The organism is Geodermatophilus sp. SYSU D00700, assembly GCF_054050255.1.
On the sequence record NZ_JBJGZA010000005.1, the window covers coordinates 167417 to 209628 of the forward strand.

The window sequence follows — 42212 nt, forward strand, 5'->3', positions numbered from 1 at the left end:
ACCGGCGCCCCGGGTGCCGAAGTCCCTGCCGATCCGGGAGGTGTCGGTGGGACGAGCGGGACGAGGGGCGTCGAGGTCGCGGCGACGGCGGCGGGGCCCGTCGGCGGGCGGGATCGCCGGCCGGGTGACCGTGGTCGCGGCCCTGGGCCTGGTGACGCTGTCGGCGCCGGCCACCGAGATCGCCGCCGAGGTGAGCGCGTCGTGGGCGCCGTTCCGCGCCGCCGGCACCACCGCCCGCCCGCAGCCGGCGCTGGCCGCGGCCGCCCCGCCGGCGGTCGCCGCCGTGCCGGAGCCGGCCGTCGAGCCCCCCGCGCTCGCGCTGCCGGTGCCGCGGCGGCTGGAGGTCGAGCTGCCGCCGCCGATGGTGCCGCGCGGGCAGCCGCTGCAGGTCACGCCGCCGCCGGCCGAGTGCGGCGGCTACGGCAACCCCCGGCAGATCACGCCCGGCGTGGTGCCCGGGCCGGGGTCGGCGACGGTGACCTGGCAGGCCGACGGCCGCGACGACGTGCGGGGCTACCGGGTCACCGCGGTCAGCCAGCAGCTGGTGACCGGGGAGCAGCCCGCGCCGCCGCGGGTCGACGTCGCCCAGCGCGACGACTGCGGCGAGGTGCGCGCGGTGCTCGGCGGCCTGACCCCGGGCGCGCCCTACGTGTTCTGGCTCGAGGAGGCGCTGCTCGATGCCGACACCGGCGTCGTCGAGTACGTGCAGGTCGGCTCGTCGAGCGCGGTCGTCGTCGGCTGACCGCCGATCTCGTGCGTCGAGATCGCGCGATCTCGGCCGCGACACGCCGTCCCGCGCGCCGAGATCACGTGATCTCGACAGAGGTCGTCAGGTGGCGTCGACGGGGCGCAGCGTCGTCCCGGCCGCGCGGTGCTGGGCGGCGGCCAGCAGCCCGACGACGGCGGCGGAGTTGCGGATCGCCCCGTCGAACACCCGCTGCACCGCCTCCGCCAGCGGCACCCGCTCGACGGTCATGTCGAGCTCCTCGTGCTCGGCGGTGAACCCCTCGGGCAGGTCGGCCTCGGTGAGCCCCTCGGCGAGGTAGACCAGCACCTGCTCGTCGCAGAAGCCGGGCGTGCTGAACGTCGTCGTGAGCAGCGACCACCGGTCGGCGGCCAGCCGCACCTCCTCGGCCAGCTCCCGCTGCGCGGTGGTCAGTGGGGCCTCGCCCTCGGCGTCGCGCAGGCCGGCCGGCAGCTCCCACAGGTAGCCGCCCACCGGGTGCCGGTACTGGCGCAGCAGGACGACCCGGCCCTCGTCGTCGAGCGCGACGACGGCCACCGCGCCGGGGTGCCGGACCACCTCGCGGACGCTGTCGCCCCCGCCGGGCATGGCGACGGTGTCCCTGACCAGGGTGATGACCCGGCCCTCGTAGACCGTCTCGGTGCCCAGCACCCGGTACCCGCCGTCGGCGGCCGGCTCGCCCACCGTCAGATCCCGACCTTCTCGGCCTCGAGGTCGGGCACCGGTAGCCGCGCGGACTCGGCGCGGTCGATGGCCGCCTGCACGAACGCGGCGAACAGCGGGTGCGGCCGGGTGGGCCGGCTCTTGAGCTCAGGGTGGGCCTGGGTGCCGACGAAGAACGGGTGCACCTCGCGCGGCAGCTCGGCGAACTCGACGAGGTGACCGTCGGGCGAGGTGCCGCTGAAGACGAGCCCGGCCTCGCTGAGCCGGTCGCGGTAGGCGTTGGCCACCTCGTAGCGGTGCCGGTGCCGCTCGGTGACCTGGGTCGAGCCGTAGGCGGCCGCGGCCACCGACCCCTTCTGCAGCGCCGCCGGGTAGCTGCCCAGCCGCATGGTGCCGCCGAGGTCGCGCTCGCCGGCGACGACGTCGAGCTGGTCGGCCATCGTGGCGATCACCGGGTCGGGGGTGTCGGGGTCGAACTCCGCGGAGTTGGCGTGCTCGAGGCCGGCCATGTGGCGGGCGTACTCGATGACCATGCACTGCAGGCCCAGGCAGAGGCCCAGGGTCGGGATGCCGTTGGTGCGGCTGTAGCGGATGGCGCCGAGCTTGCCCTCGATGCCGCGCACGCCGAACCCGCCGGGGATGCAGACGCCGTCGACGTCGCCGAGCGCGGCCGCCGCACCCTCGGGGGTCTGGCAGTCGTCGGAGGGCACCCAGCGGATCTGCACGCGGCTGCGGTGGGCGAACCCGCCGGCGCGCAGCGCCTCGGTGACCGACAGGTAGGCGTCGGGCAGGTCGACGTACTTGCCGACCAGGGCGATCGTCACCGTCTGCTTCGGGCGGTGCACCCGGTCGAGCAGGTCGCCCCACACGGTCCAGTCGACGTCGCGGAAGGGCAGGCCGAGCCGGCGGACGACGTAGGCGTCGAGGCCCTCGCGGTGCAGCACCTTGGGGATGTCGTAGATCGACGGCGCGTCGGGGCAGGAGATGACGCCCTCGGCGTCGACGTCGCACATCAGGCTGATCTTGCGCTTGAGGCCGGTGGCGATCTCGCGGTCGGCCCGGCAGACCAGCGCGTCGGGCTGGATGCCGATGTTGCGCAGCGCGGCCACCGAGTGCTGGGTCGGCTTGGTCTTCAGCTCGCCGGAGGGGGCGATGTAGGGCACCAGCGAGATGTGCAGGAAGAAGCAGTTGTCGCGGCCGATCTCGTGGCGCACCTGCCGGGCGGCCTCGAGGAAGGGCAGCGACTCGATGTCGCCGACGGTGCCGCCGATCTCGGTGATGACGACGTCGACGGCGTCCTCGTCGTCGTCACTCTCCCCACCGGCCTCGGCCGCGGCGAGGATGCGCGCCTTGATCTCGTTGGTGATGTGCGGGATGACCTGCACGGTGTCGCCGAGGTACTCCCCGCGCCGCTCCTTGGCGATGACGTCGGAGTACACCTGCCCGGTCGTGACGTTCGACCGCGCGCCCAGGTCGGTGTCGAGGAACCGCTCGTAGTGGCCGACGTCGAGGTCGGTCTCGGCGCCGTCCTCGGTGACGAAGACCTCCCCGTGCTGGAACGGGTTCATCGTCCCGGGGTCGACGTTGAGGTACGGGTCCAGCTTCTGCATGGTCACCCGCAGGCCGCGGGCGGACAGCAGCGCGCCGAGCGAACTGGCCGTCAGGCCCTTGCCGAGAGAGGAGACAACTCCGCCGGTGACGAAGACGAACTTCGTCGGCTGGGAGTTGTGGAGGAGCCCGCGATCACGCATTCCAGACGGTCGACCCACGGGAAACCACCGTAACACGATCGGCCGCTTCGCCCCCGGTGCCACCGGGTGCGTCCCGGCCCGCCGGGGAGGTCGCCGCCAGCGCCACCAGCAGCGGCACCAGCAGCGTCGCGGCCGTCGCGGGCAGCGCCACGCCGGAGTCGTTGACCGCGGCGCCCAGGGCCAGGCTCAGGGCGGTGGCGACCAGCCCCGCGCGCAGCACCGCGACGTCGGCCGGCGCCAGGCCCGAGCCGCCCTCGCGCAGCAGGCCGGGGCCGCGCAGCCAGGCCGGCCGGCGCCCGCGGACCAGCCACAGCGCCGCCACCAGCGCCACCGGCAGCACCCACGCCAGCGCGCTGCCGAGCAGGATGTCGAGGTTGGCCTGGGCCTTGCGGCTGACCACGGTCCACGCCTCGCCGGTGAGCACCTGCTCGACGAAGCGGCCCAGGTGGCTGCGCTGGTCGGCCGGGCGGGTCCAGTCCAGGACCGCGAGCGTGCCGACGGCGAGCACGCCAGCGCCGAGCACCGCGGCCAGCCGGACCAGCGTCACCCGCACCCCGGTGAGCAGCATCGCCAGCAGCAGGAAGCCCGGCAGCGCGGCCAGCACGCCGCCGAAGTCACGGCCCAGCCCGGGCGTCCCCACGAGGACGACGGTGAGCGCCCCGGCGGCCAGCACCGCCAGGCCGGTGACCCGCCGCTGCCGGGCCGGGCCCGCGCGCCGCCCCAGGGCGGTCGCGGCGACGGCGGTGGTGGACAGCGCGGCGGCGGCGAGCAGGCCGGAGCCGAGGTTGCCGTAGCCGGTGAACCGCCCGGCGACGATCGCGTCGTAGCCGAGCAGCGCGTCGAGCTCCAGCGGCGAGCCGGCCAGCACGTCGCCGACCAGCGTGGCCAGCGTGACGCCGAGGACGGCGAGCAGCGGGCCGAGCCGCCGGCGCCGTCCCGCTCCCCGGGCCCACGGTCCGAGCAGCGCCAGCGCCGTCACCGCGGCGGTGGCCAGCAGCACCGCCCCCGCCAGCGCCCAGCGCGGGGACCCGGCCCGCTCCCACGGCAGCAGCCCCGCGAGGTAGGTGGCGACCGGCAGCGCCGCGGCGGCGACGGCGGCGACCTCGAGCAGCGGCCGGAGCCGGCCGGCCCGCGGGCGGGACCCCCGGCGCAGGCCCAGGACGAGCAGGCCGAGGGCGACCACCGCCGCGTCGACGGCCACCAGCGCGACGAAGAAGGTGCCGGTGCTGCGGTGGTGGACCACTGCCGCGGTGTTGGCCCGCTCCAGCGCCTCGACCGCCTCGGCGGTGGGTGGGCGGCCGCCGGTGACCGTGAGCGGCTGCCCGTTGACCGAGGCGGGCCGCTCGGCGTCCAGGGCGCGCAGCACGGTCGGGGCGACGTCGATCAGCTGGGTGAACGGGGCGCGGCCGGTGCTGGCCGAGGTGAGCCAGCCCGGCTCGGTGAAGCCCGGCCCCGACGCGATGCCCACGTGCAGCTGCGGGCGGCCGTCGTTGACCTCCGAGACGCCCTGCACCAGCAGCAGCGTCTCGCCGGGCAGCGTGGCGACCGCGGCCCGCAGCCGCGCGACGGCGTCGTCGATCGCCGCCACGGCCGCCGCCCGCGACCCGGGCTCGGTGCCGGTCTCGCTGCCCTCGGGCGCGGGCACGCCGGCGTCGACCAGCCCGTCGAGGGAGACCAGCGTCAGCGGGCAGGGCCCGAGCAGCGCGGCGACGGCGGCCGGGTCGGCCGGCAGCGCCTCCTCCCGGGTCAGCCCCACGCCGGGCGCGGCGACGGCGAGCGCGGCCGCCCGGCCGACCACGGTCGCGCAGCCCACGGCGGCCCCCAGCGCGCCGGGCTCGGCGCCGAACCGGACGGTGGCGCTGTCCTCGGCGACGGCGCGGACGGCGGTCAGCGGATCGGCCAGCCCGACCTGCGCCAGCCGCTCCTGCAGGCCGCAGTGCGACAGCTCGGGGCTGGCCGGGGGCCCGGCCGGCACCGGCGGCTGCGACGGCGTGGCGCCCGCCCCGGCGGCGCCGCCCGGCAGCGGGACCGTGGGCAGCGGCACCGGCGGCGCGGCCTCGTCGGGGGCGGGGAACCGTGCCCGGTTGCCCGCGCCCAGCGTGGCCCAGCCGTCGAGCAGGCAGGTGGTCGAGCGCGCCGCGCGGACCGACACGGCGCCGATCGGCGCGGTGTCGGCGAGCTCCCACAGCGCCGGCGTCGTGGCGGGGTCGAGGTCGCTCCACACCAGCCCGGGCACGCCGACGACCAGCACCCGGTCGGCCGACCAGTCCTCGGCGGCCGCCGCGCCGGGCAGCCCGGCGACCAGCAGCGTCAGCAGGGTCGCCAGCAGGACGGCGGCGCGTCTCATGCCGCGCCGCTCTCCGGCGGGCCCAGCAGCTCGCGGTAGACGGCGGCCAGCGCGCGGGCGGTGGCCGCCTCGTCGGGCCAGCTCTCCGCCTGCGCCCTCCCGGCGGCGGCCAGCGCCGCGGCGCGGGCGGGGTCGGCGAGCAGCCCGTCGACGGCCTCGGCGAGCGCGGCGGCGTCACCGGGCGGGACCAGCAGCGCGCCGTCGCCGAGCAGGCCGGGCAGGCCGCCGGTGCGGGTGGCCACCAGCGGGGTGCCGGCGCGCAGCGCCTCCTGCGCGGTGAGCGAGCGGGCCTCCCAGCGGGAGGGCAGCACCACCAGGTCGGCGGCGGCGAGCAGGTCGGCGACGTCGTCGCGGCGGCCGAGCAGGGTCACCGGCAGCCGCTGGTCGCGGATGCGGGCGGCGAGCTCGGCCTCCAGCGGCCCGTCCCCGGCGACGGCGACCAGCGGCGGGTCCGGCCGGGCGGCCCAGGTGGCGGCGGCGTCGAGGAGGACGTCGTAGCCCTTCTGCGGGTGCAGCCGGCCGACGGCGAGCACCAGCGGCCGCCCCCCGGTCAGGCCCAGCCCGGCGCGCACCTCCGCGCGGGAGCGGCGGGCCGGGGGCAGCGCCGGCGCCGACACCGGCGCGACCCGGACGTCGCGGGCGCCCAGCCGCCAGGCGTTGGCGGCGAGGTCGGCCGAGGCGGCCAGCACGACGTCGGCGGCCCGGACGGTGGTCCACTCGGCGGTGGCGAGCACCCGGCGCAGCGGGCCGGCGCGGTCGGGCAGGGCGTTGTGCAGCGTGACGACCAGCGGCCGGCGGGGACCGCCGCGGGTCCCGGCCCGCACCGCGGCCGCGGCGACCAGCCCGGCGCGCAGCCCGTGGGCGTGCACCAGGTCGGTGCCGGCCAGCGCGCGGCGCAGGGCGAGCACCGCGCGGGCGTCGGCCACCGGGTCCAGGCCGGCGGAGATCTCGACGGGCCGGAAGCCGGCGGCCGCGGAGAAGCCGAACAGCGCGTCGGTGGCGGCCGGGCCGCAGACGGTGACCGCCGCGCCCGCCTCCGCCAGCGCCGGCAGCACCGAGCGCAGGTGGGTGCCCACGCCGCCGGTGCTGGTGGCCAGCACCTCGGCGATGCGGCGGCCGGCCAGGGATCCCCGCTCAGCCACCGTGCACCTCCGTCCCCCCGGGTTCCCGCAGCGCGCGCACCGCCACGAGCAGGGGGCGGCGCGCCGTGACCATCATGACCGCCCCCGCCACCGCGGTCACGGCCGCGGCGGCCAGCAGCCCGGCGCCGACCGCCCCGGGCAGCGAGCCGGCCGGGACCGGGTCGGCGCCCAGCGCCCGGGCGGTGAGCAGCCCCGCGGCGGCGCCGGCCCCGGCGGCCAGCAGCGCGGGCAGGCCGCAGCGGGCGACGCCGGCCAGCCCGCCGGGGGCCACCCGGGCGGTGACCGCGAGCAGCGCCAGCCCCGCGACGGTCACCCCGAGGCTGTGCCCGGCGGCCAGCGCCAGCGCCCGGTCGGCGGGCGGGAGGGCGCGGGCCAGGACGACGTCGGCCGCCACCGCCAGCAGCCACCCGCCGAGCACGCAGGCGGTGGGCGCCCGCCACAGGTCGCGCGCGTAGAGCGCCCGGGTGAGCACGGCGACCAGGCCGTAGCCGGCCAGGCCGGGCGCGAAGGCGAGGATGGCGTCGCGCAGCGCGGCGACGTCGCCGGTGCTGCCGCCGAGCAGGAAGACGCGGGCCATGGGCCCGGCGACGGCGGCGAGGACGGCGGCGGCGACCAGCGAGGCCACCAGCACCAGCGTGGTCAGCGGGGCCAGCGCGCGGCGGTAGCCGGCCTCGTCGCCGGTGCCGGCCCGCTCGGCCAGCAGCGGGTAGGCCGAGGTGGCCAGCGGCACGGCGACGGCGGCCCACGGCACGAGGAACAGGGTCAGGCCGGCGGTGTAGACAACCTGGGTGCCGTCGGGGCCGTCGCTGGCCAGCCGGATCGCGACGGCGGCCACCAGCTGCTGGCCGGCGAGGGTCAGCACGCCCGCGACGGCGAGCCGGCGCACCCGCGGCGCGACGCCCACCGGGAAGCGCAGCGACGGGCGCAGGCCCAGCCGCAGGCGGCGCAGCGGCAGCAGCAGCGGCAGGGTGAGCGCCGCGACGCCGAGCGTCGTGCCCACGCCGAGGACCAGCTCGGCCGGCGTCGTCAGGTCCGCCACCGACCGCGCCCCGCCGATCAGCGCGAACAGCGCGTAGGCGCCGGCGACGACGACGCTGGACAGCAGCGGCGCGAGCGCGGGCGCGGCGAAGCGGCGGTGGGCCTGCAGGATCCCGGTGAGCACGATGCCCAGGCCGTAGAGGACCACCTGCGGGGCGAACACGAGCAGGAACCGGGCGGCCAAGGCCACCTCGGCGTCGGTACCGCCGCCGAGCAGCAGCCGCGCGACGGGCTCGGCGAGCAGCGCCAGCAGCGCGGCGAGCGGCACGAGCACCAGCAGGGTCCAGCCCAGCAGCGCCGAGGCGGTGCGGCGGACCTGCTCGCGGTCGCCGGTGGCGATCCCGCCGGCGAGCATCGGCACCACCAGGGAGGCCAGCGCTCCCCCGGCGACCACCTCGAAGACGATGTTCGGGACGGTGTTGGCCGCGGTGTAGACGTCGCCGGTGCTGCCCGCGCCGACGGCGTTGGTGAACACCAGCGTGCGGCCGAACCCGGCGAGGCGGGCCAGCACCGTGAGGACGGCGATCAGCGCGGCCGCGCCGGCCACCCCCTGGGCCAGCCGCCGTCCCGACACGGTCGGCCCCGCGGCGGTCACGCCGGGCGGCGGCCGAGCCGGTCGAGCTCGCGCAGGCCCGGGGTGGCCTCGATGACCCGGGTGAAGCTGACCCGCTCGCTGGCCAGGGTCAGCGCGGTCACCGCGGCCAGCAGGCCGGCGCGGACCGGGCGCGACGGGACGGCCGCGGCCCGCAGCCCCAGCAGCGCGCCGACGGCGTTGGCGCCGGCGTCGCCGAGCATCACCCGCTCGCCGAGGTCGGCCGGCAGCACGGCCAGCGCGGCGCCCAGCGGCCCGGCGGCCAGGCCGCCCGCGGGACCGCGCAGGCCCGCGGCGGCGGCCAGCGCCGCGGCCTTCGCCGCCCGGCCGGGGCGCAGGTCGAGCAGGTTGACCAGGTTCGCGGTGCCGGCGACCAGGCCGGTGGTGAGGACGGCGTCGACGGGGCTGCGGCGCGTGAGCAGCGCGGCGACGGCGGCCGCGGCGCCGATGCCGGCGACCTTCACCGCGCCGCCCGACACCCGCCCGGCGCGCAGCGCGGCCAGGTGCCCGGCCAGGCCCTTGTCGCGGGCCTGCTCGGGCCGGGCGCCGGCCAGGTCGTCGTAGCCGCCCACCAGCCCGGACACCGTGCCGGCCACGGCGGCGGCGGCGCGGGTGCCGGGCGGGGCGCCCAGGACGGCGCCGGCGGTGGCCGCGGCGGCCAGCGCCGGCCCGCCGAGCAGGGTGACCGGCCGGCCGGCGTAGTTGGTCCGCCGCCACGGGTCCCCGGCCGGGCGGGCGTCGACCGCGCCGGCCGCGGCGAGCCCGGCGCGGGCGGCGACCGCCCCGGCCGCCACGAGGAGGGCCGGGCGCCCGGTCACGGGGTGGCGGCCGGCAGCGGCGGGACCGGCTGGGTGCCCTCCGCGGTGCCGTAGGCGCCGGAGGTGCCCTCGCGCTCGCGGCCCAGCGCCAGCACGGTGCTGATCTGGCCCGACGGGCTGGTCACGTTGTCGACGGTGGACACGGCCGTGGCGGTCTCCGGGTCGGCGCGGAGCGCGCCCAGGAGCCCGTTCTCCCCCGCCGCGGCGGCGTCCCCGGCGACCACGGCGCCCGATCCGGCGGCGTCGAGCGCGGTGGCCAGGTCGACCAGCGCGTCGTTGCGGTCGGCGGCGTCCTCGCCTCCGAGCGTCCCGGCGGTGAGCACGACGGCGAAGTCGGCCGGCGTCACCGAGTCCGAGTCCTGGGAGAGCACGTCGAGCGCCTGCAGCCCGGCCAGGACCGTGGAGACGGCGGCGGTGTCCGGCGCCGGGGCGCCGGTGGCCGGGACCATGAGCACCTGGCCCAGCAGCGCGCCGACGAGCTCGCCGGTGTCGTCGGTCTCGGGCAGCGCGACGCCGGCGGGGCGGCCGGCCGGGGTGGTCACGTAGCTCTGCAGCGCCGACTCGCTCGCCGGGTCGCTGTAGTCCGGGGTGACGGTGACCTGCCCGTTGACCGTGCCGCCGGCCTCGGTGACCATCGCGGTCACCTCCTCCACGGTGTCGGTGGTGACCTCCTCGGAGGCGAGCACCAGCAGCACGCCGCGGCCGGTGAGCGCACCCTGCACCAGCGCCGGGGCGACGGCGGACTCGAAGGCCTGGTCGGTGTCGACCTGCGCCTGCAGGGTCTGGGTGGTGTCCTCCAGCTCCCGCTTGTCCTCCTGCAGTGCGGTGACCTGCCCCCGCAGGTTGTCCAGCACCGGTCCCGACAGCTGGGTCGCGCCGATCACCAGCCCCAGGGCGATCGCGAGGAACACCGCGATCAGGGAGACCAGGTGGTAGCGGAAGTCGATCACGAGAAGAGGTTCTCCAACCAGAACACGAAGCTGTCCCACTGGTCGACCAGCAGGTCGAGGTAGATGCGGCCGGCGGTGGTGACGGCCAGCGCGGCGACGATGGCCAGCAGCGCGGCGAGCACCAGGACGACGAGCGCGCCGGTCGAGATCCGGCTGCGGTAGAGCCGGCTGACGCCCTTGGCGTCGACGAGCTTGCCGCCCAGCCGCAGCCGGGTGAGGAAGGTCGAGGCCATGCCGCCGCGGCCCTTGTCGAGGAACTCCACGAGCGTGGCGTGCGTGCCGACGGCGACGATGAGCTTGGCGCCCTTCTCGTCGGCCAGCAGCATCGCGATGTCCTCGCTGGTGGCCGCGGCCGGGAAGGTGATCGCGTCGACCCCGAGGTCCTGCACCCGCTTGAGCCCGGGAGCGCGGCCGTCGGCGTAGGCGTGCACCACGACCTCGGCGCCGCTGCGCAGGACGTGGTCGCTGACCGAGTCCATGTCGCCGATGATCATGTCCGGCTGGTAGCCGGCCTCGACCAGCGCGTCGGCGCCGCCGTCGACACCCACGAGCACCGGCCGGTAGTCGCGGATGTAGGACCGCAGCGCCTGCAGGTCCTCCTTGTAGTCGTACCCGCGGACGACGACGAGCACGTGGCGGCCCTCGATGGCGGTGCGCACGTCGGGGACGCCGACGCCGTCGAGGAGCAGCGCGCGCTCGCGCTTCATGTACTCCATCGTGTTGGTGGCGAAGGCCTCGAGCTGCGTGGACAGCCCGGCCTTGGCGTCGGCCATGGCCGCGGCGACGGTGTCCGGCGTCTGCTCGGTGCCCTTCGCGACGGGGGTGCCGTCGGGGCCGTAGAGCGTGTCGCCGTCGACGCGGACCTGCGCACCCTCCTTGAGCGCGGCGAAGACGTCCTTGCCGACGCCGTCGACCAGCGGGATGCCGGCGGCGGTGAGGATCTCCGGGCCGAGGTTGGGATAGCGGCCGGAGATGCTGGGGGCGGCGTTGACGACCGCACCGACCTTCGCCGCGACCAGGGAGTCGGCGCTCACGCGGTCGATGTCGACGTGGTCGATGACGGCGACGTCGCCGGGCCGCAGGCGCTTGGTGAGGTTCTTGGTGCGACGGTCCAGCCGGACGGTGCCACTGACCCCGGGTGCCGCCTCCTGGGCCCGGCTCCGTCGCAGGGTGCCGATGCGCATTGGGTCATGGTCCCACGCACGCCTGGACGGGCTCCCCACCGACGCGCTCCGGCGACGACCTGGTCACGCAGGGTGTCCGACACCACGGTGAGCGCGACACGCCGGGCGCAGCTGCCCCACCAGCACCGCCGGAGTGCCCCTCGGTCCTGTCTAGCGTCCACGACGTGACACGTGGGGCTCCAGCTGCCAGCTTCCCGGCCAACCGCCCCGGCGCCGCGGACGGGGCGCCGGAGGCGGCGCCGGAGCGGGCACCGGCTCCGGCCCCGGTGATCCGGGCGGTCCCGGGGAGCCGCCCCGAGCCGTCCGCGTCTCCCCCGGGGTCGCCCGCGCCCGCCCCTCCCGCGGCCGCCGGGCCGCCGTCGGGGCGGGCCGCCCGCCGCCGGGAGCGGCGGGGGGCCGGGGTGCGCGAGCGCCGGCGGCTGGAGACGCGGGACCGGATCGTCGAGGTGGCGGCGGCGCTGTTCGCCGAGCGCGGGTTCGACGCGGTCAGCGTCGTGGAGATCGCCCAGCGGGCCGGCGTGGTGGAGAAGACGGTGTTCAACCACTTCCCCGTCAAGGAGGGCCTGGTCCTGTCCACCGACCCGCCGATGCGGGCCGCCCTGCTGCGCGCCGTCGCCACCCGGCCGGCCGGGGAGTCGCCGGCCGCGGCGGCCGGGACGTTCGTCGTGGCGGCCATGACCTCGCTGGGCGACCCCGCGGCGGCCGAGGGGGTGGCCGCGATGGCCCGGGTGGTGCGCGGCTCGCGGACGCTGCAGGTGCGGGAGCGGGAGATCCTCGGCGAGATCACCGCGGCGCTGGCCGCGCAGATCCGCTCGGAGACCGGGGCGTCCGACGGCGCGGTGGAGCCGGAGCTGACCGCGTCGGCGATCACCTCCCTGTACGGGCGGCTGCTCGAGCTGGCCCGCGACCGGGTGCTCGCCGGGGTGACCGGTCCGGAGCTGGCCGCCGAGCTGCGCACGGCCGGCCGGCGGGGGCTGTCGCTGCTGCAGTTCGGGCTGGCCGGGTACGCCAAACGGCGCTAGGACGCCGCGGGTGCTCGCCGGAGACGGGGGTCGTCTGCCAGGGTGCGCGGCGTGCGTCCCCGCCGGTCCGCCGTCCTCCCGGCCCTCGCCCTGCTGGGGGTGCTGTCGGGTTGCGGCCTGCTGACCGACCTCGGGGACCCGCCGGCCGGTGCGCCGCGGTTCGAGGGGTCGCCGCCGCCGATCGCCCCGGTGCCGCTGCCGGCGCCCGCGCCGGTGGCCGTCGCCAGCGCCACGCTGGCCGACTCCTCCGGCGGCGCGGCGTACAGCGGGCGGGTCGAGGTCGTGCGCACGCCGGTCGCCGTCGGCGTTCCGCCGCTGCCGGGGTCCTTCGCCGAGGACTGCGGGCTGCCCGACGACGGGTCCGTGCGCTCCCTGGCCGTCGAGCTGACCTTCACCGACACCTCGACGGCGGGGATGTCGGAGCTGGCCGCGGACGTCGCGCTGACCGCGGGCGACGGCGGTGCGCCCCGCGCCGGGACCGCCGTCTTCGTCGGGTCCGCCGCGCCGGGGACCCGCTGGTGCCCGGACGGCACGTCCTCGCCGGTGACCGGCGGCTTCGGCGTGGGCAGCGGGATCGGCAGCGTCACCACCGTCTCGGTCTGGGTCGTGGCCCGCGCCGCGGCGCCCACCGCCGATCTGGTGCTGCGGATCTCGGGGCTGCGCAACGAGGCCGGGTCGAACGCGACCGGCCCGTGGGAGGAGGTGCGCGTCGGTGCCGGCGGCTGCGCCGACGACCCGGCCGCGCTGTGCGTGCCGCTGGGGTGAGCGGTCAGGCGGGCAGCTGCAGCGCCCGCCGCAGCTGGTCGGCGCGGTCGCCGGGGATCGCGGGATCGCGGGTGAACAGGGCCACGGCGACCATGTACTCGTCCTCCCCTGCCCAGCCGCGGCCCTCGGCGACGATCCGCCGGATCTGCGCGCGCACCTTGGGCTCGCTGCTGTAGGCCCCGTAGTCCAGGCCCATGGCGAGGAAGTTGGCCACCCGGTAGCCGAGGTCGGCGGCGGTGGAGACGGTGGTGACCGGGTCGGCGTAGCTGGCGACGGCGGTGACGACGTGGTCGTAGCCGGCCTTGAGCAGCTGCAGGGTCAGGTCGTTGCCGCGCACACCGCCCCAGAGCTCGGGCATGCGGATGTCGCGGTCGGGCGCGGGGATGTAGGGCGGGTTGGAGATCGCGGTGGTGACCGGTTCCCCGCCCGCGGCGTCGGCCTGGTCGAAGAAGTCCCCGAGCTCGACGGTGTAGCGGTCGGCCACGCCGCGCTCGGCGATGTTGGCCCGGGCCGCCGCCACCGAGTCGGCGCTGATGTCGTAGCCGTGCACCCGCAGGCCCGGCAGGCCGGCGACGACGTCGGCGATGGCCGAGGCGTCCCCGGTGCCGAGCTCGACGACGGGCGCGGACTCCCAGCGCAGCTGCTCGCGGTACTGCTGCAGCAGCATGCAGACGGAGAAGCCGTAGTGCGCCGACTCGTCGGCCGAGCTGAAGCAGCTCACCGGAGCGCCCCGGCGGGGCGCTCGGCGGGGACGGGTGGGGCGGGGTCGTCGAGACGCACGCTCCCCACCTACCCCGGCCGGGCGTCGCGCACTCCCGCGTCCTGCGACCCGGTCGTGCACGACCGGGTGGCCCGGGGCCCGTCAGGCCCGGGCGGCCGCGGCCACCGCGAGCAGCTCCCGGGCGTGGGCCTGGCCGGTGTCGCTGTCGGTGAGGCCCGACAGCATGCGGGCCAGCTCGCGCACCCGGTCCTCGTCGTCGACGGCGCGGATGTCGGTGGCGGTGACCCCGGCCGCGGTGTCCGGCGACTTGTCGACCACCAGGTGGGTGTCGGCGAAGGCGGCCACCTGCGCGAGGTGGGTGACCACGACGACCTGGTGGTCGCGGGCCAGCCGGGCCAGCCGCCGGCCGATCTCGCCGGCCGCCTGCCCGCCGACGCCGGCGTCGACCTCGTCGAAGACCATCACCGGCACCGGGTCGGCGCCGGCGAAGACGACCTCGATCGCGAGCATGACCCGGGAGAGCTCGCCGCCGGACGCGCCGCGGTGCACCGGCCGCGGCGGGGCGCCGGGGTGGGCGGCCATGAGCAGGGCGACCTCGTCGATGCCGTCCGGGCCGGGTTCGCCGGGGTGGCTGTCGATGGAGAACGACACCCGGGCGCTCTTCATGGCCAGGCCCGCGAGCTCCCGGCCCACCTCGGCGGCGAACCCGTCGGCGGCGGCGCGGCGGCCGGCGGAGATGCGGGCGGCGAGCTCGTCGACCTCGGCGCGGGCGGTGTCGCGGGCGGCGGCCAGCGCCTCGAGGGCCTCGTCGGACACGTCGAGCGCGGACAGCTTCTCGCGTGCCTCCTCGGCCCAGGCCAGCACGCCGGCCAGGCCCTCCCCCGGGTCGGCGTACTTGCGGACCAGCGCGGTGATCGCCGCCCGCCGGTCGAGGACCTCGGCCAGCCGTGCGGGGTCGGCGTCGAGGTCGGCGACGTACCCGGCCAGCTGGACACTGACGTCGGAGACGACCGCGACCGCGTCGGCGAGGTCGCGGGCGAGCAGCACCAGCGCGGGGTCGTCGGTGGTCGCGAGCGCCCGCTCGGCGGTGGCCAGGGCAGCGGTCGCGTCCTGCGGCAGCCCCTCGGTGCCGAGGTCGCCGGTGACGTCGCCGACCAGCGCCATCCGGGCCTCGTCGACGGCGGCCCGCAGCGCGTCGGCGTCGCCGAGCCGCTTGGCCTGGGCGTCGAGCGCGTCGTCCTCGCCGGGCTCGGGAGCCAACGCCTCGATCTCCTCCAGCCCGTGCCGCAGCACGTCCGCGGCCTGGGCCAGCTCGCGGGCCTGGCCGCGGCGGCGGTCGAGGTCGGCGGCGAGCTCGCGCCAGTGCGCGTAGGCGGCGCGGTAGGTCTGCAGCAGCTCCAGGTGCGCGGGGCCCGCGTAGCGGTCGAGGGCGTGCCGCTGCTCGGCGGGGCGGGACAGCCGCAGCTGGTCGCTCTGCCCGTGCACGGCCAGCAGCCCCTCGGCCAGCTCGGCGACCACGCCGACCGGCACGCTGCGCCCGCCCAGGTGCGCCCGCGAGCGGCCCTCGGCACTGACCGTGCGGGCCAGGATCAGCGAGCCGTCCTCGTCGGGCTCGGCGCCGGCCTCGGCGGCCCGCTCCCACACCGGGGACTCCGCGGGCAGCTCCAGCCGCCCCTCGACGCCGGCCCGGCCGGTGGCGCGGACCCGGCCGGGGTCGGCGCGGCCGCCGAAGAGCAGCGTCAGGCCGGTGACGACCATCGTCTTGCCGGCGCCGGTCTCGCCGGTGACCACGGTGAGGCCGCGGCCGAGCTCGAGGGTGACGTCGTCGATGGCCCCCAGGCCGCGGATGCGCAGCTCGGTGAGCCGGCCCCGGACGGGCGCGGCGTCCGGGGCCGCGGAGCCGGCGGCGGCCTCCGGTGCCGCCGCCACCTCGGCCCCGGCCGGGGTCTCGGGCGGCGCGGTCTCCGGAGCCGGGGCGCGCCGGGTCCGCCCGGCCCGCTCACGCGTCGGCGTCCGCGGAGCCACCGCACACCTCCTCCCGCCCGGTCGCCGGGGTCGCGGGTGCGCCGTTGCCGGCCGGGGGCAGCGACACGACGTCACGCATGAGCACGTTGCGCGACGGCGGCAGCTCGTGGCCCGGGTCGTGCCGGCGGGCGTTGCGGAAACCGCGCACCGGCAGCCCGAACTTGGCCACCAGCCGGTCGCCGAAGGTGGCCGCGTGCACCCGGGCGATGCGCACCGGCCGCTCGGCACGCCGGACGTCGACCCGGCCGCCGTCGGGGACGTCCATCGCCCGGCGGCCGTCGGCGGACACGCGGGCGCGGTTGCCGTCGGGCGGGATGGCGACCGACAGCACCGAGTCCGGCGAGGTGACCAGCGGACGGGCGAACAGGGCGTGCGCGTTGGTCGGCACCAGCAGCAGCGCCTCGACGTCGGGCCAGACCACCGGGCCACCGGCGGAGAAGGCGTAGGCCGTGGAGCCGGTGGGCGTGGCGAACAGGACGCCGTCGCAGCCGAAGCTGGTCAGCGGCCGGCCGTCGATGGAGATCACCACGTCGAGGACGCGGGAGCGCTGGGCCTTCTCGACCGACACCTCGTTGAGCGCCCAGGTGCCGCCGACGACGGCACCGGCGGCGTCGACGACGTCGACCTCGACGGCGAGCCGCTTCTCCACCGCGTACTCGCAGCGCTCGATGGCGGTCAGGGTCTCCTCGACGGCCTCGGGCTCGGTCTCGGCGAGGAAGCCGACGCGGCCGAGGTTGACGCCCATGAGCGCCGCGTGGCTGAAGCGGGCCAGCTCGGCGGCCCGCAGGAAGGTGCCGTCGCCGCCGAAGACCATGACGATCTCGGCCCCCCGGGCCGCCTCGGCGTCGGCGGCGACCACCTCGGCGCCCGGGATGCCCAGGTCGTCGGCCTCGTCCTCGAGCACGCGCACGGTGATGTCCGCGCGCGCCAGCCGGGCGGCGGAGCTGCGCGCCAGCTCGACGATGTCCTCGCGCCCGGTGTGCACGGCCAGCAGCACGTGCCGCCCGCCACCGGGACGCCATGCGTCCTGGCCGGACTCGCTCATCGTTCCTCCACGCTGGTCACTGTGCGGTCCCGTCGCTGGTCTACCCGTCCTGCGGTCCCGGTCGGTCGCGGGCTCCGTCCCAGCGTCCCCCGCGACCGGCCCGCCCGCCCGGGCGGTCACCGCGGGCCCTCCTCGACGGCTCTCAGCACCGCGGACTCCTCCGGGCGCCCGGCGTCGTGGCGCAGCCACAGGAAGAACTCCACGTTGCCCGCCGGGCCCGGCAGCGGGCTGGCCACCACCCCGGCGGTCCCCCAGCCCAGGTCGGCGGCGGCCGTGGCGACCCCCAGGACGGCGTCCGCGCGGGCGGCCGGCTCCCGGACGACCCCGCCGGAGCCCAGCCGCTCGCGGCCGACCTCGAACTGCGGCTTGACCATGGGCAGCAGGTCGGCCTCCGCGGTGGCGCACGCGGTGAGCGCGGGCAGCACCAGCCGCAGCGAGATGAACGACAGATCGGCGACGACCAGGTCGACCGGGCCGCCGATCTGCGCCGGCTCCAGCGTGCGGACGTTGGTCCGCTCGAGCACCCGCACCCGCTCGTCGGTGCGCAGCGACCAGGCCAGCTCGCCGTAACCGACGTCGACCGCGACCACCTCGCGGGCGCCGCGGGACAGCAGCACCTCGGTGAACCCGCCGGTGGAGGCACCGGCGTCCAGCGCACGGCGGCCCGCCACCGCCACCCCGAAGGCGTCGAGCGCGCCGAGCAGCTTGTGCGCGCCGCGGGAGACCCAGCGCTGCTCGTCGGGGTCGGTGCGCACCACGACGGGGGTGGCCGGGTCGACGGCAGTGGCCGGTTTGGTCGCGGCCTGCCCGGCGACGGCGACCCGACCCGCGGAGATCAGCTCGACGGCGTGCTCGCGCGAGCGGGCCAGTCCCCGCCGCACCAGCTCGGCGTCGAGTCGGCTGCGGCGCGGCATCAGAGCTGATCGATCGTGGCGAGTTCGCGTCGCAGGCGGTCGTGCTCGGCCTCGAAGACGGCCACGTGCTCGGCGACGGGGCGCTGGTCGAGCCCGGCCAGGGGGTTCCCCACGGCGGCGCCCGTGCCGTCGACCGGGGCCGGGCCCACGAGTGCACCGGGGCCGGCCGGAGCGGCCGTGCCGGCGACCGGCGCGGCGGCGGGACCGGGCCGCGGCGGGCCCGGGACCGGTCGCGGTCGGCTCGGCTCGGTCATGGCAGCGACCTTCCGGACGAGGGAGCACGAGGTCTCCGGGCGGCGGGCCCGGGACGGGACGCGGCGGCGTCCCCGGCCCGCGAGACTACCGGCCGGGACCGACGCGGACCGCCGCGCGGACGGGACCGGGGACGGCCCCACGGGGCACCGGGACGGGTCGGGCGCCCCGGCCCGAGCGGCCGCCCGGCGGTCCTCGTCACCGGGCCAGGTCCCAGCCGGCGAGCACGCGGCGGGCGTCGTCGTCACCGGCGCGCACCGCCGGCGCGGCCGGCTCCCCCGGGCGCGACCAGGACGCCACGCACAGCGCACGCAGCCCGTCGAGACCGTCGTCCCCGCTCGCGCGGTCACCGCCGGCGACGTCCGGGACGGCGCGCAGCACGAGCGTGCCGTCCCCGTCGGCGGATGCCGCCCAGCCGCCGCAGCGCCAGCCGCCCTCCTCGGCGACGACGGGGGGATGCGGGGCCAGCAGGCCGCCGGCGTCGTGCGCGAGCAGGTCGGGGCGGTGGGGAGGGCCCGCGCCCAGCAGCAGCGCCGGGTCGGTGACCCCGCTGAGCACCAGCAGGCTCGCGGCGCCGGCGCGGTGGCTGCCCTCGATGTCGGTGTCGAGCCGGTCGCCGACGACGAGCGGGCGCCGCGCCCCGGTGCGGCGGACGCACTCGGCGTGCATCGCCGGGTCGGGCTTGCCGGTGACCATCGGCTCCACGCCGGTGACCCCGCGGACCACGCCGACCATCGCCCCGTTGCCCGGCAGTGGACCGCGCGGCGAGGGGATCGTCGCGTCGGCGTTCGTGGCCACGTGCCGGGCGCCGCGCCGGACCGCGACGACCGCCTCGGACAGCTGCGCCCAGCCGACCTCCCGCCCGTAGCCCTGGACGACCGCGGCCGGGTCGTCCTCGGCCCGCTCCACGACGGTCAGCCCGGCCGCCCGCAGCGCCGCCGCGACACCGGGACCGCCGACCGGCAGCACCCGGGCACCGGCGCCGAGCAGTGCGGCGACCACCGAGGCGGCCGCCTGGGAGCTGGTGATCACCTCGTCGGCGGTGGCGGGGACGCCGAGCTCCGCCAGGTGCCGGGACACCTCGTCCGGCGGGCGCGCCGCGTTGTTGGTGACGAAGCCCAGCCGCATGCCCGACGCCCGGGCGGCGGCGAGCGCGGCCGGGACCCCGGGCACCGCGTCGGGCCCGACGTAGACGACCCCGTCGAGGTCGAGCAGGGCGACGTCGAAGAGCTCGGCAGGTGGCCGGGGACTGCCGGCGGCCAGGCCGCGCGGCACGGGACTGCCGGGGACGGTGCTCACGCCGCCCCCGGTCCCGACGCCCGTCGTGCCCGGACCCCGCGCAGCGCCCGCGCGTAGTGCGGCAGGTCGGGACGCAGGGCGACCGCGAGGGCCAGGTGCTCGGCGGCCAGTTCCAGGTCCCCGGCGCGGCTGGCGGCCAGGCCGAGGCCGAAGTGGGCGTAGTCGTCGGTGGGGTTGCCGGCGGCGAGCTCGCCGAAGCTGTCGACGGCCTCGCCGTAGCGGCCGGCGTCGTACTGGGCGCGGGCCAGCGCCTCCAGGACGCTGCGCGAGCCGGGCTCGGCCTCCGCGACCCGGGTCAGCAGGGTCGCCGCGGCCGCGGGGTCGCCGTTGCTGAGCAGGTCCAGGCCGCGGCGGTACCACTCGTAGACCCCGCCCTCGGGTCCCTGCCCGTCGGGTGTACCCCGTCCCGGGGCTCCTGCTGTCGCCACCGACGCCCTCCCGTCCTGCCCGGATCCGCCTCCCCCGCCCGGAGCGCGTCCGGACCCGGGGACCGGTCGCCCGGGCGGCCCGGAGCGGACGGCTCCTACGATCATGTCGTGCACCCGTCGCCGCTGGGCTCCCCGCCACGCCTCGCGACGGGGCTCGACGTCCGGCCCTTCCGGGCCCTCACCTACCGCCAGCGGGACCCGGGGCACCTGGCCCGCGTGAGCTCGCCGGCGTACGACCTGGTGACCCCGGACGGCGCCGAGCGGCTGGCTGCCGCCGACCCGCACAACATCGTCCGCCTGATCCTCCCCGGGGGCACGTCCGGACCGGGTACCGCCGGTGCGACCGGCCCGGCGGCGGCCGGCGACGTCGCGGCCCGCGCCGCCGGGACGCTGCACGCGTGGGAGCGCGCCGGGGTCCTGGTGCGCGACGACCGCCCGGCGATGTGGCGCTACGAGATGCGGCCGGCCGAGGGGCCGCCGACGGTCGGCTGGCTCGGGGCGGTCGCGGTCGCGGTCGCCGCGTCGGGCGGGCGGGCGGTGCTGCCGCACGAGGACACCTTCCCCGCTGCCGTGGAGGGCCGCCGGGCGTTGCTGGCGGCGACGGCCACCGACCTCGAGCCGATCGTCCTCGCGCACGACACCGAGCCGGAGGTCGCCGCGCTGACCGCCGCGGCCGGCGGCAGCGCCCCGGACCTCGAGGTCGTCGACGCCGACGGGGTCGCCCACCGGCTGTGGCGGGTGACCGACCCGGACGTCCTGGAGCGCCTGCAGGAGGCTCTCGCCCGCACCGGTGCGGTCATCGCCGACGGGCACCACCGCTACGCCGCCGCCCAGGCACTGCACCGCACCCATCCCCGGGGCGACTGCCAGGGCGACTGCCGGATCCTGGCGCTGCTCACCCCGATGGGCGCCGGCGGGCTGCGTGTCGAGCCGATCCACCGGGTCGTTCCCGACCTGACGCTGCAGCAGGCCGGGGACGCCGCCGCGCGCGGCTTCACGGTGACCGAGGTGCCCGTGGAGGCGGACCCGCTCGCCGTCGCCGCGGCGGCCCGGCCGCTGCTGGGAACGCTCGACGACGGCTTCCTGGTCACCGACGGCCGGCGCCTGCTGCGCCTGTCCGATCCCACGCCGGAGGTCCGCGCCACGGTGCCCGCCGAGGCGCCCCCGTCCTGGCGGCGGCTCGACGTCGTGCTCGCCACGGCCGGCCTGGTGACCGCGCTGTGGGGCCGCGCCGACGACCCGGGCTCGCTGCTGGTGGCGCACGACCTCCCCGAGGCGGTGCGGCTGGCCGGCGCACGGGCGGGGGTGGCGGTGCTGTTGCGGCCACCCTCCCCCGCCGACGTCGCCGCGGTCGCCCGTGCCGGGGCGCGGATGCCGCGCAAGTCGACGCTGTTCGTGCCCAAGCCGCGCACAGGCCTGGTGCTGCGGCCGCACGCCGGCTGAGGACCGCGCCGCCTCCGGACCCCTCACGCCGTCCGCACCGTCCCCGGGGCACCCGACCGCGGGACCTTGCGGCCACGCCGGCAGTTCACCTCGCACACCGACACGGTGCCCTGGCCGGTGCGCCAGAACCGCCGTTGCAGCGCGCCCTCCACCTCGACGACGTCGCCCGCCTCCCAGGCGGCCACCCGCCGCTGCAGGCCGCGGTCGTAGGTGATGCAGGTCAGCACGTCGACCGAGGACCCGCGGGCCCGCGGCTCGGGTCGGCGCACGACGAGACGGAAGGTCACCAGCGGGTCCCCGCTGGGGAGGGTCCGGTGCTCCGCGGGTGCCGAGAGGCGCCCGCGGAGCACGACGTCGTTCCGGTCGATGACAGCCACGCTCATGACGGCAGCGTGGTGCCCGCCGACCCCCGGCCGGTCATCGTCACGGACGCTGTGGACGCACAGAGGCGGTGTGGACGACCGAGGCGCGGCTGTCGGTGGTCAGTGCCCGGGCTGGTCCTCGCCCGGCGGGTCGATCTCACCGAGCAGCTCGGCGACCTCGCGCTCGACGTCCTCGTCGAAGTCGAGGTCGTCCTCGTCGGCAGGCGCCGGGGCGCCGCCGACCGGATCCTCGGCGCCGTCGACCGGATCCTCGGCGTCGCCGACCGATTCCTCGGCGTCCTCGACCGGATCCCCGACGACCTCGACCGGATCCCCGGCGTGCTCGGTCGTCTCGGCGTCGGCCGGGGCCGGCGCGAGCGGCAGCTCCTCCTCGCCGAAGGCGACGTCCTCGTCCTCGTCCGGGCCTGCCGCGTCCACGGCCTCCCGCCACGAGCCGGCCGCAGGGTCGTCGACGGCGGCGAGCAGGTCGGCGTATGCCGCGGCGAGCCGCCGCGTGCCCTCGTCGGCCAGGTCCACCCCGCCGGGGACCGGGCGGCCGCCCAGCGCACCCTCGAGGACCAGCCGGGCCGCCGCGGTCTCCCCCAGGTCCTGACGGGCGCCGGCCTCGACGAGCCGCAGTTCGATTGTCTCCGCCGGCTCGGGCCCGGCGCCGAGCGCCTCCCGCACCAGCCGCAGCGCGACCTCCGGCCGTCCCTGGGCGCGCTCGCAGTCGGCGAGGACGGCGCGGTACCCCTCGTCGCCGCTCATCCGCCGGTAGGCGCGCAGTTCCCGTGACGCCTCGGCGTAGTCGCCGGCGTGGTACGCGGCCACGCCGACCGCCTCCCGCACGACCGCAATCCGCGAGGCCCGGTCCCGGGCGGCCCGGGCGTGGGCGAGCGCCAGCTGCGGGTCCTCGTCGACAAGCGTGCCGGCGACGACGAGGTGGCGGGCCACCTTCTCCCCGTTGCGGGAGTCCAGGCCGCGCAGGGACGCCCGGACGGCCTGGTCCAGGTCGCGGGCCTCGGCCCAGTCGGGCAGGTCGGGCCCCGGAGGGGAGGGTGGCGTGCGGTCCCGGTCGGGACGGGCCCGACGGTCGTCGGTGGGACGGCGGTCGCGCCAGTCCCGGCCGCCGGCACGGTCAGGCCGGCCGGCCGAGGCGTCCTGCCGCTGCGGACGGGCACCGGTGCTGTCCTGCCGACCGCGCCACGCACCCCGGTCGCCGCTCGCCCGGGTGGACCGCTCACCGCCCGGGCGGCGGTCCCGCCAGTCCGGACGCGTGGCGCTCTCGTCATCCCGCCGCTGAGGGCGCGGACGCTGCTCCTCCCGCCGGGCCGCGGGACGTCCGTGGTCGGTCCGGGGACCCTCCGGCCGCCGGTCCCGCCAGTTGCCGGCGCCGCCGGTGGCCGGCCGGGGACGACGCCCCGCCTGGTCCCCGTCCCCGGACGGGCGGCGCTCCCCCGCAGGACGGCCGACGCCGCTGCGCCGGTCCCCCCACGAGCCCGACGAACGCTCGGACGAGGGACGGCGGTCCCGCCAGTCGTCAACGGAGCGCCCCGACGCAGGACGACGATCCTGGCGGTCACTCGCGCCCCGCTCGGGCGCCGGACGACGGTCGCGCCAGTCTCCGGCACCGCTCCTGCCCTCGACCGGCCGGCCGGACCGCTCACCCTCTGTCCGATCCGTGGCACGGCCGTACTGGCCACCCCGCGCGGACCGCTCGCCACCGGGAACCCGCCCGCCCTGACCGCCCCGGCGGTCTGCGGAGCCGCCGACGCCACGACGGGCCGCACCGGCCGGGCCCCCGCGGCGGTCCCCACCGGGATCGCGTCCTGCCGCCGGCCGTCCCTGTCGGTCGTCGCGGCCCGCACGGGCCTGACCGCGGGCAGCCGCGCCGTCCTGGCGGCCGCGCCCTGCGGAGCCTCGTCGGGGAGAAGTCATGTCGTCCTGGATACCTCGGTGCTACGGGCGGCACTCCTGGGAGCGCCACGGGAACGGATGCCGGAAACGCACGAAGACGGGGGCCGGAGCCTGTGGCTCCGACCCCCGTCTTCGAATGGTTGTCCGGCGGCGTCCTACTCTCCCACCCCGTCTCCAGGGCAGTACCATCGGCGCTGAGAGGCTTAGCTTCCGGGTTCGGAATGGTACCGGGCGTTTCCCTCTCGCCATGGCCGCCGTAACACTGTGAACGAGACCCCGGCCAGCTGCGGCTGGTTGGGTGCGTTCAGAACTGCACAGTGGACGCTGTGTGGAAACCATCTTCGACCGCGCGGGGATCCGCGTGTGGGGTGGATGGAAGTGTGGTCAAGTCCTCGGCCTGTTAGTACCGGTCAGCTCCACACCTCGCGGTGCGTCCACTTCCGGCCTATCAACCCGCTGGTCTGGGCGGGGGCCTTACCCCATGACTGGGTGAGAGACCTCATCTTGAAGCGAGCTTCCCGCTTAGATGCTTTCAGCGGTTATCCCTGCCGAACGTAGCCAACCAGCCGTGCACCTGGCGGTACAACTGGCACACCAGAGGTTCGTCCGTCCCGGTCCTCTCGTACTAGGGACAGCTCTTCGCAAGTCTCTTACGCGCACGGCGGATAGGGACCGAACTGTCTCACGACGTTCTAAACCCAGCTCGCGTACCGCTTTAATGGGCGAACAGCCCAACCCTTGGGACCTACTCCAGCCCCAGGATGCGACGAGCCGACATCGAGGTGCCAAACCATCCCGTCGATATGGACTCTTGGGGAAGATCAGCCTGTTATCCCCGGGGTACCTTTTATCCGTTGAGCGACACCGCTTCCACCTGCCGGTGCCGGGTCACTAGTCCCAGCTTTCGCTCCTGCTCGACCCGTCGGTCTCACAGTCAAGCTCCCTTGTGCACTTGCACTCGACACCTGATTGCCAACCAGGCTGAGGGAACCTTTGGGCGCCTCCGTTACTCTTTGGGAGGCAACCGCCCCAGTTAAACTACCCACCTGACACTGTTCCTGATCCGGATCACGGACCCAGGTTAGACATCCAATTCGACCAGAGTGGTATTTCAACGGCGACTCCACCGACACTGGCGTGCCGGCTTCCCAGTCTCCCACCTATCCTACACAAGCCGAACCGAACACCAATATCAAGCTGTAGTGAAGGTCCCGGGGTCTTTCCGTCCTGCCGCGCGTAACGAGCATCTTTACTCGTAGTGCAATTTCGCCGAGCCTGTGGTTGAGACAGCTGAGAAGTCGTTACGCCATTCGTGCAGGTCGGAACTTACCCGACAAGGAATTTCGCTACCTTAGGATGGTTATAGTTACCACCGCCGTTTACTGGCGCTTGAGTTCTGAGCTTCGCCTTGCGGCTAACCCGTCCCCTTAACGTTCCAGCACCGGGCAGGCGTCAGTCCGTATACCTCGTCTTACGACTTCGCACGGACCTGTGTTTTTAGTAAACAGTCGCTTCTCACTGGTCTCTGCGACCCCCTCCCGCTACCCCGCGCGAGGCGGTTGACGGGCGAGGGTCCCCCTTCTCCCGAAGTTACGGGGGCATTTTGCCGAGTTCCTTAACCACAGTTCGCTCGATCGCCTCGGTATTCTCTACCTGACCACCTGAGTTGGTTTGGGGTACGGGCCGCTCGGAACTCGCTAGAGGCTTTTCTCGGCAGCATAGGATCATCGGATTCGCCTCATTCGGCTATGCGTCAGGCCTCACCCTGCATGCGCCGCGGATTTGCCTACGGCGCGGGCCACACCCTTGCACCGGTACTACCACTCACCGGCACCGACTACCTTCCTGCGTCACCCCATCGCTTGCCTACTACCAGGTCGGGTCCCCAGCTACTCCCACCGTTCTCCTCGAAAGAAGAACAGCGGTTTCGGTGGGTCAGCATCGCTGGCCTCGGCAGGGACGCTCCTTCGCGGGTACGGGAATATCAACCCGTTGTCCATCGACTACGCCTGTCGGCCTCGCCTTAGGTCCCGACTCACCCTGGGCGGATTAGCCTGGCCCAGGAACCCTTGGTCTTCCGGCGGGGGAGGTTCTCACTCCCCTCTCGCTACTCATGCCTGCATTCTCACTCGCATGGCGTCCACGGCTGGCTTCCGCCGCCGCTTCACCCGCCACACGACGCTCCCCTACCCACCTCCACCCCTGGCCGGCGCCTGCAAGAGGCGACGACGGGGACCTGTGGAAGTGCCACGGCTTCGGCGGTGTGCTTGAGCCCCGCTACATTGTCGGCGCGGAACCACTTGACCAGTGAGCTATTACGCACTCTTTCAAGGATGGCTGCTTCTAAGCCAACCTCCTGGTTGTCTCTGCGATCCCACATCCTTTTCCACTTAGCACACGCTTAGGGGCCTTAGCCGATGATCTGGGCTGTTTCCCTCTCGACTACGAACCTTATCGCCCGCAGTCTCACTGCCGCGCTCTCACTTACCGGCATTCGGAGTTTGGTTGACGTCAGTAACCTTGTGGGGCCCATCGGCCATCCAGTGCTCTACCTCCGGCAAGAAACACGCGACGCTGCACCTAAATGCATTTCGGGGAGAACCAGCTATCACCGGGTTTGATTGGCCTTTCACCCCTACCCACAGCTCATCCCCCAGGTTTTCAACCCTGGTGGGTTCGGTCCTCCACGCGGTCTTACCCGCGCTTCAACCTGGCCATGGGTAGATCACCCGGCTTCGGGTCTAGGACACGCGACTATCGATCGCCCTGTTCGGACTCGCTTTCGCTACGGCTACCCCCCACGGGTTAACCTCGCCACGTATCACTAACTCGCAGGCTCATTCTTCAAAAGGCACGCCATCACCCCGCCACGCACGAGGCGTGGACATTCGGAGCTCTGACGGCTTGTAGGCACACGGTTTCAGGTACTATTTCACTCCCCTCCCGGGGTACTTTTCACCTTTCCCTCACGGTACTCGTCCGCTATCGGTCACCAGGGAGTATTCAGGCTTAGCGGGTGGTCCCGCCGGATTCACACCGAATTTCACGGGCTCGGTGCTACTTGGGAACACGCTGCAGGAGGACCGGCGTTTTCGTGTACGGGGCTCTCACCCTCTACGGCGACCCCTTCCAGAGGCCTTCCACTAACGACCGGTCTTTCTCACTCCTCGGCACGCCGGCAGACGTACCCGAGCGGTCCCACGACCCCGCTTCCACAACCCCTGCCGGGTATCACATGGAAACGGTTTAGCCTCTTCCGCTTTCGCTCGCCACTACTCACGGAATCACGGTTGTTTTCTCTTCCTGTGGGTACTGAGATGTTTCACTTCCCCACGTTCCCTCCGCACGCCCTATGTGTTCAGGCGCGGGTCACACCACATGACTGGTGCGGGGTTTCCCCATTCGGACATCCTCGGATCAACGCTCGGTTGGCAGCTCCCCGAGGCTTCTCGCAGCCTCCCACGTCCTTCATCGGCTCCTGGTGCCCAGGCATCCACCGTGTGCCCTTACCAACTTGGCCACACTCACCACCAACTCACACGCAAACTGCGCGCACCGCGACCATCCACCGGCCGACCGAAGCCAGACGAGGGATCCCGCGGCACACAGAAATCAAAGATGCTCGCGTCCACTGTGCAGTTCTCAACGACCAACCAGGCCCACCCGCCGATCCGACCCCACCAGACCCCGGCCCGCCGGCGAACCGACGCGAACCGGGCGTTGTGAGATCCAGCAGGCCCCGGCAGCAGAGACAACGACCCCGGATGTCGTGCACCCGACGGTGCACCCATCCGGGTCCGTTCCCTCAGGACCCAACAGCGTGCCTACGACCGGCCCGGACTCCTCCGGCCTCCGTTCCCCACGCCCCCGCCCCCGAAGGGAACGACAGCGCCGTACTGGAAGGCCGCAGCAGCGGCCCGGCCGAACTGGTCAGCGTTCCACCCTCGAGCACTGTCTCGAACACCCGTGACCACCCGGTAGTGGGCAGCCATCACGACCCGAGCACAGCTCTGCACCCGACGACCCCGTGCAGGGCCGCCGAGTGACACTGCTCCTTAGAAAGGAGGTGATCCAGCCGCACCTTCCGGTACGGCTACCTTGTTACGACTTCGTCCCAATCGCCGATCCCGCCTTCGACGGCTCCCTCCACAAGGGTTGGGCCACCGGCTTCGGGCGTTACCGACTTTCGTGACGTGACGGGCGGTGTGTACAAGGCCCGGGAACGTATTCACCGCAGCGTTGCTGATCTGCGATTACTAGCGACTCCAACTTCATGGGGTCGAGTTGCAGACCCCAATCCGAACTGAGACCGGCTTTTTGGGATTCGCTCCACCTCACGGTATCGCAGCCCATTGTACCGGCCATTGTAGCATGTTTGCAGCCCTAGACATAAGGGGCATGATGATTTGACGTCATCCCCACCTTCCTCCGAGTTGACCCCGGCAGTCTCCCATGAGTCCCCACCATCACGTGCTGGCAACATGGAACGAGGGTTGCGCTCGTTGCGGGACTTAACCCAACATCTCACGACACGAGCTGACGACAACCATGCACCACCTGTGCACGACGCCAAAGGCACCCCGCATCTCTGCGAGATTTCCGTGCATGTCAAGCCTAGGTAAGGTTCTTCGCGTTGCATCGAATTAAGCAACATGCTCCGCCGCTTGTGCGGGCCCCCGTCAATTCCTTTGAGTTTTAGCCTTGCGGCCGTACTCCCCAGGCGGGGCGCTTAATGCGTTAGCTGCGGCACGGAGACCGTGGAATGGCCCCCACACCTAGCGCCCAACGTTTACGGCGTGGACTACCAGGGTATCTAATCCTGTTCGCTCCCCACGCTTTCGCTCCTCAGCGTCAGTATCGGCCCAGAGACCCGCCTTCGCCACCGGTGTTCCTCCTGATATCTGCGCATTTCACCGCTACACCAGGAATTCCAGTCTCCCCTGCCGAACTCCAGTCCGCCCGTATCGACTGCAGGCCCGGAGTTGAGCTCCGGGTTTTCACAGCCGACGCGACGAACCGCCTACGAGCTCTTTACGCCCAATAATTCCGGACAACGCTTGCACCCTACGTATTACCGCGGCTGCTGGCACGTAGTTGGCCGGTGCTTCTTCTGCAGGTACCGTCACTTGCGCTTCGTCCCTGCTGAAAGAGGTTTACAACCCGAAGGCCGTCATCCCCCACGCGGCGTCGCTGCGTCAGGCTTCCGCCCATTGCGCAATATTCCCCACTGCTGCCTCCCGTAGGAGTCTGGGCCGTGTCTCAGTCCCAGTGTGGCCGGTCACCCTCTCAGGCCGGCTACCCGTCGTCGCCTTGGTAGGCCACTACCCCACCAACAAGCTGATAGGCCGCGGGCCCATCCCCAGCCGGAAACCCTTTCCACCACCCCTCATGCGAGAAGCGGTGACCATCCGGTATTAGCCCCAATTTCTTGGAGTTATCCCAGAGCCGGGGGCAGGTTGCCCACGTGTTACTCACCCGTTCGCCACTGATCCCCCACCGAAGCGGGTTCACCGTTCGACTTGCATGTGTTAAGCACGCCGCCAGCGTTCGTCCTGAGCCAGGATCAAACTCTCCGTAGATGAATTTGCCCCGGCCGAGAACCGAGACCTGACAGATCTCGATGTCATCAACCAAAGGAACCCACGACCCGACCGGACAACCGACCAGGCCACGGGGGTTTGTTACTTGGCACTGACTTTCGGCACGCTGTTGAGTTCTCAAGGAACGGACGCACACCAACTCCACCCTTCCGGGCTTCGTCGATCGCGGCTTGTCCGACTCTACGCCGTCCTCCGGAGCTCTGCACCCTGGGGGTGGTCTCCGTGGCCCTCGCGGGCTCCGTCCGGCGCGAAGAAGACAGTACACGAGTCCGGGGGGCCGTGCACACGGGGTCTCCGTCACACCCCGCGGCCCGCTCAGAGTCCGAGGAAGGACTCCAGGCCGACGGTCAGACCGGGGCGGCCGCCGACCTCTCTGACCGCCAGGAGCACGCCGGGCATGAAGGAGGACCGGTCGTAGGAGTCGTGCCGCAGGGTCAGCGTCTCGCCGGCGGCCCCCATGAGGACCTCCTGGTGGGCGACCAGGCCGGTGAGCCGGACCGCGTGGACGGCGATCCCGTCGACGTCGGCACCGCGGGCACCGGGCAGCGAGTCGGTGGTCGCGTCCGGGGACGGCGGCAGGCCGGCGGCGCGGCGGGCGGCGGCCACCAGCCCGGCGGTGCGGACAGCCGTGCCCGAGGGGGCGTCGACCTTGTTGGGGTGGTGCAGCTCGACGATCTCCGTCGAGGGGTAGAAGCGCGCAGCCTCCTGCGCGAAGCGCATGAGCAGGATCGCCCCGATGCCGAAGTTGGGGGCGATCACGACACCGACGTCGGGCTTGGGCTCGAGCCACTCGGCCACGGTGGCCAGGCGCTGCTCGTCGAAGCCGGTCGTGCCCACGACACAGGAGATGTCCTGGTCGATGCAGAACCGGATGTTGTCCATGACGACGTCCGGGCGGGTGAAGTCCACGACCACCTGCGCGCCGGCGTCGGCGACGTTGAAGAGCCAGTCGCCCTCGTCGACCATCGCCACCAGCTCCAGGTCGTCGGCGGCGTTGACCGCCTTGACCACCTCGGTGCCCATCCGGCCCCGCGCGCCCAGCACGCCGACCGGGATGCGCGGTGGCTCGGCCGCCGTCCCGCCGGTGGCCTGCTGGTCGGAGGAAGGGGTGCCGGTGGTCACCGGGCCAGTCTCCCGGGCTCCCGGTCCGGCGCAACCACGGCCCCCGACCTCAGCGGGCGGGGACCACCCGCTCCACGCGCGTCCAGGCCAGCAGTCCGAGGGCGGCACCGGCGACGTCGGCCAGCCAGTCGGTGACCGATCCCGAGCGCTGCAGGTCCGACAGCGCCTGCACCACCTCGCTGACCCCGCCGTAGACGACGAGCAGGACCGCGAGCGGGAGGGCGCGGATCCCCGCCCACCGGCCGGCGAGGGCCAGCGCCAGGAAGAGCACCGCGTGCACCAGCTTGTCGGCGCCGGGCGGGGCCGAGGGGACGTCGGAGCCGGGGGCGAAGAGGACTGCGAGCGAGACGAGCACCGTCACCGCGAGGACACCGCGGGAGAGCGCGCCGTGCACGCGGAGCGCGGGGTGGCGGGATCGGACGTCCACGGGTGTCAGAGCCGGTCGAGGTCGGACTCGCGGTAGGGACCGACGACGGCCAGGCAGGTCTCGCGGCCGAGCAGGTCGACGGCGACCGCCCGGACCTGGTCCTCGTCGACGGCGGCGATCCGGTCGAGCACCTCGCGCACCGGCACGTACTCCCCGTGCGACAGCTCGCTCTTGCCCAGCCGGCTCATCCGCGACCCGGTGTCCTCGAGGCCCAGGACCGTCCCCCCGCGCATCTGTCCCTGGCCGCGGGCGACCTCCTCGGGAGTCAGCCCGTCCGCCGCCACCCGCGCCAGCTCCTCGCGGACCAGGCGGAGCACCTCGGGGACCCGCTTCTTGGCGCAGCCGGCGTAGACGGAGAACGTGCCGGTGCCCGCGTAGGAGGTCAGCGCGGAGCCCACGCTGTAGACCAGGCCGCGCTTCTCGCGGATCTCCTGGAACAGCCGGGAGCTCATGCCGCCGCCGACCGCCGTCTCCAGGACCGCCGCGGCGTACCGGCGCTCGTCGAAGCGGCTCAGGCCCAGGCCGCCGTAGAGCAGGTGGGTCTGCTCGGTGCGGCGGGCCACCAGGCCGGAGGGCCGGGCGGGCCGGGCCGGCCGCAGCTCCTCGCCCCGCCGCAGCGGCGCCGGCAGCACCGAGCCGGACAGCCGGTCCCCGAAGACCGCCGTCACCAGGTCGAGGACCTGCTGGTGGTCCACCCGGCCGGCGGCCGTGACCACCATCGAGGGGATCGCGTAGCGCGAGCGGTACCAGCCGTCGACGTCGTCGCGCGTGAGGCCCTCGATGGAGTCGACCGTGCCGAGGACCGAGCGGCCCAGGGCGGTGTCGCCGAACAGCGTCTCGGCGAACAGGTCGTGCACGAGGTCGGAGGGCTCGTCGTCGCGCATGGCGATCTCCTCGAGCACCACCGTCCGCTCCGACTCGAGGTCCTCGACGGTGTTGAGCGCCTCGGTCACCAGGTCACCGACCAGCGTCACCGCCAGCGGCAGGTCGCTGGCGAGCACGTTGGCGTAGTAGCAGGTGTGCTCCTTGGCGGTGAAGGCGTTCATCTCACCGCCGACGGCGTCCATCGCCGTCGCGATCTCCATGGCGCTGCGGCTGCGGGTGCCCTTGAACAGCAGGTGCTCGAGGAAGTGCGAGGCGCCGGCGACGCGGTCGGTCTCGTCGCGCGAGCCCACCCCGACCCAGATGCCGAGCGTGGCCGAGTGGACGCCGGGCATCGTCTCGGTGAGCACGCGGAGCCCGCCGGGCAGCACGGTGCGCTCGACCCGGCCGCCGACCTCGTCGACGTCCAGGGTGCTGGTCACACCGACCGGGGCCGGGACGGAGGCGAGGTCGGCAGACCCCGTCCCCACCCCGGCCCCGGTCGGGCTCAGGTCGGCAGCCGTGTCAGGCCTCCGCGGGAGCGTCGGCCGCGGGAGCCGCGTCGCCGGCGGCAGCGCCGTCGCCGGAGGCGGCGCCCTCGGCGTCCGCGGCGACCGGGACCAGGCTGATCTTGCCGCGGGCGTCGATGTCGGTGATCTCGACCTGCAGCTTGTCCCCGACGTTCACGACGTCCTCGACCTTGCCGATGCGCTTGCCGCCACCGAGCTTGCTGATGTGCACCAGGCCGTCCTTGCCCGGCAGCAGCGAGACGAAGGCGCCGAACGGCGTCGTCTTGACCACGGTGCCGAGGAAGCGCTCCCCCACCTTCGGCATCTGCGGGTTGGCGATCGCGTTGATCCGGTCGACCGCGGCCTGGGCCGAGGGGCCGTCGGAGGCGCCGACGTAGATGGTGCCGTCGTCTTCGATGGTGATCTCGGCGCCGGTCTCGTCCTGGATCGAGTTGATCATCTGGCCCTTCGGGCCGATGACCGCACCGATCTTGTCGACCGGGATGCGCACCGTGGTCACCCGCGGCGCGTAGGGGCTCATCTCGTCGGGGGCGTCGATGGCCTCGTTCATCACGTCGAGGATGTGCAGCCGGGCGGCGCGGGCCTGGGTCAGCGCCTGGGCGAGCACGTCGGACGGGATGCCGTCGAGCTTGGTGTCCAGCTGCAGCGCCGTGACGAAGTCCTTGGTGCCGGCGACCTTGAAGTCCATGTCACCGAAGGCGTCCTCGGCGCCGAGGATGTCGGTCAGCGCGACGTACTCGGTCTTGCCGTCGACCTCGTCGGAGACCAGGCCCATGGCGATGCCGGCCACCGGGGCGCGCAGCGGCACACCGGCGTTGAGCAGCGACAGGGTGGAGGCGCAGACCGAGCCCATCGACGTCGAGCCGTTGGAGCCCAGCGCCTCGGACACCTGCCGGATCGCGTAGGGGAACTCCTCGCGGTCGGGCAGCACCGGCAGCAGCGCCCGCTCGGCGAGCGCGCCGTGGCCGATCTCGCGCCGCTTGGGCGAGCCCACGCGGCCGGTCTCGCCGGTGGAGTACGGCGGGAAGTTGTAGTTGTGCATGTAGCGCTTGCGCGTCTCGGGCGAGAGCGTGTCGAGCTGCTGCTCCATGCGGAGCATGTTCAGCGTGGTGACGCCCAGGATCTGGGTCTCTCCGCGCTCGAACAGCGCCGAGCCGTGCACCCGGGGGACGACCTCGACCTCGGCCGACAGCGGCCGGATGTCGGTGACGCCGCGGCCGTCGATGCGGACCTTGTCGCGCAGGATCCGCTGCCGGACGACCTTCTTGGTGACGGCGCGGAAGGCGGCCGAGACCTCCTTCTCGCGGCCGGCGAACTGCTCGGCCAGCGAGGCGAGGACCTCGTCCTTGAGCGCGTCGGTGGCGTCGTTGCGCTCGGTCTTGCCGGCGATCGACTGGACCTGGGTCAGGCGGTCGAGCGCGGCGGCCTCGACGGCGGCGTAGACGTCGTCCTGGTAGTCCAGGAAGCGGGGGAACTCCGCGACCGGCTTGGCGGCCTTCTCGGCCAGCGCGGTCTGCGCCTCGCACAGCGCCTTGATGAAGGGCTTGGCGGCCTCGAGACCCTGCGCCACGACCTCCTCGGTCGGCGCGGCGGCGCCGCCGGAGACCAGCTGGATCGTCCGCTCGGTGGCCTCGGCCTCGACCATCATGATCGCGACGTCGCCGTCGGGCAGGACGCGGCCGGCCACGACCATGTCGAAGACGGCGTCCTCGAGCTCGGCGTGGGTGGGGAAGCCGATCCACTGGCCGTTCACCAGCGCGACGCGGGTGCCGCCGACCGGGCCGGAGAACGGCAGGCCCGACAGCTGGGTGGAGGCCGAGGCCCCGTTGATGGCCAGCACGTCGTAGAGGTGCGCCGGGTCCAGGGCCAGGACCGTGATGACGACCTGGACCTCGTTGCGCAGACCCTTGGCGAAGGTCGGGCGCAGCGGCCGGTCGATGAGGCGGCAGGTGAGGATCGCGTCCTCGCTGGGGCGGCCCTCGCGGCGGAAGAACGAGCCGGGGATGCGCCCGGCGGCGTACATCCGCTCCTCGACGTCGACCGTCAGCGGGAAGAAGTCGAAGTGCTCCTTGGGGTGCTTGCCGGCCGTGGTGGCCGACAGCAGCATGGTGTCGCCCATGCTGACGACGACCGAGCCGGCGGCCTGCTTGGCCAGCCGCCCGGTCTCGAAGGTGATGCTGCGGCTGCCGTAGCTGCCGTTGTCGATGACCGCGGTGGCGGTGGTGACCCCGTCCTCGGGGTCGTACTCGGCCGCGGTGCTGGTCGCTGTGGTGGGTGCGGACACGTCGTCCTCTTCCTACGTCGCATGCGGCGACGTCCTCTTCGTGGCGTCCTGCGCCGGACTGCTCCGGGGTGACCGGTCTTCGATCGAAGCCCCCGGGGTCGTTCCCCCCGCGAGGGAGGTGCATGCCCGGGGGCCACCACCGAGGACCGACCAGCGGCGGGGTGCGCGCGGCGGGAGCCGTGGTCTCGCGGGGCGGGTGCCCCACGAGAGAGGGGACCGTCCCGGGCGGGACGGTCCCCTCTGGGTCAGCGGCGCAGACCGAGCCGCTCGATGAGCGAGCGGTAGCGGGTGATGTCGGTCTTCGCCAGGTAGTTCAGCAGCCGCCGGCGGCGGCCGACCAGCAGGAGCAGGCCCCGCCGGCTGTGGTGGTCGTGCTTGTGCTGCTTGAGGTGCTCGGTCAGGTCGCTGATCCGGCGGGTGAGCATCGCGACCTGGACCTCGGGCGAGCCCGTGTCCCTCTCGACCGTCGCGTACTCGGTCATGATCTGCTGCTTCGTCGCGCTGTCGAGCGCCATGGGCGGGCCTCCGGGCCTGGTCACGTGTGGCCCCCGGTCTGGGTCACGGGGGCAGCTCGCACACACGTCGGGCGGTGCCCGACCACCCGAGGTTACCAGCGGGCCGACGGGGCCCCGGCGGTGATCACCCGGCGGGGGGCAGCCCGAGCACCGCGCGGGTGCGCGCGATGTCGTCGGCCATCGCCGTGACGAGGGCGCCGGCGTCGGCGAAGGAGGTCATCGGCCGCAGCCGCGAGACGAACTCGACGCCGACGTGCTCGCCGTAGAGGTCGCCGGAGAAGTCGAGCACGAACGCCTCGACGGTGCGCCGCGAGCCGTGGAAGGTCGGGTTGGTGCCGACCGAGATCGCCGCCGGGGCGCTGTCGCGGGTGGCACCCGACGGGTCGCGGGTGACCAGCGCGCCGGCGTAGACGCCGTCGGCCGGGATCGCGGTGAACGGCGGGCTCTCCACGTTCGCCGTCGGGTAGCCCAGCTCCCGGCCGCGCCGGTCACCGCGGACGACGACGCCGTCGACCCGGTGCGGGCGGCCCAGTGCCCGCGCCGCGCTCTCCATGTCCCCGGCCGCGACACAGGCGCGGATGTAGGTGGAGGAGATGGTGACCGCGCCGTCGGCCGAGTCGTCGCCGGCCAGCGGGATCCCCTCGACGGCGAAGCCGAAGCGGCGGCCCTCCTGGGTCAGCGTCGTGACGGTGCCGGCCGCCCGGTGCCCGTAGGTGAAGTTCTCGCCGACGACGACCGCCGCCGCGTGCAGGTCCTCGACGAGCGCACCGTGGGTGAACTCCTCGGGCGTGAGCCGGCTGAACTCCCGGGTGAACGGGATGACGCACATGCCGTCGACGCCCAGCCCGGCGACCAGCTCGGCCTTGCGGTCGAGAGAGGTGAGGATCGCCGGGTGCGAGCCGGGGCGGACCACCTCGGACGGGTGCGGGTCGAAGGTGACCAGCACGCAGGGCCGGCGCATCGCCCGCGCCCGCTCGACGGCGGTGCCGATGAGCTGCTGGTGACCGCGGTGGACGCCGTCGTACATGCCCACCGTGACCACCGTCCGGCCGAGGTCGGCCGGGGTGGCCGCGGTCCCACGCCAGCGCCGCACGCGCCCCGCTCCCCCGTTCCCAGCCGGGTCGCTCAGGCGACCCGGTGCAGCCAGCCGTGGGTGTCGGGCACCCGGCCGTGCTGGATGTCGAGCAGCTGGGCGCGCAGCGACGTGGTGACCGGGCCGGGGGCGCCGTCGCCGACGGTGAAGTCGCCGGTGCGCGCCCGGACCTCGCCGACGGGGGTGATGACGGCGGCGGTGCCGCAGGCGAAGGTCTCGGTGACCGTGCCGTCGGCGACGCCGGAGCGCCACTCGTCGACGCTGAAGCGGCGCTCGGTGACCCGCATGCCGCGCTCGCGGGCCACCGAGACGAGCGACTCGCGGGTGATGCCGGGCAGCAGCGTGCCGGTGAGCTCGGGGGTGACCAGCTCGGCGTCGTCGCCGGAGCCGAGGACGAAGAACAGGTTCATCCCGCCCATCTCCTCGACGTAGCGCTTCTCGACCGCGTCGAGCCAGACCACCTGGTCGCAGCCGGCGGCGATCGCCTGCTCCTGGGCCAGCAGGCTCGCGGCGTAGTTGCCGGCGCACTTGACGTCGCCGGTGCCGCCGGGCGCGGCGCGGATGTAGTCCTCCGAGAGGTACACCGACACCGGGTGCACCCCGCGCGGGAAGTAGGCCCCGGCCGGGCTGGCGATGACGAGGAAGAGGTACTCGTTGGCCGGCCGCACGCCGAGGAAGGGCTCGGTGGCCAGCTGGTAGGGGCGGATGTAGAGCGTCTGGTCCGCGCCGGTGGGCACCCAGTCGCGGTCGGCGTCGACCAGCGCGTCGACGGCGCTGATGAAGGCGTCCTCGGGCACCGGCGGCATGGCCAGCCGGCGGGCGCTGCGGGCGAAGCGGGCCGCGTTGGCCTCGGGCCGGAACGTGGCCACGCTGCCGTCGGGCTGGGCGTAGGCCTTGAGCCCCTCGAAGATCGACTGGGCGTAGTGCAGGGCGGCGGTGGCGGGGTCGACCTGCAGCGGCGCGTACGGGGCCAGCCGGGCGTCGTGCCAGCCGCGGCCGGCCGTGTACTGGGCCACGAACATCGAGTCGGTGAAGTGGCGCCCGAAGCCGGGGTCGGCCAGCACCGCCTCGCGCTCCGCGGCCGAGCGGCGGGTCACGTCCTCCACGGTCACCGGCACGCCCTCGGTGAAGACCCGGGAGGAGGTGCGGCTGTCGGCGAGCGTGTCGGTCATGTCTCCCACCTGCGTGAGCTCGTGCTGGAGCCGGGCCGGCGGACGACCGGCCCCGGGCTCACAGTAGCGCCGGGCCCGGCGGCGGCCGGGGGCCGACCGCCGCCGCGGGGGATCAGGGCCGGTCGGGCGCCGAGCTCTCGATGACCTCGTAGGACCACAGGTGGTGGGAGTCGCTGGCCGCGGGGGCGAGCTCGTCGCCGCCGCCCTGGTGCGCCCGGGCGAAGTCCTGGCCGCCCTCCCAGGCCCGGTAGGCCTCCTCGCTCTCCCACCGGGTGTAGACGAGGTACTGGTCGGTGCCCTCGAGCGGGCGCAGCAGCTCGAACCACTCGAAGCCGGGGGTCTTCTCGACGGCACCGCCGCGGCCACGGAAGCGCTCCTCGAACCGCTCCTGGGCGTGCGGCGGAACGGTGATGGCGTTGATCTTCACGACGCTCATGCGCTCCCCTTGCCCCTCGCCGTGCCCCGGCTAACCGGAGCGGGGACCGGCCCACCGGGCGAGGATGGCGCGGTGACACAGGACAAGCGGCCCGGCGTGCTCTTCGACGTCGACGGCACCCTGCTCGACACCAACTACCTGCAGGTCCTCGCCTGGTGGCAGGGCTTCCGCGACACCGGGCACGACGACGTGTCGATGGCCGACTGCCACCGCTCGATCGGCATCGCGAGCGAGGAGCTGGTCGTCCACCTGCTCGGGGACGAGGCGACCGACGTCGAGGAGGTGTCGGAGGCCAAGAACCGGCGCTACGAGCCGCTGCGCGAGCTGGTGACCCCGTTCCCGCGCGTGGACGACCTCCTGGCCGCGTGCCGGGACCGGGGGCTGGCCGTGGTGCTGGCCACCAGCGGCAAGGAGTCGGACCTGGAGTGGATGGTGCCGGCGATCGGCGGCGAGGACGTCGTCGACGGGACGACCTGCTCGGCCGACGTCGAGTCGGCCAAGCCCGCGCCGGACCTGCTGCTGACCGCCGTCGAGGCGCACGGCCTGGACGCGTCCCGCACCGTGGTCGTGGGGGACACGGTCTGGGACGTGCAGTCCGCGCAGGACGCCGGGCTGCCGTGCATCGCGCTCACCTGCGGCGGCATCTCGCGCGCCGAGCTGCTGGAGGCCGGCGCCGACGAGGTCTACGACGACCCCGCGGACCTGCTCGCCCACCTCGACGACTCGCTGATCGGGAAGGCCGCCGGGTGAAGGACCCCCGTACCCCCCACGCCTCGCACGCTCGGCGCGGGCCCCTGCACGGGAGCCGTTCCAGCACGTCACTCGGGGAAGCCGACCGCGACCCGGGCGGTGGAGCCCGCGTCCTCGACCAGCGCGACCAGCCGGCCCGCGGGGTCGACGGCAGCGACCAGGCCCGGACGGCCGGTCGCGGGCACCCGCTGCCCGTACCCGAGGGCCCGCGCCTCGTCGTCGGTGAGCCGGCGCTCGGGGAAGACGGCGGTCGCGGCGTCGGTCAGCCCCAGCACGCCCGGGCCGCCCCCGGCGGCCAGCGCGGCCGCCGCCTCCTCGACCGGAGCGGCCCGCTCGGTGGTGAACGGCCCCGACGCGGTGCGGCGCAGCGCGGTGAGGTGGCCGCCCACGCCGAGGGCGGCGCCGGCGTCACGGGCGATGGCGCGCACGTAGGTGCCCGCGGTGCAGGCCACGGCGACCTCGACGTCGACCAGGTCGGGCGTGGGCCGCGAGAGGGCGTGCACGTCGATCCGGTGCACCGTGACCGAGCGCGGCTCCAGCACGACCTCCTCGCCGGCCCGCACGCGGTCGTAGGAGCGGCGGCCGCCGACCTTCACCGCGCTCACCGACGAGGGCACCTGCGACAGCGGGCCGGTCTGGGCGGCGAGCGCGGCGCGGACGGCGCCGTCGTCGAGGTGCGCGGCCGAGGTGGTGGTGAGCACCTCGCCCTCGCGGTCGTCGGTGACCGTCGTCTGCCCGAGCCGGATGGTGGCCTCGTAGACCTTGTCCGAGCTGCCGAGGTGGCCCAGCAGGCGCGTGGCGGCGCCGACGCCGAGCACGAGCAGCCCGGTGGCCATCGGGTCGAGGGTGCCGGCGTGGCCGACCCGGCGGACCGAGAGCACCCGCCGGGCGCGGGCGACGACGTCGTGCGAGGTCATCCCGGCGGCCTTGTCGACCAGCAGGACCCCGGGGGCGACGTCGGCGTCGGCGGCGCGGCGGCGGCTCATGCGCCCACCGTCGCAGGTGCGGTGAGCCACCTGTCCCCCGCCACCCGGGCCAGCACCGCGACCAGCCGCAGGACGACGAACAGGGTCAGCCCGGTCCACACACCGGCCAGCCCCCAGCCGAGGGGGCCGGACAGCAGCGACAGCGGGAGGAAGCCGACCAGCGCCGCGCCGACGGTCACCGTGCGCAGGTAGCCGACGTCACCGGCGCCCATGAGGACGCCGTCGAGGGCGAACACCACCCCGGCCAGCGGCTGGAACCCGGCGAGGAACCACCAGACCAGCTCGGCCTGCGCGCGCACCGCGGGGTCGCCGGTGAACAGCGGCACCAGCAGGTCGCGGCCGGCCAGCAGCAGCACCGCGACGAGCACGCCGGTGCCCAGCCCCCACAGGGTCACCCGCCGCGCTGTGGCGCGGGCCTCGTCGGGGCGGCCGGCGCCCAGCGCGTGCCCGACCAGCGTCTGGGCGGCGATCGCGTAGGCGTCGAGGACGAGCGCGAGGAACAGGAACAGCTGCAGCGCGATCTGGTGGGCGCCCAGCTGCGCCTGCCCCGCGCGCGCCGCCACGCCCGCCGCGACGAGGAAGGCCAGCTGCAGCACGGTGGCGCGCACCAGCAGGTCGCGGCCCAGGACCAGTTGCGCGCGGACGGCCGACGGGCGCAGCCGCCAGTCGGCGCCCTCGCGCAGCAGCGCCCGCACGAACAGGGCCGCCGTCAGCGACTGGCCGGCGAGGTTGGCCACCGCCGACCCGGGCAGGCCGAGACCGGCGGGGTACACGAGCAGGGGGCACAGCGCCAGGCTGAGCAGGCTCCCGGCCAGCACGAAACGCACCGGCCGGCGCAGGTCCTGCACCCCGCGCAGCCACCCGTTGCCGGCCAGGGACACCAGCAGCAGCGGCGCGCCGCAGCCGGCGATGCGCAGCCACTGCTCCCCCGCGGCGGCCACCTCCCCGGGTCCGCCGGCCAGCGCGCGGGTCATCGGCCCGGCGAACAGCTGGAACAGCAGGACGACGCCGGCGCCGAGCAGCAGCGCCAGCCAAGTGGCCTGCACGCCCTCGGCGACGGCGCCGGCCCGGTCGCCGGCCCCGGCGCGGCGGGCGGCGCGGGCGGTGGTGCCGTAGGCGAGGAAGTTGAGCAGCGCGGCGGCCCAGGCCAGCAGCCCGCCGCCGACGGCCAGCCCGCCCAGCGGCACGGTGCCCAGGTTGCCGATGACGGCCGTGTCGACCAGCAGGTACAGCGGCTCGGCGGCCAGCACGACCAGGGCCGGTGCCGCGAGCGCCACCACGCCCGGGGGCCGCCGTGCCCGCGGGCCGGGGCCGGGAGCCCCGTCCGCTGCCGGGAGTGGATCGGGAGGAGACCGGCGGGGTGCGGAGCTCATCCCTCGAGGAGCCGGTCCCGGATGGTGCGCACCGTGGCGTCGCGGTCGGCCGAGGAGGTGAAGCCGGCGGCCGCGCGGTGCCCGCCGCCGCCCAGCGCGATCGCGATGCGGGCGACGTCGGTGGCGCCGCGCGAGCGCAGGGACACCGACCAGGTGCCGTCGTCCTGGCCCTTGAGCACGCAGGCGACGTCGGCCTCGGCGGTCACGCGGACGACGTCGACCAGCGCCTCGAGCTGCTCGCCGGGCAGGCCGTGCTCGGCCGCCTCGGCGGTGCTCGACCAGGTCCAGACCAGGCCGCTGCCGACCTGCGGTTCGAGGACCGCCCGGCCGGTGACCGCCGAGAGCAGCCGCAGCCAGCCGAAGGGGGCGGTGTCGAACAGTCGCCGGCTGATGGTCGCGTGGTCGATGCCGGTGGCCAGCAGCCGCGCGGCGAGGGTGTGCGTCTCCGGCCGGGTGCTGCCGAAGCGGAACGACCCGGTGTCGGCGGCCAGTCCGGCGTAGAGCGGCGTCGCGAGCTCCGCGTCGAGGTCGACGCCGAGCTCGTCGAGCAGGCCGGCCACCAGGACGACGGTGGCCGGGGCGGCGGGGTCGACCAGCCGCACGTCGCCGAAGCCGGGGTTGCTGGCGTGGTGGTCGACGACCACGGAGGTCCCGGCCCGCTCGAGCAGCCCGGCCAGCTCCCCGAGCCGGGCCGGGGAGGCGGCGTCGAGGCTGACGAAGACGTCGGGAGCGCCGGGCACCGCGGTGGAGGGCAGCAGTCCCTCGGCGCCGGGCAGCCAGCCCAGGGATGCCGGCAGCACCGGCCGGCCGGGGAACGTGGCGCTCACCCGCGCGCCGCGGCGGCGCAGGCCCTCGGCGAGCGCGAGCGTGCTGCCGAGGGCGTCGGCGTCGGGCTGCACGTGCCCGGAGAGGACGACGCTCGCCCCCGCGTCGGCGGCCGCGGCGAGGACCGTGCCCGGCGTGCGGGGGGACGGGGCCGCGGGCAACGGCTCAGGCACCGGTGCCGGAGTCGCTGGGCGGCGCGAAGTCGGTGTCGTCGACCTCGCGCCCCCCACCGATGCCGTACCCGGGACCGCCGTCGTCGGGCTCGTCCTCGGCGATGCTCGGCGTGGTGCCGATCTGCCCCTCCCGCCCGCCGTCGGTGGGGTCACCCGCGTCGGGCTCGGCCCGTCCGCCGAGCTCCGAGCGGCCCAGCCCCTCGTCGGGCAGGTGCGGATCGGGGTCGTTCTCGCTCACGAGGCACTCCTGTGGCGCGCGGGCGCGCTGTCGTCGGACTCCTCGTCGGCGGCCGGCTCCGACGGGGCCTCCTCGTCGTCCTCGGGGTGCCGGTAGGGGTCGGCGTCCCCGGCGTAGGTGGCGTTCTCGCGCAGCCGGGCGAGCTCGGCGTCGGCCGACCGGACCCGCTCGAGCGCCGCGTCGAGCTCCCGGGCGGTGTCGGGGACGACGTCGGAGACGAACGTCAGCGTCGGGACGAACTTGATGCCGGTCTGCTTCCCGACCGTCGAGCGCAGCACGCCGGTGGGGGGGGGGGGGGGGGGGGGGGGGGGGGGGGGGGGGGGGGGGGGGGGGGGGGGGGGGTTTTTTATGGTGTGGTACCGGGCGGCGGCGGTGTACGCCGCGGGCGGGACGGTGTTCAAACG

General features: G+C 74.9%; 35 protein-coding genes and 3 rRNA genes. 5 read left to right on the forward strand and 33 right to left on the reverse strand.

All coding sequences use genetic code 11. The features are described 5' to 3' along the window. Positions 1–124 precede the first annotated feature (124 nt). Complete coding sequence (locus ACI79V_RS06470) at positions 125–742, forward strand: hypothetical protein (protein WP_456887609.1); 618 nt, start codon at positions 125–127, stop codon at positions 740–742. Between the two features lie 87 nt (positions 743–829). Here ACI79V_RS06470 and ACI79V_RS06475 read toward each other — a convergent pair whose 3' ends face one another. The 8 genes from ACI79V_RS06475 to steA are packed head-to-tail and all read right to left on the reverse strand — an operon-like array spanning position 830 to position 11230. Then, positions 830–1429, reverse strand: a complete 600-nt coding sequence (locus tag ACI79V_RS06475) for an NUDIX domain-containing protein (protein WP_456887611.1) — start codon at positions 1427–1429, stop codon at positions 830–832. A 2-nt stretch (positions 1430–1431) separates the two neighbouring features. Further along, complete coding sequence (locus tag ACI79V_RS06480) at positions 1432–3159, reverse strand: CTP synthase (RefSeq protein ID WP_456887614.1); 1728 nt, start codon at positions 3157–3159, stop codon at positions 1432–1434. After that, positions 3152–5506, reverse strand: a complete 2355-nt coding sequence (locus tag ACI79V_RS06485) for a hypothetical protein (RefSeq protein WP_456887616.1) — start codon at positions 5504–5506, stop codon at positions 3152–3154. The genes ACI79V_RS06480 and ACI79V_RS06485 overlap by 8 nt, the downstream gene beginning before the upstream one ends. Further along, positions 5503–6648 carry a glycosyltransferase family 4 protein gene (locus ACI79V_RS06490; protein ID WP_456887619.1) on the reverse strand — a complete coding sequence of 382 codons (1146 nt, stop codon included), beginning with the start codon at positions 6646–6648 and terminating at the stop codon, positions 5503–5505. The genes ACI79V_RS06485 and ACI79V_RS06490 overlap by 4 nt, the downstream gene beginning before the upstream one ends. Continuing rightward, a complete protein-coding gene (murJ, locus tag ACI79V_RS06495; protein WP_456887623.1) occupies positions 6641–8260 on the reverse strand; it encodes a murein biosynthesis integral membrane protein MurJ in 1620 nt (539 codons plus the stop codon). The genes ACI79V_RS06490 and murJ overlap by 8 nt, the downstream gene beginning before the upstream one ends. 17 nt (positions 8261–8277) lie before the next feature. Next, on the reverse strand, positions 8278–9096 hold the full coding sequence (locus tag ACI79V_RS06500) for a hypothetical protein (protein WP_456887625.1): 819 nt from the start codon (positions 9094–9096) through the stop codon (positions 8278–8280). Beyond that, complete coding sequence (locus ACI79V_RS06505; protein ID WP_456887628.1) at positions 9093–10046, reverse strand: copper transporter; 954 nt, start codon at positions 10044–10046, stop codon at positions 9093–9095. The genes ACI79V_RS06500 and ACI79V_RS06505 overlap by 4 nt, the downstream gene beginning before the upstream one ends. After that, a complete protein-coding gene (gene steA / locus ACI79V_RS06510; protein WP_456887631.1) occupies positions 10043–11230 on the reverse strand; it encodes a putative cytokinetic ring protein SteA in 1188 nt (395 codons plus the stop codon). The genes ACI79V_RS06505 and steA overlap by 4 nt, the downstream gene beginning before the upstream one ends. A 401-nt stretch (positions 11231–11631) precedes the next feature. On the opposite strand from steA, the gene ACI79V_RS06515 reads away from it, so the two are divergent. Further along, complete coding sequence (locus tag ACI79V_RS06515) at positions 11632–12252, forward strand: TetR/AcrR family transcriptional regulator (protein ID WP_456887632.1); 621 nt, start codon at positions 11632–11634, stop codon at positions 12250–12252. Positions 12253–12303: 51 nt separating this feature from the next. Further along, positions 12304–13017: a hypothetical protein gene (locus tag ACI79V_RS06520; protein ID WP_456887634.1), complete on the forward strand. Its 714-nt coding sequence runs from the start codon at positions 12304–12306 to the stop codon at positions 13015–13017. A 4-nt stretch (positions 13018–13021) separates the two neighbouring features. Here the strand turns inward: ACI79V_RS06520 and ACI79V_RS06525 are convergent, their stop codons facing one another. The 7 genes from ACI79V_RS06525 to ACI79V_RS06555 form a co-directional block, all read right to left on the reverse strand. Beyond that, entirely contained in the window at positions 13022–13738 is a 717-nt protein-coding gene (locus ACI79V_RS06525; RefSeq protein WP_456887635.1) for a methylase, read from the reverse strand. Positions 13739–13879: 141 nt separating this feature from the next. After that, the gene (gene recN / locus ACI79V_RS06530) at positions 13880–15763 is read right to left on the reverse strand and encodes a DNA repair protein RecN (protein ID WP_456887636.1); all 1884 of its coding nucleotides are present in this window, start codon (positions 15761–15763) and stop codon (positions 13880–13882) included. After that, positions 15738–16808: an NAD kinase gene (locus ACI79V_RS06535; protein ID WP_456887638.1), complete on the reverse strand. Its 1071-nt coding sequence runs from the start codon at positions 16806–16808 to the stop codon at positions 15738–15740. The genes recN and ACI79V_RS06535 overlap by 26 nt, the downstream gene beginning before the upstream one ends. Before the next feature lie 116 nt (positions 16809–16924). Next, positions 16925–17722, reverse strand: a complete 798-nt coding sequence (locus tag ACI79V_RS06540; protein WP_456887639.1) for a TlyA family RNA methyltransferase — start codon at positions 17720–17722, stop codon at positions 16925–16927. Continuing rightward, on the reverse strand, positions 17722–17976 hold the full coding sequence (locus ACI79V_RS06545) for a hypothetical protein (protein WP_456887640.1): 255 nt from the start codon (positions 17974–17976) through the stop codon (positions 17722–17724). The genes ACI79V_RS06540 and ACI79V_RS06545 overlap by 1 nt, the downstream gene beginning before the upstream one ends. Before the next feature lie 196 nt (positions 17977–18172). Continuing rightward, complete coding sequence (locus ACI79V_RS06550; protein WP_456887642.1) at positions 18173–19273, reverse strand: HAD-IIA family hydrolase; 1101 nt, start codon at positions 19271–19273, stop codon at positions 18173–18175. After that, positions 19270–19701: a tetratricopeptide repeat protein gene (locus tag ACI79V_RS06555; RefSeq protein WP_456887643.1), complete on the reverse strand. Its 432-nt coding sequence runs from the start codon at positions 19699–19701 to the stop codon at positions 19270–19272. The genes ACI79V_RS06550 and ACI79V_RS06555 overlap by 4 nt, the downstream gene beginning before the upstream one ends. A 108-nt stretch (positions 19702–19809) precedes the next feature. On the opposite strand from ACI79V_RS06555, the gene ACI79V_RS06560 reads away from it, so the two are divergent. Beyond that, the gene (locus tag ACI79V_RS06560; protein ID WP_456887645.1) at positions 19810–21144 is read left to right on the forward strand and encodes a DUF1015 domain-containing protein; all 1335 of its coding nucleotides are present in this window, start codon (positions 19810–19812) and stop codon (positions 21142–21144) included. 23 nt (positions 21145–21167) lie between these two features. On the opposite strand, the gene ACI79V_RS06565 is transcribed toward ACI79V_RS06560, so the two are convergent. The 13 genes from ACI79V_RS06565 to ACI79V_RS06625 form a co-directional block, all read right to left on the reverse strand. Then, entirely contained in the window at positions 21168–21527 is a 360-nt protein-coding gene (locus ACI79V_RS06565; RefSeq protein ID WP_456887647.1) for a single-stranded DNA-binding protein, read from the reverse strand. Positions 21528–21626: 99 nt separating this feature from the next. Then, complete coding sequence (locus ACI79V_RS06570) at positions 21627–22460, reverse strand: tetratricopeptide repeat protein (RefSeq protein WP_456887649.1); 834 nt, start codon at positions 22458–22460, stop codon at positions 21627–21629. Positions 22461–23565: 1105 nt separating this feature from the next. Continuing rightward, positions 23566–23682, reverse strand: a 5S ribosomal RNA gene (gene rrf / locus ACI79V_RS06575). A 121-nt stretch (positions 23683–23803) separates the two neighbouring features. Beyond that, positions 23804–26943: ribosomal RNA gene (locus ACI79V_RS06580) — 23S ribosomal RNA — on the reverse strand. Positions 26944–27482: 539 nt separating this feature from the next. Continuing rightward, a 16S ribosomal RNA gene (locus ACI79V_RS06585) occupies positions 27483–29002 on the reverse strand. The 16S, 23S and 5S rRNA genes sit together here, the layout of an rRNA operon. Positions 29003–29338: 336 nt before the next feature. Next, entirely contained in the window at positions 29339–30145 is an 807-nt protein-coding gene (gene dapB / locus ACI79V_RS06590) for a 4-hydroxy-tetrahydrodipicolinate reductase (RefSeq protein WP_456887651.1), read from the reverse strand. Positions 30146–30194: 49 nt separating this feature from the next. Next, complete coding sequence (locus ACI79V_RS06595) at positions 30195–30572, reverse strand: VanZ family protein (protein WP_456887653.1); 378 nt, start codon at positions 30570–30572, stop codon at positions 30195–30197. 5 nt (positions 30573–30577) lie between these two features. Beyond that, positions 30578–31876, reverse strand: coding sequence for a M16 family metallopeptidase (locus ACI79V_RS06600; protein ID WP_456887655.1), 1299 nt, complete (start codon positions 31874–31876; stop codon positions 30578–30580). An 82-nt stretch (positions 31877–31958) separates the two neighbouring features. After that, positions 31959–34247, reverse strand: coding sequence for a polyribonucleotide nucleotidyltransferase (locus tag ACI79V_RS06605; RefSeq protein WP_456887657.1), 2289 nt, complete (start codon positions 34245–34247; stop codon positions 31959–31961). A gap of 245 nt (positions 34248–34492) precedes the next feature. Next, positions 34493–34762 (reverse strand): 30S ribosomal protein S15, encoded by a 270-nt coding sequence (rpsO, locus tag ACI79V_RS06610; RefSeq protein WP_456877894.1) that lies wholly within the window; start codon positions 34760–34762, stop codon positions 34493–34495. 124 nt (positions 34763–34886) lie between these two features. Further along, positions 34887–35855, reverse strand: coding sequence for a bifunctional riboflavin kinase/FAD synthetase (locus tag ACI79V_RS06615; RefSeq protein ID WP_456887659.1), 969 nt, complete (start codon positions 35853–35855; stop codon positions 34887–34889). A gap of 32 nt (positions 35856–35887) precedes the next feature. After that, positions 35888–37027: a branched-chain amino acid aminotransferase gene (locus tag ACI79V_RS06620; RefSeq protein ID WP_456887661.1), complete on the reverse strand. Its 1140-nt coding sequence runs from the start codon at positions 37025–37027 to the stop codon at positions 35888–35890. Between the two features lie 112 nt (positions 37028–37139). Continuing rightward, positions 37140–37463 (reverse strand): antibiotic biosynthesis monooxygenase family protein, encoded by a 324-nt coding sequence (locus ACI79V_RS06625; protein ID WP_456887664.1) that lies wholly within the window; start codon positions 37461–37463, stop codon positions 37140–37142. A gap of 72 nt (positions 37464–37535) precedes the next feature. Between ACI79V_RS06625 and ACI79V_RS06630 the strand changes: the two genes are divergently transcribed. Further along, positions 37536–38213: an HAD family hydrolase gene (locus ACI79V_RS06630; protein ID WP_456887669.1), complete on the forward strand. Its 678-nt coding sequence runs from the start codon at positions 37536–37538 to the stop codon at positions 38211–38213. Between the two features lie 68 nt (positions 38214–38281). Here the strand turns inward: ACI79V_RS06630 and truB are convergent, their stop codons facing one another. The 5 genes from truB to ACI79V_RS06655 all read right to left on the reverse strand — a co-directional run bounded on the left by truB (position 38282) and on the right by ACI79V_RS06655 (position 42086). Further along, the gene (truB, locus tag ACI79V_RS06635) at positions 38282–39199 is read right to left on the reverse strand and encodes a tRNA pseudouridine(55) synthase TruB (protein ID WP_456887671.1); all 918 of its coding nucleotides are present in this window, start codon (positions 39197–39199) and stop codon (positions 38282–38284) included. Beyond that, complete coding sequence (locus tag ACI79V_RS06640) at positions 39196–40479, reverse strand: MATE family efflux transporter (protein ID WP_456887673.1); 1284 nt, start codon at positions 40477–40479, stop codon at positions 39196–39198. The genes truB and ACI79V_RS06640 overlap by 4 nt, the downstream gene beginning before the upstream one ends. 89 nt (positions 40480–40568) lie before the next feature. Continuing rightward, positions 40569–41570, reverse strand: coding sequence for a DHH family phosphoesterase (locus ACI79V_RS06645; RefSeq protein ID WP_456887675.1), 1002 nt, complete (start codon positions 41568–41570; stop codon positions 40569–40571). After that, the gene (locus ACI79V_RS06650; RefSeq protein ID WP_456887678.1) at positions 41563–41808 is read right to left on the reverse strand and encodes a hypothetical protein; all 246 of its coding nucleotides are present in this window, start codon (positions 41806–41808) and stop codon (positions 41563–41565) included. Before ACI79V_RS06650 ends, ACI79V_RS06645 begins: the two co-directional genes overlap by 8 nt. Beyond that, positions 41805–42086 (reverse strand): hypothetical protein, encoded by a 282-nt coding sequence (locus ACI79V_RS06655; protein WP_456887680.1) that lies wholly within the window; start codon positions 42084–42086, stop codon positions 41805–41807. Before ACI79V_RS06655 ends, ACI79V_RS06650 begins: the two co-directional genes overlap by 4 nt. Positions 42087–42212 lie beyond the last annotated feature (126 nt).

Coding starts and splice junctions, on each gene's coding strand:
- ACI79V_RS06480 (WP_456887614.1), bottom strand. CDS start 3,159: ATGCGTGATCGCGGGCTCCTCCACAACTCCCAGCCGACGAAGTTCGTC.
- ACI79V_RS06485 (WP_456887616.1), bottom strand. CDS start 5,506: ATGAGACGCGCCGCCGTCCTGCTGGCGACCCTGCTGACGCTGCTGGTC.
- steA (WP_456887631.1), bottom strand. CDS start 11,230: ATGCGCATCGGCACCCTGCGACGGAGCCGGGCCCAGGAGGCGGCACCC.
- ACI79V_RS06535 (WP_456887638.1), bottom strand. CDS start 16,808: ATGAGCGAGTCCGGCCAGGACGCATGGCGTCCCGGTGGCGGGCGGCAC.
- ACI79V_RS06540 (WP_456887639.1), bottom strand. CDS start 17,722: ATGCCGCGCCGCAGCCGACTCGACGCCGAGCTGGTGCGGCGGGGACTG.
- ACI79V_RS06545 (WP_456887640.1), bottom strand. CDS start 17,976: ATGACCGAGCCGAGCCGACCGCGACCGGTCCCGGGCCCGCCGCGGCCC.
- ACI79V_RS06565 (WP_456887647.1), bottom strand. CDS start 21,527: ATGAGCGTGGCTGTCATCGACCGGAACGACGTCGTGCTCCGCGGGCGC.
- rpsO (WP_456877894.1), bottom strand. CDS start 34,762: ATGGCGCTCGACAGCGCGACGAAGCAGCAGATCATGACCGAGTACGCG.
- ACI79V_RS06620 (WP_456887661.1), bottom strand. CDS start 37,027: ATGACCGACACGCTCGCCGACAGCCGCACCTCCTCCCGGGTCTTCACC.
- ACI79V_RS06625 (WP_456887664.1), bottom strand. CDS start 37,463: ATGAGCGTCGTGAAGATCAACGCCATCACCGTTCCGCCGCACGCCCAG.
- truB (WP_456887671.1), bottom strand. CDS start 39,199: ATGAGCCGCCGCCGCGCCGCCGACGCCGACGTCGCCCCCGGGGTCCTG.